Below are 45119 nucleotides of genomic sequence, written 5' to 3'. Positions count from 1 at the left end.
GTTTGTGTGTTTCATAGGGTTACGGCGGTTATGGCGAAGGGGAAACACCCGGTTACATTCCGAACCCGGAAGTTAAGCTCTTCAGCGCCGATGGTACTGCACCGGGGACGGTGTGGGAGAGTAGGTCACCGCCGGACAATCTTTTTATGAGGGCCCCCATCAGGTTTGGTGGGGGCCCTCATGCTTTTCCGGAGCCTTTTCTGTGGTGTCTGGATCTTTTCAGCAGGGGGCTTCCGCCGTGGGTGGGGGCCTTTTTCGCGTTACGGAGGAGCCTCTGGGCGCTCTTCGGCCCTGCCTGCGGTTTCATGGCAACGCGGCGGCCGGCGGGTCAGAGGGCTGCGTAGTTCTCTCAAGGACTGCCCTTGGAAGACGCGGTGCCATGGCCGTGATCATTTGCGGGAGCCGCTGGAAGGGCGTGTGGACTTTCGGGGGCTTGCTAGGCTGGAGGGGCCGGGCCACCCCACCTGCGGGTGGCCTTCGTCGCGCCAGACCACGATAGGGCGGGGCAGCGATAGCGAACGGGGCGCACCCCGCGGCCGGAGACCGCCCACATAGCGAATCGTCCCATCCGATCGAGGAGATGGGACGCGCTCGCAGAGTGAGCCAACGAATGGACCAGAAGTGAACAGTGACAACGGGCCTGAGGGCGCCGGCCGACGCGAAGAGGGCGAAAACCGCGGATCTGGTGGTCAGGGAGGCCACCGTAGCGATCGCGCAGGTGGTGACAGGGGACGTCCGGGTGACGGTCCCCGATACGGTGAGCGCCGAGAGGGGCGCCCGAGTGGTTCTTACGGCTCTCGTGATCGTGGCGACCGGCCGTCCTACAACCGTGACGACCGTGGCTCCGGTCGTCCCGCGTTCAACCGCGATGATCGTCCGAGTGGCGGGCAGAGGCCCTCGGGACCGCGCGGAGAGGGCCAGCGTTCTTACGGTGACCGTGACCAGGCCCGTGGTGGTTCCTACGGCTCTCGTGATCGTGGCGACCGGCCGTCCTACAACCGCGACGACCGTGGTTCCGGCCGTCCTCCGTTCAACCGTGACGACCGTGGTGAGCGCAGGCCGTTCAACCGTGACGACCGCCCGGGTGGGGGGCGTCCGCCGTTCAATCGTGATGACCGTCCCGGTGGCGGCTACCGGGGTGATCGTCCCGGTTCCAGCCGTGACAGTCGTGGTGGGGATCGTCCGCCGTTCAATCGCGATGACCGTGGTTCCGGCCGTCCTCCCTTCAACCGTGATGATCGCGGTGGGGACCGTCCGTCGTTCAACCGCGATGACCGTGGCGGCGAGCGTCGTTCGTACGGTGACCGTGATCAGTCGCGCGGTCAGTATGGCTCGCGTCCCGATGGTGGTGAGCGCAGGCCGTTCAATCGTGATGACCGTCCCGGTGGCGGCTACCGGGGTGATCGTCCCGGTTCCAGCCGTGACAGTCGTGGTGGGGATCGTCCGCCGTTCAACCGCGATGACCGTGGTTCCGGCCGTCCTCCCTTCAACCGTGACGATCGCGGTGGGGACCGTCCGTCGTTCAACCGCGATGACCGTGGCGGCGAGCGTCGTTCCTACGGTGACCGTGATCAGTCGCGCGGTCAGTATGGCTCGCGTCCCGATGGTGGCGAGCGCAGGCCGTTCAACCGTGACGACCGCCCGGGCGGGGGGCGTCCGCCGTTCAACCGCGATGACCGTGGTTCCGGCCGTCCTCCCTTCAACCGCGATGATCGCGGTGGGGACCGTCCGTCGTTCAACCGCGACGACCGTGGTGAGCGCAGGCCGTTCAACCGTGATGACCGCCCGGGCGGGGGGCGTCCGCCGTTCAACCGTGATGACCGTCCCGGTGGCGGCTACCGGGGTGATCGTCCGTCGTTCAACCGTGACAGTCGTGGTGGGGATCGTCCGCCGTTCAACCGCGATGACCGTGGTTCCGGCCGTCCTCCCTTCAACCGTGACGATCGCGGTGGGGACCGTCCGTCGTTCAACCGCGATGACCGTGGCGGCGAGCGTCGTTCCTACGGTGACCGCGACCAGACCCGTAGCCGCTATGGCTCGCGTCCGGACGGTGAGCGCAGGCCGTTCAATCGCGATGACCGTCCCGGTGGCGGCTACCGGGGTGATCGTCCCGGTTCCAGCCGTGATGATCGTGGTGGGGATCGTCCGTCGTTCAACCGCGACGACCGTGGTGAGCGCAGGCCGTTCAACCGGGACGACCGTCCCGGTGGGGGGCGTCCCTTCGGGAACCGTGACCGCGACGGTGAGGGGTCCCGCACCCGCTATGGCCGGGATGACCGCTCCGGTGGCCGTGACGAGGCTCCCAGCGGCCAGCGTGAGGAGTTGCCGGAGCTCGCTCCGGACATCACCGCGGAGGAGCTCGACAAGGAGATCCGCGAGGAACTGCGTTCCCTTCCGCTCGACCTCGCGGAGCTGATCTCCCGTCACCTGGTGGCGGCTGAGAGGGCTCTCGGAGAGGACGACGCGGAGCGGGCGTACGAGCACACGAAGGTCGCTCGTCGCTTCGCGGCCAGGATCGGGGTGATTCGCGAGGCCGTCGGCATCGCGGCCTACCGTGCCGGTCACTTCTCCGAGGCGCTCAGCGATCTGCGCGCGGCTCGCCGGATGACGGGTTCCGACTCGTTCCTGCCGATCATGGCGGACTGCGAGCGTGGCCTCGGCCGTCCCGAGCGGGCCCTTGACCTGGTCCGCTCCAAGGAGGCCGAGCGGCTCGACCGCGTCGGAAAGATCGAACTCGCCATCGTGGAGTCCGGTGCCCGGAGGGATCTCGGTCAGAACGACGCCGCGGTCATCACCCTCCAGCGCCTTCCCGAGCTGCGTGACACCCGTCCCCAGCCCTGGTCGGCCCGCCTCGCCTTCGCCTACGCCGACGCGCTGTCGGTGGCAGGGCACGAGGGGCCCGCCACCGAGTGGTTCGGCCGGGCGATGGCCTTCGACGAGGACGGCGAGACCGACGCGGCCGAGCGTTACGCGGAGCTGACGGGCGCTGTCATCGAAGATCTCGAAGAGGACGACGACGAGGACGGGGAGATCGAGGACGGCGAAGCCGCCGACGATGACGCCCGCCCTCAGGGCGGCGCCGACGCCGGGGTCGACACCGATGACATCCATCTCGACGATGACGCCGACATCGACGACGTCGCGGATCTGGACGCGGAGATCGAGGACGAAGACGATCTCTTTGACGAGGAGTTCGGCGCGAACCGGTTCGTCGCAGGTGATGCTCCGGACAACGGATCTTCCGATGAGGAGGGCTCTCCCAAGGACGTCTCATCCGAGAACGCCCCCTCCAAGGACGAGACGGTCGATGCCGAGCGGAAGGTGGAGCGCGCCGTCGGCCCGGCCTTCATCGAGCCTGACTTCGGCGACATCCTCAGTGACGCCCCCGATGCCGACTCCGACGGAGACGACGACCCGGACGACGATCGGGACAAGGCCGAGGACAAGCCGGACCGCGACCACCGGGGCAAGTCCGAGAAGTAGTCCTCGGAGACCTTTACCGCGTTCCGGGTGGCGGAACCCCGCACCCGGAACGCGCGAGGCACCTCTGAGATGCTCCTGGGCCCTCCAGGACAGTCCTCACGGTTGGACCCGGTCCAGCCAGTGCAGGATGCCGGCCACGTTGGACGGGGCGCCGCTCAGCATTTCGAACTGCTCGGCGGTCGCCTCGTCCGCTTTCAGGGCCGCGTAACGGTCGCGGGTTCGTTCCCTGACCATGGCGACGGCGTGATCCAGGTCCATGCCCTCCGTGCGGGCCTGACGGGTCAGATCGACCCAGACGCGAAGCTCCTCGGCGGAGCGTCCCAGGATCTCCTCCACGTCCGCGACCGGTCCGTAGTGGCTGAAGAGCAGCCTCTGCGGCCCCAGCGCCTTGAACAGGGCGATCGAGTCCAGCGCGGTCCGCAGGTCGAAGTCCGGCGGGGGCGTGGCGGGGCGCAGGTCGCCCGTCTCCGGAAGGTAGACCCCGGCCGCGTCGCCGACGTAGAGGTCTCCGGTGCCGGAGTCGATGAGCCCCACATGGTGTCTGGCGTGCCCCGGCGAGTAATGGCTGTTCAGGGTGCGTCCGTTGCCGAGGTCGATCGTGTCGGTATCACCGAGGGCGCGGATCCGCGAAGCCTCCGTGGGGGAGAGCTCGCCGAACAGGGTGTCCAGCTTGTCGCCCCAGACCATTCGCGCGCTGGCCATCAGCCTGGACGGATCGGCGAGGTGCCGGGCCCCCTTCTCGTGAACCACGATCTCCGCGTCCGGGTAGAAACCGGCGATGTCGCCGACCCCGCCCGCGTGATCGAGGTGGATGTGCGTGACGACGACCGTGGCGAGGTCCCTGGGGCCGACGCCCAGCGAGGTCAGGGCGTCGCGCACCACGGGAGCGGAGGTGGAGGTTCCGGTCTCCACCAGGCAGGGACGGTCTCCGAGGATCAGGTATCCGGCTGTGATGCTGGAGTATCCGGCCATTTTCGTGTCGATCTCATATACGTCCCCGCCGAGGGCGGTGATGTTCTCCACAGGCCACCTCATAACTGGAACCGGCATCCACAGAACGGTATTCGGCCATTCCGGCGCAGCTCACATCGTAGAGAGTTGTCCTCGACCAGCAAGATCGAGGGGGATCGCATGGATCGTAACGAGGTCGTTCTCGTGGGCCGCCTACCTGAGGAGGCCCACATCAGGTCGTTGCCGAGCGGGAGCAGGCTCGGCACCTGGCGCCTGATCGTCCGGCGGCAGCACCGCGGGCGTGGTGCCCGGGTGGACACCATTCCGTGCGCGTCGTTCGAGCTCGAGGTGATCGAGGCCGTGGCCGGTTGGCTGCCGGATGACGTCGTCGAGGTGACGGGTTCGCTACGCCGCCGCTGGTGGGGAAGCGAGGGGGCCAAATCATCCGGGTACGAGGTCGAGGTGCGTTCGGCGAGACGCCTCGAGCGCAGGGTCACCACGATTCTGACCGGCGAGGAGGGAGTTCCGGTGCCCGCCCCCCCTCGGCCGGTGCGCTCACTTCTACACGCGGGGCAGGAGGTTGGCGGGCAGGTACACGCGGGGCAGGAGGTTGGCGGGCAGGTACGCGCGGGGCAGGGGAGTAGCGGGCAGGAGACGGCCGGGCAGGAGATTCCTGGGCAGGATGCGGAGCCGCGGCTCGCCCCGGTCAGGCCTGATCCCACCCCTGACCTCACCTCGGCCGGGCCGGGCCTCGCTCCGGCCGGACCGGGTGCCACCTTGTCCGGATCGGATTCCGCCCCGGCCCGATCGGACCTCGGTCCGGAAGGCATGCCGGTGCCGGTTCCGCGAGCCGTGAAGGCGTCGGTTCCAGGCCGCTCGCGGGTGCCTCACCTCGCGACGCGTGCGGACGCGGTTTCCTGATCGAGCGAGTGGCCGGTGTCCTTTTTCACGAGTCTTTCTTGTACGTCCGATATCCCGGGCCTTTTCCGCGCATTCGAGATGACTGAATCCCGGAGTCTTTCGGAGACCCGGTTTCCTTTCGGGAATCAGGCTCCTTGGAACCTCAGGAGTCGGGCCTCTCAAAGGGCCGATCGTTCGTGGGAGGTGTCCGCGCAGGGGTGAGCAGGCGCAGAATCAGACCGGTCCTGGGCTTCGGGCCGAAGGAGGTGGATTTGCGAGGCACCCGTTCCCCCTGAGCCGCGACCGCGAGCACCTCGTCGACGGCAAGCGGGCGCAACAGCACCGCGGTGCCGCCGGAGGCCCGTGCGAGCCGTACGGCGGCCTCCGGGTCGTGGTGGACGATGCGCACCGACTGTTCGTCGTCCCGCATCCCCCAGACCTTCGGCAGGAGGAACTCGGCGAGGATGGAGGTGTTCAGCGCCCGCCACCTGGCCGAGTGCTCGGGCGGCATGGCGCGTTCGAGCTGAACGGGGTCGGGGTCGGTGAGAAGGTGGGTGAGCCCTCCGGAGGACAGCAGGTAGGCCGGGCCACTGGTCTCTTCCAGTGCGGCCAGGCCTTCGGGCAGGTCAGCGTGCTGCTGCACCCGCCACGAGCCCTTGGCCTTGGCCAGCGCCTCCTCAAGCGGCAGTTCGGGAATGACCCGGTGGATGGCCTTCAGATCCGGCGGGTAGGCGCTGGAGTCCACCAGGAGCGCAAGACCGAAGTCCCACGGCTCGGGCTCCGTGAGATTCGGTGGCGCCACCGAGCCCGCGGGGGTCATGGGTTTCACGGGTGCCGGTGGTGTCGGGGTGGCTTCCTGTGCCGACGGTGCCACAGGTCCCACGACGTTCACGAGCCCCGCCGGTGTCGCGGGCGCGGGCTCTGCCACTGTCACCCGCCCTTCGGTCTCCACCCGTCCCGCGGTCGTCCCCGCCACGTCGGCCGTCGCGGCCGTCGCGGCCGTGTCGGCCGTTTCGGACGTGGTCGTCGCACCGCTGGTGGTGGCGGCACGGTGTTGCCGCTGGAGCGCGAGGTAGGTGGCGTAACGATGGTGCCCGTCGGCGATGAGGGCCTGGCGGGGGCGGAGATCGGTGTCGATGGAGGCGAGTTCCCCGGTGTCGGTGACGGCCCACAACCGGTGCCTGACCCCGTCTTCGGTCGTCGCCTCCACCAGCGGGGGACGGGACGCGGCGATCTGGTCGACGAGGCGGGTGGTGGCGCCGCCCGCGCCGTCGTAGAGCAGGAAGATGGGTTCGAGGTTGGCTTCCGTGGTGCTCATCAGCGCCAGCCGGTCGGCGACCGGTCCGGGCATCACGTTCTCGTGGGGCAGGACGATGTGCAGTTCCGGGCCTGCCAGGCCCACATCGCCGATGATTCCGCGCTGCAGGACCCCGGGCCCCGACTGCTCGTAGACGTAGACCGCGGGCGTCTCGTCGGCGGCCAGCACCCCGGAGGAGAGCCATTGGTGAAGCGTCTCTCGCGCTTCGGCGTATCTCTGCTGGTCAGTGCCGGGAAGGATCAAACGCACCACATTGTTGGAGTGGGTGTCGAGCAGCTTTCGCACGCCGGCCGCGTCGATGAGGTCGTAAGGCGGTGAGGTGACCCCGGCCAGATCGTCGACCGTGAACCTTACGCCGCGGAACGGGCGTAGCACCAGCCCGTCGGGTATCGGCAGTTCAGGATTCGCCATAGAGGGCATGCTGCCATAAAGGCCTGAAACGGCCGGGGGCCGCTTCGAGTCTGTGGTGGTGCCCGGTCCGTCAGGGAATCGGCCAGATCTGTCGTCTGTCGATGAAGGAGGCCTCACATAATGGTCCAAGGACGTGGCGGTCCGTCTGATTCCCCCAGCCCCGAGACGGGCGCTCCGGTCGGGGACGTCTACGAGTGGTTCCAACGAGGGATGCGGCTGCTGGCCGAGGGAAGTCCGGCGGCCGCGGCCGCGCTGCTGGAACGGGCGGCCGACGCGGAGCCGGAGTCGCGGAGCATCCGGGAGGCCCTCGCCAGAGCACAGTTCAACTCCCGGCAGTACGCCGACGCCGTCGACAGCTTTCGCTTGATCATCGATGCCAATCCGGCTGAGGACTATGCGTATTTCGGGCTCGGGCTCGCCCTCTGGCGTACGGGGGACATGGAGGCGGCTCAGGAACCGCTGGCCATCGCCGTCGCGATGCGGCCCGACCTGCGGCACTACGTTTCCGCGTTGAAAAGCGTTCGCGCCACGTTGCGTGCCCGCAGGATGTGATTCACGGGATGTGACTCATGCGAGGACGCCGCTGTGATTCCGTGTCCGCGGGATGTGATCCGGGCGGGCTCGCCGGATGTGATCCAGGCCGCTCCCGCGCACGGACCCGTGCGGGTGACGGAACGCGGGTGATGAAATGGGCCGGTGGACACGAATACGCTGATCGACTCGTATGACACTCTTCTCCTTGACCTTGACGGGGTGGTGTATCTCGGGCGCGACGCCGTACCGGCGGCTCCCGAGGCCCTCAGCCGGGCGGCGGAGAGTGGTGTGCGCCTCGCCTACGTCACCAACAACGCCTCACGCACCCCCGCCGCCATCGCCCAGCACCTGCGTGCGCTGGGCGCTCCGGCGGCCCCCGAGGATGTCGTGACCTCCGCCCAGGCCGCCGCGCGGCTCGTGGCCGAGCGGGTCGAACCGGGCTCGGCGGTGCTGGTGGTCGGCGGGATGGGTCTGCGCTCCGCGCTGCGCGCCCACGGACTGCGTCCGGTCAGCACCGCCCTGGACGCCCCGGCCGCGGTCGTCCAGGGCATCGCTCCCGATCTCTCCTACGGCCTGCTGGCCGAGGGAACACTCGCGGTGAGGCAGGGGGCGCTCTTCGTCGCCGCCAACGCCGACTCGACCATGCCGACCGGCAGGGGCGAGCTTCCCGGCAACGGCGCGATGACCAGGGTCATCGCCACGGCGACCGGGGTGGAGCCGGTCGTCGCGGGAAAGCCCGAGACGCCTTTGCACCGGGAGTCGATGCTCCGTACCGGATCGCTACGGCCCCTGGTGGTCGGCGACCGGCTCGACACCGACATCGAGGGGGCGAACAACGCGGGGGTGGACAGCCTGCTGGTCCTGACCGGCGTGGCGAACCCGCTCGACGTGCTGACCGCCGTTCCGCGGCACCGGCCCACCTACATCGCCGCTGATCTGTCCGGCCTGCACCGGCCCTACCCCGAGGTGCGACGGCTCGGGAGCGGGTGGACCTGCGAGGGATGGACGGCCCGCTGGGAGGAGGGCGCGCTCACCCTCGAAGGCGGGGGCGAGCCGCTCGACGGGCTCCGCGCCGCGTCCGCCGCGACCTGGGAGGCGGCGGGTGAGGGCGGGGCGGACGAGGACGCCGTGAAGGCGGCACTCGATTCCGTGCTCCCGCCGCGCACCCCGCGCTCCGGCTGAGACGGCCGCTCCGGCTCGCCCGGCTCCCTCTCGCGTGAACCACCGGACTCTCGCGTGACCACCGGAATCACCGGGTTCCGTGAGAACTCGCGCGGGCCCGCGCGGATCTTCTAGATCTTGTACGGACCCGTGCGGGTCATCTCGATCTTCCGTGGACCGGCGCGAATTCACCCGAATTCAGCCGGATCCGAGGTGATGCCGCGTCGTCGGTCTCGGCGCCCCTCCTGCCGCGGGATCCCGCCCGGGGGCGGGATCCTCAGAGCAGTTTGCGCAGGCGGAGGAGGTCGCCGAAGCTGGCGTCGACCTTGACCCGCCCGCTGAAAACGGCCCGCCCCATGTCGAGCTCCCCGTTGACCAGGGAGATGAGATCGTCGCTGCCGATGGTCAGTTTCACCTCGGCCTGCCTGCCGTCGTTCGCGGGCAGATCCTCGAAGGGGCCGAGGCCGCCGTGGTGGATGCGGCCGTAGAAGGTGACGCCGAGGTCCCTGACGTGGCAGCTGATGCTGCGCTCGACCACGTGCTTGGCGCGGCTCTCCTGGTCAACCTCGTCGAACTGCTCGCCGAGTTTGCGCAGTGCCACCCGGCACTCGTCGACGGTCGCCATCGCGTGGCGCTCCCTTCTCTCCCTGGCCGATCCGGATCCCTTTCAGGTACGGACGGTAGCGTTCCACATGGGTACGGCATGCAATCCGGCGCGGGGGTGTGCCGGAGAAAGAGGCTCCTGCCCTGGCGCCGGAACATCGCGGGTACGCGTTGGCGGTCGCCGACCTTAACGGGATGACAACGAGCAGGGACCCCGTGATAGTTCACGGTTTACCCATTTTTGGAGAACCCCTTTCCTGCCGGCCGTCCCGGGCGGGCCGGCAGCGGATCGCCCCGTGCGGGAGGAGTCGGCGTTCGGGTCTCCGGAGGGTGCGAGTGCGGTGAGACCGGAAAAGGGGAGGAAGGCCGCCGAGGCGACGAGGGGCGTGGGTTCCGATACGGTCGGGGAATTCACGGGCGCGAGGCCGGTGAGCGTCGTGCTCGTACGGCGGCGACCGTGTTCGTGTGGTTTGTACGGTTCGCACGGTTCGTGCGGAGTAAAGGGCCGCGGAGACGGCCACGAGGGCCGAGGCGGCCAGGAGCGGTGCCGGAGGGGGCGCATGACGGACCTGCTGGAGAAGACGGACGGGACGGGTGACGAGCGGGTGGACGTCGCGCTGGGCGGGCTCGCCCGTCTCGGTGCCCTGCCCGTCTCGGCGCACGCGGACGTCTTCGAGGAGGTGTTCACCGGGCTGGAGCAGGCGCTCGCCGCGGTGAACGGCGCCTCAGGGCCGGAGGCCGCCGCGGCCGGTGCCCCACCGGGGCAGGTGGTCACCTCGGGGCACGGTGCCCCGGGGCGGGAGCCCGCCCCGGCGGACGGCACCCCGGACCGGCGCCCGTGAGCCGGCGGACACGCCTCGACAGCGAGCTCGTCCGCCGGAAACTGGCGCGGTCCCGGGAACAGGCGGCCCAGCTCATCGAGGCCGGCCGGGTCAGCGTCGGCGGCCAGGTCGCCGCCAAGCCCGCGACCCAGGTCGACACGGCCTCGGCGATCGTGGTCGCGGAGGCGGCGGAGGGGCCCGACTACGTCTCGCGGGGCGCCCACAAGCTTCTCGGCGCGCTGGAGGCCTTCGGCCCCCTCGGCCTCACCGTCGAAGGGCGCCGCTGCCTGGACGCGGGCGCCTCGACCGGGGGCTTCACCGACGTGCTGCTGCGCGCCGGAGCGGCCCACGTGCTGGCCGTCGACGTCGGGTACGGCCAGCTCGCGTGGTCGCTGCGGACCGACGACAGGGTCACGGTCATGGAACGGGTCAACGTCAGGGACCTGAAACCCGACATGGTCGGCGAGGCCCCCACGCTGATCGTCGGCGATCTCTCCTTCATCTCCCTGCGCCTGGTGCTGCCGGCCCTGGCCCTGTGCGCCGCCGGGCGGGCCGACTTCGCGATGCTGGTCAAACCCCAGTTCGAGGTCGGCAGGGAGCGGGTCGGCGCGGGCGGGGTCGTCCGCGACCCGGAACTTCGCGCCGGGGCCGTACGCGATGTGGCCGAAGCCGCGCGAACCCTCGGCCTGAGCGTGCGAGGGGTCACCGCGAGCCCGCTGCCGGGCCCTTCGGGCAACGTCGAGTACGTCATCTGGCTGGGCAAGGGAGAGGGCGCTCCGCCGGTCCCCGACCTTGACGCGGAGATCGAGCGGGCGGTGGCGGAGGGCCCCCGGTAGGCGCTCCCCGACGCCCGGGGTCCCCCGCTTTCGAATCCCGCTCCCGAATCCCGCCCACGGTTCCCCGGACCCCCGGGGCACAGGGAGTGGAGACTTGGCATCCTCCCCTCAGGCCCCAGAATCCCTGGAGTCCCCGGACGGGGGAGAATCCCGTGATCATCCGTGAGAGTTCCCGATCCACCGCCGGTCGCCCGCCAGGAGAGGTTCCTTGAGGTCCCGCACCAGCTCCACAGGTGTCTCGTCTCCCCGCCGGTCCGGCGGGGGCGCCGCCGGGCACACTCGTAGTGACCCGGTCGTCGCCATCGCCGGGCACGGTACCGAAACGCGCGGCGCCGCGCCGCGTCTCCCTCCCCGCCTCGGGGTGAGGGTCTCCACGCTCAAGGAGAATCGATGACTACCAAGCGCACCGTGCTGGTCACCGCGCACACCGGGCGGGAGGCGGCCGTCGACAGCGCCCGGATGGTGATCCAGCGGTTCTTGGACGCCGGGCTGATCGTGCGCGTTCTCAGCGCCGAGGCCGACGAGATCGCCTGCGCGGGGGCCGACGTGGTACCCGCCGGTTCGGCGGCGGTCGACGCCGCCGAGATGATGATCGTGCTCGGCGGGGACGGCAGTCTCCTGAGGGCGGCCGAGCTCGCCCGCCCGGCGGGGGTGCCGCTGCTGGGGGTCAACCTCGGCCACGTGGGCTTCCTGGCCGAGGCCGAGGTGGAGGACCTGGCCGACGCGGTCGACAGTGTGGTGGACGGCCGCTACGACGTCGAGGAGCGGATGACCATCGAGGTCACCGCCCGTCTCAACGGCAAGCTGCTTGCCGACAGCTGGGCGCTGAACGAGGCCACCGTCGAGAAGAGCGAGCGTATGCTCGAAGTGGTCGCCGAGATCGACGGGCGCCCGCTGTCGCGCTGGGGGTGCGACGGAGTGATCTGCGCCACACCGACCGGTTCGACCGCGTACGCCTTCTCCGCCGGAGGCCCGGTCGTGTGGCCCGAGGTGGAGGCCCTGCTGCTGGTCCCCATCAGCGCCCACGCCCTGTTCGCCCGCCCCCTGGTGGTCTCGCCCCGCTCCAAGCTGGCGCTGGAGGTCCAGACGGAGACGGCGGGCGCGGTGCTGTGGTGCGACGGCCGCCGCAGGTTCGACCTGCCCGCCGGTGCGAGGGTGGAGCTCAGGCAGGCCGCGCTGCCGGTACGGCTGGCGCGGCTGCACGGTCTGGAGGACACCGGGGCGCCGTTCACCGACAGGCTGGTCGCCAAGTTCGATCTCCCCGTACAGGGGTGGCGTGGCCGTGTGAGGCCCTAGTTCGTCCGGGCGGGCGACGCCTCAAGAGCGTAGGATCGTGCCCGCGCACCGCACTGATGTTCGGTGAATTCAATGTGACGGGAGGGACCAGTGCGACCTAGAGTCGAGGAGGTCCGCATCCAGGGGCTCGGCGTGATCGACGAGGCCGTCCTGGAGCTGGCGCCGGGATTCACCGTGGTCACGGGCGAGACGGGCGCGGGCAAGACCATGGTGGTGACCGGTCTGGGGCTGCTGTTCGGCGGCCGTGCCGACCCCGCCCGTGTCCGCCCAGGTTCCGGCAAGACCACCATCGAGGGCACGCTGGTCGTCGACCCCGCAGGCCGGGTCGCCCAGCAGGTGCAGGACCTGGGCGGCGTGGTCGAGGACGGCGAGCTGATCATCTCTCGGACGGTCTCCGTCGAGGGGCGCAGCCGCGCCTGGCTGGGCGGGCGCACCGTCCCCGTCGGCACCCTCACCTACCTGGCCGAGGACCTGGTGGCCGTGCACGGCCAGATGGACCAGCAGCGGCTGCTGCAGCCGGGCCGCCAGCGGGCCGCCCTCGACCGCTACGCAGGCGAGGAGCTGGTCAAGCCGCTGCGCGCCTACGAGCAGGCCTACAAGCGGCACAGGAAGATCGCGGAGCAGCTGGAGGAGCTGACCACCAGGGCCAGGGAGCGCGCCCAGGAGGCCGACCAGCTCAGGTTCGGGCTCGGCGAGGTCGAGAAGGCCGACCCCAAGCCCGGCGAGGAGGTCGAGCTGCGCGAGGAGGAGGAGCGCCTCTCCCACGCCGACTCCCTCAGGGGCGCCGCGGAGACGGCGCACCGGGCGCTGCTGGGCGACCCGCTGTCCGGCGAGCAGTCCATGCCGGACGCCATCGCGCTGATCGGCGAGGCCCGCGCGGCCGTCGAGGCGGTGCGCGACTTCGACCCCGCGCTCGCCGGGATCGCCGACCGGCTCGCGGAGGCGGGCTACCTGATCTCCGACGTCGCCACCGAGCTGGCCGCGTACTTCGAGTCGGTCGACGCCGACCCGGGCCGGCTCGCGGTCGTGCAGGAGCGGCGGGCCGTGCTCATCCACGTCATCCGCAGATACGGCCAGGACACCGCGGAGGTGCTCGCCTGGGCCGCGCGGGCCGCGGCCCGGGTGGCGGAGCTCGACGGCGACGACGACCGGATCGGCGAACTCACCCGCGAGCACGAGGAGCTCACCGAGCGCCTCACCGAGCTGGCCGCCGAGCTGACCCGGATCAGGACGGCGGCCGCGGAGCGGTTCGGGCAGGCCGTCACCGAGGAGCTCACCGCGCTGGCCATGCCGCACGCCAGGGTGGTCGTCACCATCGCCGCCACCCCCGAGTTCGGCCCGCAGGGCGTCGACGAGGTCGAGCTGCGCATGGCGCCGCACCCGGCCTCGCCGCTCCTGCCGCTGAACAAGGGCGCCTCCGGCGGTGAGCTGAGCCGGGTGATGCTCGCCATCGAGGTGGTCTTCGCCGGCGCCGACCCGGTCCCGACGTTCGTCTTCGACGAGGTCGACGCGGGCGTGGGCGGCAAGGCCGCGGTGGAGATCGGCCGCAGGCTGGCGCGGCTGGCCCGCACCTCCCAGGTGATCGTCGTCACCCACCTTCCCCAGGTCGCGGCCTTCGCCGACCAGCATCTCGTCGTGGAGAAGGCCGATGACGGGAGCGTGGTGCGCAGCGGGGTGATCGCCCTCGACAAGGACGGCCGGGCGCGCGAGCTCTCCCGCATGCTCGCAGGGCTAGAGGACTCCGAGCTGGGCCGCGCGCACGCGGAGGAACTGCTGTCGATCGCCGCCGCCGACAAGGCGTGAACGGACCGCTATAACGGGCTGAATAAGCCGGATAAAGGACTTATGGGTCACGTGATGGGTTGAAGGAGTAATTCATATGTTCCGGGGGAGTAGGTGCCCGGGGTTTCGGGTGACGGATCTGACACGCTGCCGGCTGTTTGGCTCTCCCGGTCGTTCCCTCTGGCAGGATGGTCGTGATGAAGGTGCCGATTGACGGGCTGAAAGACAGGCTCACCGGGTACCTCCGCCGCAGGAAGGTCACTGACCTTCCCGGGGTGACGGCAGTGGCGAGAATCGATCGGCGGACCAAGAGGCTGACCAAGCGCCTCAGGGCCGGGGAAATCGCGATTATCGATCACGTTGACGTTGACCGGGTGAGCGCGGAGGCGCTTGTCGCGTGCGGCGCGGCGGGCGTCGTCAACGTCGCCTCCGGCATCAGCGGCCGCTATCCCAACCTGGGCCCGCAGATCATCGTCGACGCCGGGGTGCCGTTCGTCGACAACGCCACCCCCGAGCTGTTCGAGCGGATCAAGGACGGCGACCTGGTCAGGCTGCACGAAGGTGTCATCCACCTCGACGAGGAGGTGGTCGGCAAGGGCGACGTGCAGACGGCCGAGTCCGTCGAGGCCGCGATGAGCGAGGCGCGGGCCGGGCTCACGGTGCAGATCGAGGCGTTCGCGGCCAACACCATGGAGTACGTCCGCCGCGAGCGCGACCTCCTCATCGACGGGATCGGCGTTCCCGACGTCCGGACCGTCATGGAGGGCAGGCACGTCCTCATCGTGGTGCGCGGCTACCACTACAAGGAGGACATCGCCGCCCTCCGCCCCTACATCCGCGAGTACCGCCCCGTCATGATCGGCGTGGACGGCGGCGCGGACGCGCTCCTGGAGGCCGGATACCTGCCCGACATCATCGTCGGGGACTTCGACTCCGTCTCCACCAAGGCGCTCACCACCGGCGCCGAGCTGGTCGTGCACGCCTACCGCGACGGCAGGGCGCCGGGCCTGGAGCGGGTCCAGCAGCTGGGCCGCACCGCGGTGCTCTTCCCGGCGATCGGCACCAGCGAGGACATCGCGATGCTGCTCGCCGACGACAAGGGCGCCGATCTCATCGTCGCCGTCGGCACCCACGCGACCCTGGTGGAGTTCCTCGACAAGGGCCGCTCGGGCATGGCCAGCACCTTCCTCACCCGCCTGCGGGTGGGCAGCAAGCTCGTCGACGCGAAAGGCGTCAGCCGGCTCTACCGCAGCCGGATCTCCACACCGTCCCTGCTCCTGCTCGTCGCCACCACGCTGATCACCATGGGGGTGGCGATCGTCGTCTCCCCGGTGGGCAAGATCTGGCTGGACAGCATGCGCGACGTCTGGAGCGGCTTCATCTTCTGGTTGGTCGGACTCTTCTCGTGATCGATTTCCGCTATCACCTCGTCTCCATCGTCGCGATCTTCCTCGCGCTGTCGGTGGGCATCGTGCTGGGCACCACCCTGCTCGAAGACCCCGTCATCAAGGCGAGCGAGCTGGCCGTCAACCAGTTCCGCGAGGGCAACAACGAGCTTCGCGACCAGGTCGAGGCCCTGCAGAAGCGCGAGGCCGCCAACGACGCCTTCGTGGCCGCCGACACCCCCCGGCTGGTCCGGGACGCCCTCGCCGGCGAGAAGATCGTGATCGTCGAGGCCGCGGGCAGCACGGCGAGCGTGCGCGAGGCGGCGCAGCAGGTGATCGAGGAGGCGGGCGCGACCGTGACCGGCCGGATCACCCTCACCGACCGCTACACCGATCCCGCCCAGGCGGGCTTCATCGACAAGCTGGCCGTCGGAGCCAAGGCCCCCGAGACCGTCTTCTCCGTCGAGGACACGGCGTACGACAAGGCGGCCGAGGTGCTGGCCGGCGCGATCCTGACCAGTGACGCCAGCCAGGTGGGCGAGGAGCACCCGGCGGGGGCCGGCATCCTCGACGCCTTCCAGCGCGGCGGCCTGCTCACCGTCACCGGCGAGCCCGCCAAGCGCGCGGAGGTGGCCCTGGTGATCGCCCCCGCGGAGGCGTACACCGGGGAGACCGCGGGCGAGCAGGCGGGCGCGCTCGTGACGCTGGCGGTCGGCCTGGACGACGCGGGCCAGGGCACCGTGCTGGCCGGCACGCAGACCTCCGCCGCGACCGGCGGGGCCATCGCCGCGCTCCGCGAGGACGCGGCCCTCACCGAGAAGGTCTCCAGCGTCGACACCGCCGATATGCCCGCGGGACGGGTCGTGGTGGTCTACGCTCTCCGAGAGCAACTCACCGGGCTGGCCGGCCAGTACGGCATCGGCCCCGGCGTCTCCGGCATCGAGCCCAGCGCGACGCCGACCCCCACGGCCGCCCCCACGGCCGCCACGGCCACCTCCGGAGGATGACCCGATGGCTCGTCGCGCTTTTCCCCGCGCCCTCGTGGGCGCCCTCGCCGGCGCGTTCCTCGGCGCGGTCGCCGCGCGTGCCGCGTACGCCGCCTTCACCCGCAGGCCACCGGTCGGCGACGCGGAGACCTGGGCCCGGACGAACCACCGGGGCGAGCCGATCACCCTGCTGGAGGGCCCGGCGTTCGTCGCCGGTGCCGGGGCGGCCGCGGCCGTGATGCCCGGGCTGCCCGGCGGGGTCCGGGTGGCGGCGCTGCTGGCGGTGGCGGGCGGCGGCGGCCTCGGCGCCTACGACGACCTGTACGGCGCGACCTCGTCCAAGGGGTTCAAGGGGCACCTGAGCGCCCTGGCCAAGGGCGAGGTCACCAGCGGGGCCGTGAAGATCCTCGGCATCGGCGCGACCGGCCTGGCCGCCGCCGCCGTCACCTCCCGCAACCCTTTTGATGTCGTCGTCAACGGCGGGGTGATCGCCGGGAGCGCCAACCTGGCCAACCTCTTCGACCTGCGGCCGGGGCGCGCGATCAAGGTGGGCCTGCTCGCCGGCGCGCCCCTGCTCGCCGCGGGGCTGCTCAAGAAGGACCCCGTCCCGGCCGCCCTGGTCGCGCTCCCCATGGGGGCCGCCGCCGCGCTGCTGCCCGAGGACCTCGGCGAGCGGGCGATGCTCGGCGACGCGGGGGCCAACGCGCTGGGCGCGCTCCTCGGCCTGGCCGCCACCGTCACCCTGGGCCGTCCCGGACGGCTCGCCGTGCTCGGCACCGTGGTCGCGCTGACCGCGGCCTCGGAGAAGGTCAGCTTCACCAAGGTGATCGCGGGCAACCCCCTCCTGCACCGCGTCGACATGCTCGGACGTCGCCCTGTGGAGCAGGCACCCGCCCCCCGATGAGCACGAGGATCGCGCGGGGGGTCGCGGGAGCGGCACTCCTCATCGGAGTCGTGACCGTCCTGGCCAGGCTCGTCGGGTTCGGCCGCTATCTCGTCCAGTCGCAGAGCGTCGGCAACAGCTGCCTGGGCACCGCATACAACACCGCCAACTACGTGCCCAACATCGTCTTCGAGCTGGTCGCGGGCGGGGTGCTGGCCGGGATGGTGGTGCCGGTGCTCGCCTCGGCGGCCTCCAGGTCCGGCGACGACCCCGAGGCCAGGGCTGAGGCGAGCAGGACGACCTCGGCGCTGCTCACCTGGGCGATGCTCGTCCTGGTGCCGCTGACGCTGCTCATCGTCGCCTTCGCCGGGCCGATCGTCGCGCTGCTCATGGGCGATCCGCACGGATGCGACCTGGCCGGCGTCGTCGAGGCCGGCAGCGGCATGCTCGTCGTCTTCGCCCCTCGGATGATCTTCTTCGGGCTCGCCGTGGTGCTGTACGGGGTGCTCCAGGCCCACCGGCGGTTCATGGGCCCGGCCCTGGCGCCGCTGGTCTCCAGCCTGCTCATCGTCGCCTCCAACCTGCTGTTCGAGGCCGTCAACGAGGAGGCCGCCGGGGATCTGTCGAAGCTCAGCGGCGCCGGGCAGCTGTCGCTCTCCCTCGGCGCGACCGTCGCCGCCGCCGCGATGGTGCTCACCGTCGTCGGCCCGGTGTCCCGGCTCGGGCTCCGGCTGCGGCCCACGCTGACGTTCCCGCCGGGCGTCGCGGTCACGGCGCGCAGGCTCGCCACCGCGGGTCTCGCCGTGCTGGTCGCGCAGCAGGTCGCGCTGATCGTCGTCATCCGCCTGGCCAACGGCCTGGGCGGCGAGGGCGCGATCGCCGCCTACACCTATGCCTGGGCGCTGTACCAGCTGCCGTACGCGGTGCTCGTGGTGCCGATCGCCACCAGCTCGTTCCCGGTGCTGTCCACCCGGGCGGCCGAGGGGGACAGGCCGGGGTTCGACGCCCTGACCGCCTCCACCACCCGGGCCGTGCTGCTGGTGACGGGACTGGCGGCCGGGGTGATGGCGGCGGTCGCCGTACCGGTCTCGCGGGTGTTCCTCGACGGGACCGAGGGCGGAAACCCCGCCGAGATGGCCAGGGGCGTCGCGCTGTTCGCGCCGGGCCTGGTCGGGTACGCGCTCATGCTCCACCTGGCCCGCGTCCTGTACGCCTGCGGGCGGGGCCGGTCGGCGGCCGTCGCCTCGGTGACCGGCTGGGCCGTCGCGCTGGTGGCCCAGATCGTGCTCGCCAACACCGCGGGGGATCCGGCCCACGTGGTCGGGCGGATCGCGCTGGGCAGCACCGTCGGCATGACCGTCGGCGGGCTGCTCCTGGCCGTCGCGGTGTTCCGCGCCAGGGGGGCGGCCACGCTGGCGGGGACGCCGCGCACCCTCCTGGCCACCCTGGCGGGCGGCGCCGCGGCCTGGGGGGCGGGGCTGGCCCTGGTCGGCGCCTTCGGCGCGGTGTCCACATGGGCGTCCGTGGCGGTCGGGCTGGCCGCGGGCGTGGCCGGGGTGGCCGTGTTCGCGGCCGTGGCGGTGATGATCGACAGGGAGGACGCCCAGGCGCTGCTGGCAAGGCTTCGCCGGGGTCCCGCGAGGGAGGAGAGCCGTTCCGATGGCTGATCAGGGGACGCGCGTGGCGCTCGTGCTGGGCACGAGCGCGGGAGGGGTCGGCCGGCACGTGGCCATGCTGGCCGGGGGGCTGGTGCGCGGCGGCCACCGGGTGGTCGTGGCGGGCCCGCCGAGCACGGAGCGCGCCTTCGGCTTCGCCGCCCTCGGCGCCCGCTTCGCGCCCGTGCCGATCTCCGACCGGCCCCGCCCGCTCGACGACCTGCGGGCGATCTCGACGCTTCGGACGTTGCGCGGGGCGCACGCCGTGCACGCCCACGGGCTGCGGGCCGGTGCCCTGGCGGCGATCGCGCTGGCCGGGACCGGGACCGGCCTGGTGGTGACCCTGCACAACGCCGCCACCGCGGGCGGCGCCGTCGGTGCCGTTTACGCCCTTCTGGAACGGATCGTGGCCCGCCGCGCCGACCGGATCCTGGTCGTCTCCCCGGACCTGGGGGAGCGGATGGCCCGCCTGGGGGCCGGGCGGGTCGAGGCCGCCGTCGTTCCCGCGCCTTCGCTGCCCGCTTCGGGGCGCGATCCTGAGGACGTACGGCGAGAGCTGGGCACGGGTGACCGGGTGATCTTCCTGACGGTCGCGAGACTCGCCCAGCAGAAGGGGCTGGAGAGCCTGCTCGACGTCGCGAAGGCCCTGCGGGAGGCTCCCGGGGACGCGGGACCCGCCCCGGGCCCGGCCGACGCCGGGCCCGTGCGCGACCTGGGCCGGGGGCGGGCGCCCGAGGCGGTGTTCCTGGTGGCGGGGGACGGGCCGCTGCGGGGGGAGCTGCAGGGGCGGATCGACCGGGAGAACCTGCCGGTGCGGCTGCTCGGCGACCGCGCCGACGTGGGGGACCTGCTCGGGGTGGCCAGGGCGCTGGTGGTGCCGAGCCGCTGGGAGGGGCAGCCGCTCACCGTGCAGGAGGCCCTGCGGGCGGGCACGGCGGTCGTCGCCACCGCCGTGGGGGGCATCCCGGCGATGGTGGGCGAGGCCGGGCTGCTGGTGCCGTACGGGGACATCGCCGCGATGCGCGACGCGGTCGCGAGGGTGCTCACCGACGAGGGGTTCGCCGAGGAGCTGGCCGGGGCCGCGGCCCGGAGGGGGCGTGGGCTGCCGGGCGAGCGGGAGGCGCTCGAGGCGGTGCTCGCGGTTTACGACGGGCTTCCCCGAGCGGGTCGTACCGGGTCTTCCCGAGCGGTTTAGAACGGGTCTGCCCGAGGGCTCACGGCGGGTCCTCCCGGGCGGGTCCGCGGCGGGTCCTCCCGGGCGGGTCCGCCGGGCGTCCCTGAGCGGGTCCGCGGCGGGTTTTTCCGGGCGGGTCCGCTCCGGGTTCTCCCGAGCAGGTCAATGCCGGGTCCTCCCGAGCGGGTTCATGCCAGGTCCTCCGTGGTTGGTTCACGGCAGGTTTTCCGGGCGGGTTCCGGGGTTTCGGGAACAAGCGAGGGCGCCGTGATGTTGGATTAGGCGCCGCCATGCCGGACATCTATACTGGCGTGGTTAGGGGGGGAGTATCCCTTCGCGGCAGTCTCGTCATCACGGTGTTGTCTCGCTCCACGAGGCCCCCGGGGCTGTCGGTCCGCGTTGTCGACCCGCTTCATGTCGACCTGGGTTCACGCGGGCGGGAGAGACCTCCGGCAGTCTGTCGTGCGCGCCGCCGGAGGTTTATCAGTTGTGAATGTTCCTGTCTGGGTATGGTTCGCCGTCATCGGCGGGCTCCTGGTCGTCCTCGCCTTCGACCTCTGGATCGTCGATCGAGGCGAGGCGAAAGAGTTCTCCCTCAAGCAGGCCGGGTTCTGGGTCGGTTTCTACGTCACCCTCGCCGTGCTCTTCGGCATCGGGTTGTTGGTCGTCGCGGGTCCCACCCCCGCGGGCCAGTTCATCGCCGGGTATCTCACCGAGTACAGCCTGAGTATCGACAACCTCTTCGTTTTCTACATCATCATGACCCGCTTCGCGGTGCCGAAGGTGCACCAGCACAAGGTGCTGCTGATCGGCATCCTGATGGCCCTGGTCATGCGCGGCATCTTCATCGCGATCGGCGCCGCGGCGCTGGCCAACTTCGGCTGGCTGTTCTACGTCTTCGGCCTGTTCCTGATCTACACGGCCGTCCAGCTCGTCCGCCAGTTCGGCAAGGAGGAGCACCTCGAGGAGAACGCGGTGCTGCGCTGGGCGCGGCGGGTGCTGCCGCACACCGACGACTACGTGGGCTCCAAGATCACTGTCAAGGTCGACGGCAAGCGCCTGGTCACCCCGCTGCTGATCGTCATGATCGCCATCGGCACCACCGACCTGCTGTTCGCGCTCGACTCGATTCCGGCGATCTTCGGCCTGACCACCGACGCCTTCATCGTCTTCACCGCGAACGCGTTCGCCCTGATGGGCCTGCGCCAGCTGTACTTCCTGCTGGGCGGCCTGCTCCAGAAGCTGGTCTACCTGAGCTTCGGTCTTGCGTTCATCCTCGGTTTCATCGGGGTTAAGCTGATCCTTGAGGCTCTGCACTCCAGCGGCGTCTCCTGGGCCCCCGCGGTGCCGATCTGGTTGTCGCTGTCGGTCATCGTCGTCACGATGATCGTCACCACCGTGGTCAGCTTGATCAAGGTCCGGCGTGACAACCGCGCGGGCAAGGAAAACACCACCCCGGCGAGTGTCGAGCAGGGCTAGCGAATCGGCGTGTGAGGCGCTTTGCTTGTCTCATTGCGCCTTATAAGGGCTAAGAGATGGGTAACATCCTGCCCCAGAGCGGGTAGACATACCGGTCTAATGCCGCAAGACATCACAAAGGTTCCCTGTGTCCCACGATTCAGCAAGCCACATGCCAGGTCCGCTGGGCCTGGCACGTGGCGTCTCCCCGTGGTTGCTCCCGACCGTGGCCGCCGCCGCCGTGACCTCCCTGCTCAGCCGTCGCGACCGGCGCTGGGCGCTGGCGGCGGTCCCGCTGACCGCGCTCACCGGCGGGATGCTCTGGTTCTTCCGTGACCCAGATCGCACTCCGGGCACCGGGCGGATCCTGTCGCCCGCGGACGGCGTGGTGCAGAGCATCGACCCGTGGCCGGACGGCCGCACCCGGGTCGCGATCTTCATGAGCCCGCTCGACGTGCACGTCAACCGGGCGCCGCTGGCCGGTACGGTCACCTCGATGGAGCACGTGTCCGGGGGTTATCTGCCCGCGTTCAACAAGGACAGCGACACCAACGAGCGGGTCGTCTGGCACCTGGACACCGCGCTCGGCGACATCGAGCTGGTCCAGATCGCCGGCGCGGTCGCGCGCCGCATCGTGCCCTACGTGGCCGAGGGGGCGAAGGTCGCCAGGGCCGAGCGGATCGGCCTGATCAGGCTCGGCTCGCGGGTCGACGTCTACCTTCCCGAGGGGATCGCCCCGGCCGTCACGGTGGGCCAGAAGACGGTCGCGGGGGTGACGGGTCTTGACCACGGCTGACGCGAGCTGGCCGATGGACGAGACGGACGACGAGCCACGAGGACCCGTGGGCAAGGCGTTCCGCCTGTCGGCCGCGGACTCCCTCTCCCTCGGCAACGCCCTCTGCGGCTTCCTCGCGGTCTGCGTGCTCGCCTGGTCGGCCATCAGCGCGCTGCAGCAGGACAAGCCCTTCGCGGCCGACCCCAGGTTCTTCGGCACCGCCGTGGTGCTCCTGCTGATCGGCGCCACCTGCGACCTGTTCGACGGCCTGGTGGCCCGCAAGTTCCGGGCCTCGGCCATGGGCGCCGAGCTGGACAACCTCGCCGACGTGATCAGCTTCGGCTTCGCGCCGGCCTTCATGGTGGTCATCTGGGCGGGGTTCAACCAGCAGATCCCCTTCCTGCTGGTGATGGCCGCGGCGTCGTCGGTGCTGCTGGCCGGCGTCATCAGGCTCGCGCGGTTCGCCTGCGTGAAGACCAAGAGCGGCGACTTCATGGGGCTGCCCATCCCGATGGGCGCGATGACCGTGGTCTCGATCGTGCTGCTGTTCCCCCCGTCGATCTGGGCGGTCCTGCCCGTCTTCGGGGTGGCGTACCTCATGGTGAGCCGGATCGAGTACCCCAAGCCCAAGGGCAACCTGGCGGCCGCCGTGCTCGCCTGGATGATGATCAACGTCGCCTGCCTGACCATCTGGGTCGCCGGCCTGGCCGGCGGTGACACGCTGATCAAGGTCGGGGCCGTCATGCAGATGACGATCGTGGCGGCCATCCCGCTGCGGGTCCTGATGTTCAAGCGGGAGAAGCGCAAGGAGCAGCGCAAGGCGTCCGCCGGGGTCGGCTGACCGCCCGCGGCGCGCTCACGCCGGTTTCGTGAGGGCATGGCGAATGGTCGGGGATACGCCATGCCCGGACCCGTATCCGTCCCGGAATGCCCCGACCCGCTTCCCATGCCCGGCGCGGCTGCGTTCAATTGCCTCATGGCAACCGAGCCGCACGAGCACACGCGCACCTACTTCCTCGGCATGCTCGCCCGCGAGCTGGAGCTGAGAGGCATGAGCGTGACGCTCAAGCGGAGCCCGCCGTCGCTGCGGGTCAGCGATCCCGAGGCGGCGATGTTCAACGAGACCCTCGACTGCGTCCCGCTGGCCGAGGGCTGGTTCTACCGCTGGTCCTGGGGTGACCTGGTCGAGCGGGTGGAGGATCCGGCCAAGGCCGCGGACCGGATCCTCCGGGTCTTCGGCGGCTGACGCCCGGCCTTCACTCAGGAGCGGCGCCGCCCGGCGGGTGGTGTCACCAGCCGCGTTCGCGCCACTCGGGCAGCGAGGGGCGCTCGGCGCCGAGGGTGGTGTCCTTGCCGTGGCCCGGGTAGACCCAGGTGTCGTCCGGCAGCCGGTCGAAGATCCGCTCGGACACGTCGGTGAAGAGCTGGGTGAACCGTCCGGCGTCCTTGTTGGTGTTGCCGACGCCGCCGGGGAAGAGCGAGTCGCCGGTGAACAGGTGGCCCGGGTGGTACAGGGCGATCGAGCCTGGGGTGTGCCCGCGCAGGTGGATCACCTTCAGGCTGACCACGCCGACCGTGATCCCGTCGCCGTCCTCCACCTCCAGGTCCACCGGCACCGGCAGCGCCCCCGCGTCGAGCGGGTGGGCGATCACCGAGGCGCCGGTCGCCCTGGCGACCTCCTCCAGGGCCTGCCAGTGGTCGCCGTGCTGGTGGGTGGTGACGATCTTGCTGATCGGCCGGTCGCCGATGAGTTCGAGCAGCCGGTCGGGCTCGGCGGCGGCGTCGATGAGCACGCCGTCGCCGGTCTTGGCGCACCGGACCAGGTAGGCGTTGTTGTCGAACGGGCCCACGGCCAGCTTGGCGATCGTCAGGGCGGGCAGCTCGCGCAGGTCGGCGGGGCCGCCGACCTGAACATCACCGGTGTACGTCACGGATTCTCCTCGGACAAGGTCACGGCAGGGCGGGACGGTGCGCGTCCTGCCCTCGTGACCATCATCATTCCGCCCGGCGGGCGGTGCGGGGCATAAGGGGGGTGTTCACATCGTTGAAACCGTGGGCCACCTGCCAGGTCTGGGGGAAGGCCGTAGTCTGGAGAGGGCGGGAAAAGGACTCCGGACGCCGGTCCGGAAAATTGTCGGCCCCTCTCGCTAGTCTTCCCGCGACTGCTTCCAACCCTCTACCAACGACGTCGGGACTGCTGTGGCTGACCGCCTCATCGTGCGTGGTGCACGTGAACACAACCTCAAGGACGTCTCGCTGGACCTGCCGCGAGACTCTCTGATCGTCTTCACCGGACTGTCCGGCTCGGGCAAGTCCAGCCTGGCCTTCGACACGATCTTCGCCGAAGGTCAGCGTCGCTATGTCGAATCGCTGTCGGCGTACGCGCGGCAGTTCCTCGGGCAGATGGACAAGCCCGACGTCGACTTCATCGAGGGGCTCTCGCCCGCGGTGTCGATCGACCAGAAGTCGACGAGCCGCAACCCCCGTTCCACCGTCGGCACGATCACCGAGGTGTACGACTACCTGCGCCTGCTCTGGGCCCGGATCGGCAAGCCGCACTGCCCGCAGTGCGGGCGGGCGATCGCCAGGCAGAGCCCGGAGCAGATCGTCGACCGGGTCATGGAGCTTCAGGAGGGCACCCGCTTCCAGGTGCTCGCCCCGGTGGTCCGCGGCCGCAAGGGCGAGTACGCCGAGCTTTTCACCCAGCTCCAGGCCAAGGGCTTCGCCCGCGCCCGCGTCGACGGCACCGTGGTCCGGCTGGACGAGCCGCCGACGCTGAAGAAGCAGGAGAAGCACGACATCGAGGTGATCGTCGACCGCCTGTCCGTGAAGGAGGGCGCGAGCAGCCGCCTGACCGGCTCGGTCGAGACCGCCCTGGGCCTGTCGGGCGGGACGATCACCCTGGAGTTCGTCGACCTGCCCGAGGACGACCCGGGCCGCGAGCGCTTCTACTCCGAGCACCTCTACTGCCCCTACGACGACCTGTCGTTCGAGGAGCTGGAGCCCCGCTCGTTCTCGTTCAACTCGCCCTTCGGCGCCTGCCCGGAGTGCACGGGCCTGGGCGTCCGGATGGAGGTCGACCCCGACCTGGTCGTGCCCGACCCGGAGAGGCCACTGGGCGAGGGCGCCCTGTCCCCGTGGGCCGGCGGCCACACCAGCGACTACTTCGTACGCCTGGTCGAGGCGCTCGGCCTGACCATGGGGTTCGGTCTCGACACCCCCTGGGAGCGGCTCCCCAAGAAGGCGCAGAAGGCCCTGCTGCACGGCCACGACGAGCAGGTCCACGTCCGCTACAGCAACCGCTACGGCCGCCAGCGCTCCTACTACACCACCTTCGAGGGGGTCATCCCCTGGGTGCAGCGCCGCCACGGCGAGTCCGACAGCGACGGCATGCGCGAGAAGTTCGAAGGCTACATGCGGGAGATCCCGTGCCCGGCCTGCAAGGGGGCCAGGCTCAAGCCGGTCTCGCTGGCCGTCACGGTCGACGACCGCTCGATCGCCGAGGTCTCGTCGATGTCGATCGGCGACTGCGCGACGTTCCTGGCGGGGCTGAAGCTGTCCGACCGCGACATGCACATCGCCGAGCGGGTGGTCAAGGAGATCAACGCCCGGATGGGCTTCCTGCTCGACGTGGGTCTCGACTACCTGACCATGGACCGGGCCTCCGGCACCCTCGCGGGCGGCGAGGCGCAGCGCATCCGGCTCGCCACCCAGATCGGCTCGGGCCTGGTCGGGGTGCTGTACGTGCTGGACGAGCCCTCCATCGGCCTGCACCAGCGCGACAACCAGCGGCTGCTGGAGACCCTGATCAGGCTGCGTGACATGGGCAACACGCTCATCGTGGTCGAGCACGACGAGGACACCATCGCCGCCGCCGACTGGGTGGTCGACATCGGCCCCGGGGCAGGCGAGCACGGCGGCCAGGTCGTCGTCTCGGGCACCGTGGCCGACCTGCTGGCCTCGGAAGACTCGATGACCGGCGCCTACCTGTCCGGCCGCAAGTCGATCGCGATCCCCGCCGCCCGCCGCAAGCGCGACAAGAAGCGGCAGATCACCGTGAAGGGCGCCCGCGAGCACAACCTCAAGGGCGTCGACGTGGAGTTCCCGCTGGGGGTGCTGACCGCGGTCACCGGCGTCTCGGGGTCGGGCAAGTCCACCCTGGTCAACGACATCCTCTACAACGCGCTGGCCAAGGAGCTGAACGGGGCGCGCACCGTCCCCGGCCGCCACGCGCGGGTCAACGGGATGGACCTGGTCGACAAGGTCGTGCACGTCGACCAGTCGGCGATCGGCCGCACGCCCCGGTCCAACCCGGCGACCTACACCGGGGTCTTCGACAAGGTCCGCGACCTGTTCGCGCAGACCACCGAGGCCAAGGTCCGCGGCTACCAGAAGGGCCGGTTCAGCTTCAACGTCAAGGGCGGCCGGTGCGAGGCCTGCTCGGGAGACGGCACCCTCAAGATCGAGATGAACTTCCTGCCGGACGTCTACGTGCCCTGCGAGGTCTGCCACGGGGCGCGCTACAACCGGGAGACCCTGGAGGTCCACTACAAGGGCAAGACGATCTCCGAGGTGCTCGACATGCCGATCGAGGAGGCTCTCGACTTCTTCGACTCCATCCCGGCCATCAAGCGCTACCTGAAGACGCTCAACGACGTCGGCCTGGGCTACGTCAGGCTCGGCCAGCCCGCCACGACCCTGTCCGGCGGCGAGGCCCAGCGCGTCAAGCTCGCCTCCGAGCTGCAGCGCCGCTCCACCGGCCGGACGATCTACGTGCTCGACGAGCCAACCACCGGCCTGCACTTCGAGGACATCCGCAGGCTGCTGGGCGTCCTGGGCAAGCTCGTCGACGGGGGTAACACGGTCATCGTCATCGAGCACAACCTCGATGTGATCAAGACCGCCGACTGGCTGATCGACATGGGTCCCGAGGGCGGCTCCCGCGGCGGCAGCGTGCTCGCCGTCGGCACCCCCGAGGAGGTCGCCCTGATCGACGAGAGCCACACCGGCCGCTTCCTGCGCAAGATCCTCGGCAGCTGAGGGCCGGATCCGGAGGCGGGCCGCCGCGTCACTACCCTTGACGCGGCAGCCCGCCTCCGGCGGGGACGACATTGCGAGAAGGGCCGCGATGAGCACGCGCAGGCAGGTGATCGCCGCCGCGGGGGCCGTGGCGTGCGGGGCGGCGCTGGCGGGGTGCGGGGGCGGGGAGCCCGCCCCCGCCATCGTGCCGCCGGGGATCAAGGGGAAGGTCATCGCGCGGACCGCGGACATCCCGGTCGGCGGCGGCAAGGTGATCACCAAGTGGAAGATCGTGATCACCCAGCCGTCCTCGGGGATGTTCAGGGCGTTCTCGGCGAGCTGCCCGCACCGGGGGTGCGCGGTCGGAAGGGTCGGGGACGGCGTCATCCACTGCCCCTGTCACGGCAGCGAGTTCGCCGCCGACTCCGGCAAATGCCTCAAGGGCCCGGCGGAGGCGCCGCTGGTCCAGTACGCGCTGAAGGTCGAGGGCGACGGCATCATCATGGTCTGACCCCCTCCGGGCGGGCGTGGACCCCCGGCCGGGGCGTCTGGGGCCGGAGCCCGCGGTGGGGGTTTCCAGAGGGATTCCGCGGATGGCCCGGAAAGTAGGGCTGAGGAGGTAATTCTTCACAGTCCCCTGACACGGTGTGCGGCATGCTGAACCGTCATCGGGGTCCGAGCCGTACCTGAAGATGATGATTCTGGAGGATATTCATGACTGAGACGACACGTCGTACGGTGATATTGAGCGCCGGAGGGGCCGGGATGGCCGCGGTGCTGACCGCGTGCGCGGGGTACGGAGAGCCCGCGGCGAGCGGCGGGGACACCTCCTCGACCGCCTCCTCGCAGGCGCCGGAGGCGGCCGAGACGAGCGCGGGCGCCGAGGGGGGCGGCTCCGGGGCGAACGCCCTGGCCAAGACTGCGGACATCCCCGAGGGCGGCGGCAAGGTCTTCAAGGACGAGAAGATCGTGATCGTCCAGCCGGCCGCGGGCGAGTTCAAGGCGTTCAGCTCGGTCTGCACCCACCAGGGGTGCGACGTCGACAAGATCGCGGACGGCACCATCGACTGCCCGTGCCACGGCAGCAAGTTCAAGATCACTGACGGTTCCGTGGCGAACGGTCCGGCCACCAAGCCGCTGGAGGAGAAGGCGATCAAGGTGGACGGCGACTCCATCGTCCTCGCCTGAACCCGGCCGAGGGCCCGCCGCCGGGAGGAACATCCCGGCGGTGGGCCGGGCGGTCCCCGTACGGCCCGGGCCACCTCATGGGCGACGGCCGTCGCGTGGGGCCGCCGTGCCGTGTCCCGGGCCGGGACGAGGGGTGCCACGAAGCCCGGTGGGAGGGCCGTAGGAGAGCCCGGTTGGGAAGGCCACGGGAAAAGCTGTAAGGAAACCTGTCGGTCCGGGCCGATAGGCTTTCCGTGTGGCGAGATCTGTGGGTGGTCCGGTGAGTTTCCGGCCGAAGCCGGGGTCCATCCCCGAGTCCCCGGGCGTCTACCGGTTCAAGGACGCCGAGGGCCGGGTCATCTACGTCGGCAAGGCCAAGAGCCTGCGCCAGCGGCTCAACTCCTACTTCGCCGACTTCGCGGGCCTGCACCCGCGCACCCAGACCATGCTCACCACGGCCGTGGGCGTCGACTGGACGGTCGTCGGCACCGAGGTCGAGGCGCTCCAGCTCGAATACTCCTGGATCAAGGAGTACGACCCCCGGTTCAACGTCAAGTACCGCGACGACAAGTCCTACCCCTACCTCGCGGTCACCATGGCGGAGGAGTTCCCCAGGGTCCAGGTGCTGCGCGGCGCCAAGCGCAAGGGCACCCGCTACTTCGGCCCCTACTCCCACGCCTGGGCGATCAGGGAGACCGTCGACCTGCTGCTGCGGGTCTTCCCGATCAGGAGCTGCTCGGGCGGGGTGTTCAAGCGGGCCGCGCAGATCGGCCGCCCCTGCCTGCTGGGCTACATCGACAAGTGCTCGGCCCCCTGCGTCGGCAGGGTCACCGCCGAGGAGCACCGGGAGCTGGCCGACGACTTCTGCGAGTTCATGGCGGGCAACACCGGCCGGTTCGTCAAGCGGCTGGAGCGCGAGATGCGCGAGGCCGCCGTCGCGCAGGAGTACGAGCGGGCCGCCAGGCTGCGCGACGACGTCCAGGCGCTGCAGCGGGCGATGGAGAAGCAGGCCGTGGTCCTGGGCGACAACACCGACTGTGACGTGGTCGCCCTGGCGGAGGATCCGCTGGAGGCCGCCGTCCAGGTGTTCTACGTCCGGGGCGGGCGGATCAGGGGCCAGCGCGGCTGGGTGGTCGACAAGGTCGACGAGGCCGCGCCGGGCGAGCTGGTCGAGCAGTTCCTCCTGCAGATGTACGGCGACGCGGCCGCCGAGGCGCTGCCCAGGGAGGTGCTGGTGCCCGTCCTGCCCCCCGACGCCGAGGCGGTCACCGAGCTGCTCGGCGAGCACCGCGGGGCGCGGGTGGAGATCAGGGTCCCCCAGCGCGGCGACAAGAGGTCGCTGATGGAGACCGTCGAGCGCAACGCCGTCGAGTCCCTGAAGCAGCACAAGCTGAGGCGGGCCAGCGACCTGACCGCGCGGAGCAGGGCGCTGCAGGAGGTCGCCGACGCCCTCGACCTCGACCAGGTGCCGCTGCGCATCGAGTGCTACGACGTCTCCCACATCCAGGGCACCGACGTGGTGGCCTCCATGGTGGTGTTCGAGGACGGCCTGGCCCGCAAGAGCGAGTACCGCAGGTTCTCCGTGCGCTCCACCGAGGGTGACGTCGCCTCCATATACGAGGTGATCTCCCGCCGGTTCAAGCGCTACCTGGAGGAGCGCTCCGCCGTCGGGGAGCTCGACGCGGCTCCCGAGGCCGATCCGGACGGAGGGGCCGCCGCGGGACCGCGGGACCTGCGGACGCCGGGCATCGACCCGGAGACCGGCAAGCCGCGCAAGTTCGCCTACCCGCCCAACCTGGTCGTCGTCGACGGCGGTCCCGCGCAGGCCGCGGCGGCCCGCAGGGCGCTCGACGAGCTGGGCGTGGACGACGTGGCGGTGTGCGGCCTGGCCAAGCGGCTGGAGGAGGTCTGGCTGCCCGGCGACGACCTGCCGGTGATCCTCGCCCGCTCCAGCGAGGCCCTTTACCTTCTCCAGCGGGTGCGCGACGAAGCCCACCGCTTCGCCATCACCTACCATCGATCCAAACGGTCGAAGAGCGTCAAGGAAAGCGCTCTGGACGAGGTTCCCGGTCTCGGCCCGGCCCGCCGGCAGGCGTTGATCAAGCATTTCGGATCGGTGAAACGGCTGCGAGAGGCGACCGCGGCGCAGATCTGCGAGGTTCCCGGGATCGGCCCCTCGACGGCCGAGACGATCGTGTCGGCTTTGAAGGGGCAGAACCCATGAGCGAAAGAGAGCCCGCGTTCGTCCTCGTCACCGGAATGTCGGGGGCGGGGCGGAGCACCGCCGCCAAGGCCCTGGAGGACCTGGGGTGGTTCGTCATCGACAACCTGCCACCCGGGTTGCTGTTCGCCATGGCCGAGGAGGCGGGGCGGGTCAAACTGGCCGCCGACAAGGTGGCCGCGGTGGTCGACGTGCGCAGCCTGGCCTTCACCAGCGACCTCAACAGCGCGATCGAGGAGCTGGAGGGGCGCGGCGTCGCCGTGCGCGTGGTGTTCCTGGAGGCCAGTGACGAGGAGCTGGTCCGCAGGTTCGAGAACGTCCGCCGCCCGCACCCGCTGCAGAGCGACGGCCGCCTGGTCGACGGGATCGCCCGCGAGCGCGGCATCCTGCGCGAGGTCCGGGCCAACGCCGACCTGGTGATCGACACCTCCAACCTCAACGTCCACGAGCTCCGCGGGAAGATCGTCGCCTTCTTCGGCGGCGAGGACCGTCCCGGCCTGCGGGTCAACGTCGTCTCCTTCGGCTACAAGTACGGCCTGCCCGTCGACGCGGACCTGGTCGTCGACTGCCGGTTCCTGCCCAACCCCCACTGGGTCCCCGAGCTTCGCCCCATGAACGGACTGGACGCCCCCGTACGGGAGTACGTTCTCAACCAAGCGGGTGCGAAGGAACTCCTCGACGCCTACGAGGAGGTGTTCTCCATCATCGCCTCCGGCTACACCCGCGAGGGCAAGAGCTACGCCACGCTCGCCGTCGGCTGCACCGGCGGCAAGCATCGCAGCGTCGCCATGGCCGAGCAGATCGGCGGGCGGCTGCGCGATAGGGGTGGCATGGAGGTGCAGGTGAGCCATCGGGATGTGGGCCGGGAGTGAACGAGGGTCTAAAGGTCGTCGCGCTGGGTGGAGGACACGGGCTGTACGCCTCGCTGTCGGCGTTGCGGAGGGTCACCCCGCGGCTGACGGCGGTGGTCACCGTCGCCGACGACGGGGGGTCGAGCGGCCGTCTCCGCCGTGAGCTCGGCGTGCTCCCACCGGGAGACCTGCGAATGGCCCTGGCCGCCCTGTGCGGCGACGACGAGTGGGGGCGCACCTGGAGCGAGGTCGTCCAGCACCGCTTCCGCAGCGAGGGCGACCTGCACGGCCACGCGATCGGCAACCTGCTGATCGTGGCGCTGTGGGAGCGGCTCGGCGACACGGTCTCCGGGCTCGACTGGCTGGGGCGGCTGCTCGGCGCGCACGGGCGGGTGCTGCCGATGTCCTCGGTGCCGCTCGACATCGCCGCCGAGGTCGAGCTGGACGGCGAGGTGAGCACGGTACGCGGCCAGGTGGCCTGCGCGCTCACCCCCGGCAGGGTCCGGGCCATCTCGCTGCTTCCCGAGGACCCGCCGGCGTGCCCCGAGGCCGTCCAGGCGGTCCTCGACGCCGACTGGGTGGTGTTCGGCCCCGGATCCTGGTTCACCAGCGTGCTGCCCCACCTGAAGGTGCCCGAGCTGGCCGAGGCGCTGCACACCACCCGGGCGCGCCGCCTGGTCGCGCTGAACCTCGCCCCGCAGCCGGGGGAGACCGACGGCTTCTCCCCGCAGAAGCACCTGGAGGTGCTGCGCCAGCACGCGCCCTCCCTGGAGATCGACGTCGTCGTGGCCGACACCGGGGTGATCGAGGATCGTGAGGAGCTGGAGAAGGCCGCGGCCGACCTCGGCGGGCGGCTGGTCCTGGCCTCCGTGGCGGACGAGGACGGCTCCCCGCGACACGATGCACAACGTCTTGCCTCCGTCCTGGACGAGATTTTCCGTGAGAAGCGTTGATCCTGGTCAGCGGTGCTCAGGAGTGCGAGAAACTTCTGTGAGCCCGATTCATCTCGGGTCGCATGGGGTCTGTATGGGGGAGGACGAACGCGCATGGCGATGACAGGTGTGGTCAAGGACGAGCTGAGCAGGCTGCCGGTCCTGAAGCCTTGCTGCCGTAAGGCCGAGGTGTCGACGCTGCTGCGGTTCGCGAGCGGGTTGCACCTGGTGAGCGGCCGGATCGTGATCGAGGCCGAGCTTGACACCAACGTCACCGCCCGGCGGCTGATCAAGGACATCGGTGAGGTTTTCGGGCACAAGGCGGAGGTGCTCGTCCTGGCCCCGGCCGGATTGCGCAAGGGCTCGCGTTACCTCGTGCGGGTCTACCGCGACGGGGAGGCGCTCGCCCGCCAGACCGGTCTGATCGACAACCACGGGCGCCCGGTCCGCGGCCTGCCCCGCCAGGTCGTCGCGGGGGCGACCTGTGACGCCGAGGCGGCCTGGCGGGGGGCGTTCCTGGCGCACGGCTCGCTCACCGAGCCGGGGCGCTCGATGTCGCTGGAGGTCACCTGTCCCGGGCCGGAGGCGGCGCTCGCGCTGGTCGGGTCCGCGCGGCGGTTGAAGATCCACGCCAAGGCGCGTGAGGTGCGCGGCGTCGACCGGGTGGTGGTCCGCGACGGCGACGCCATCGGCGCGCTGCTGACCAGGCTGGGCGCCCACGACAGCGTGCTGGCCTGGGAGGAGCGGCGGATGCGCCGTGAGGTCCGCGCGACGGCCAACCGGCTGGCCAACTTCGACGACGCCAACCTGCGCCGTTCGGCCCGCGCCGCGGTCGCCGCCGGGGCCAGGGTCCAGCGGGCCCTGGAGATCCTCGGGGAGGAGGCCCCCGAGCATCTGGTGATCGCCGGCCGCCTGCGGGTGGAGCACAAGCAGGCGTCCCTGGAGGAGCTCGGCCAGCTCGCGGACCCGCCCCTGACCAAGGACGCCATCGCCGGTCGCATCCGCCGCCTGCTGGCCATGGCCGACAAACGCGCCCAGGACATCGGCATCCCCAACACCGAGGCCAATCTCACCGTCGACATGCTGGCCCCGTAGGTCCTTCCCCGGGTCGCGCGGCCAAGGAGCGCATCGCCAAGGAGCGTGCGGCCGAAGGGGCCCGTCGCCCAGGGCTGCTCTCAGGGCTGCTTTCTCTCAGGGCTGCTTTCTGGGCTCGAAGTAGTTGACCCGGTCGGCCTCGTCCGGCTGCGGGGCGGACGAGGCGTCGTGGGCCGCACGGGCGGCCTTGACGCGCCTGTTCACGAAGCTGAAGCCCGCGTACGCGGCGACCACCCAGAACAGCAGCGAGACGGGGTCGTTGCCGAGGGCATCGGGAAAGGCGTTGAGAACCCGCATGACGGCGGGGCCGTAACCCTCGCCGGACAGTCCCACCCAGACGATGACGGCTCCGGCGATCTGGCCGAGCGCGGCGCCGGCGAGGGAGAGGAAGGCGGCCAGCGGCGGCAGCACCGGGCTGGTCGGCCTGACCGCGACCATGGCGAGGCCGACGAGGACGCCGACGCCGACGGCGGCGAATCCGATCTCGTACCCGCTGAAGGCGATGAGCGCGCCATAGGCCGCGGCTCCCACGACGGTGGCCACAAGGCCGATGAGAATGCCTGGTAGGAGCCCGTTCGTCAGGTGCGGATCGTTGTCTGTCATAGGGGTTCCTCATGGGGTTGGAGGTATTTGCGGTGACGAGTCGGGCACTTTACTTGAATGGTGCGATACCTGTTCGTGGGTTAACGAATAACGGAGCACCCCCTCAAGTGGTCTAGGCCAATTTGGGTCCGATAAGGTTCGTGGTTGAGGTTTCAGCCCGCCCCAAGTCGCCGATCCCGAGAGACCGGCGCATCGACGTACGAGGAGATCGGCACCGTGACCATCCGCGTAGGCGTCAACGGATTCGGCCGCATCGGCCGCAACTTCTGGCGCGCGGTCGCTGCCAGCGGCAAGGACATCGAGATCGTCGCGGTCAACGACCTGACCGACAACGCCACTCTCGCCCACCTGCTGAAGTACGACAGCATCCTCGGCCGTCTGCCGTACGAGGTGAAGAGCACCGCCGACGAGATCATCGTCGACGGCAAGACCATCAAGGCCTTCGCCGAGCGCGACCCCGCCAAGCTGCCCTGGGGCGACCTGGGCGTCGACGTCGTCGTCGAGTCGACCGGTTTCTTCACCGACGCCAACAAGGCCCGCGTGCACGCCGAGAACGGTGCCAAGAAGGTCATCATCTCGGCCCCGGCCAAGAACGAGGACGTCACCGTCGTGATGGGCGTCAACCACGACAAGTACGACCCGGCCAATCACACGGTCATCTCCAACGCCTCCTGCACCACCAACTGCCTGGCGCCGATGGCCAAGGTCCTCAACGACACCTTCGGTATCGAGAAGGGTCTGATGACCACGATCCACGCCTACACGCAGGACCAGAACCTGCAGGACGCCCCGCACAGCGACCTGCGCCGCGCCCGCGCCGCCGCGATCAACATCGTGCCGACCTCGACCGGCGCCGCCAAGGCCATCGGCCTGGTGCTGCCCGAGCTCAAGGGCAAGCTCGACGGCTTCGCGCTGCGCGTGCCGATCCCCACGGGCTCGGCCACCGACCTCACCGTCGAGGTCGGCCGCGAGACCACCGTCGAGGAGGTCAACGCCGCGCTCAAGGCCGCGGCCGAGGGCGAGCTCAAGGGCTACCTCACCTACAGCGAGGACCCGATCGTCTCCTCCGACATCGTCACCGACCCCTCCTCCTGCATCTTCGACGCGCCCCTCACCAAGGTGATCGGCAACCAGGTCAAGGTCGTCGGCTGGTACGACAACGAGTGGGGCTACTCCAACCGTCTCGTCGACCTCATCGAGCTGGTCGGCGCCGACCTCTGATGAAGGACATCTCCGAGTTCGACGTCGAGGGTCGGCGCGTCCTGGTACGCGCCGACCTCAACGTCCCCCTGGAGGGGGACGTCATCACCGACGACGGCCGCATCCGTGCCTCGGTGCCGACGATCAAGGAGCTCGCGGGCAGGGGTGCCCGCGTGGTCGTCGTCGCGCACCTGGGCCGCCCCAAGGGCAAGCCGAACCCGGAATACTCCCTGGCCCCCGTCGCGAAGCGGCTGGGTGAGCTCCTGGGCGCCGACGTCGCCTTCGCCACGGACGTGGTCGGCAAGTCCGCCCAGGACGTCGTGGAGGGCCTCCAGGACGGCCAGGTGGCCCTTCTGGAGAACCTGCGCTTCGAACCGGGCGAGGAGTCCAAGGACGACGAGGACCGGGCCGCCTTCGCCGCCAAGCTGGCGGCCTTCGCCGACGTCTACGTGGGCGACGGCTTCGGCGCGGTGCACCGCAAGCACGCCAGCGTCTACGACGTGCCCGGCCTGCTGCCGCACGCCGCCGGCCGGCTGGTCGTGGCCGAGGTCGAGGTGCTCAGGAAGCTGACCGACGAGACCGAGCGGCCCTACGTCGTGGTGCTCGGCGGCGCCAAGGTCTCCGACAAGCTCGGCGTCATCGGCAACCTGCTGACCAAGGTCAACCGGCTCCTCATCGGCGGCGGCATGGCCTACACCTTCCTGAAGGCCCAGGGCTACGAGGTCGGAAAGTCACTCCTCCAGGAGGACCAGCTCGACAAGGTGCGGGGCTTCCTCGACGAGGCGGCCAAGCGCGGCGTGGAGATCGTCCTGCCGGTCGACGTGCTGGCGGCCGTCGAGTTCGCCGAGGACGCCGAGTACGAGGTGGTCGACGCCACCGCGATCCCGGCCGACCGCGAGGGGCTCGACATCGGCCCGCGCACCCGCGAGCTGTTCGCGGGCAAGCTGGCCGACGCCAGGACGGTGTTCTGGAACGGCCCGATGGGCGTCTTCGAGTTCGAGGCCTTCTCCGGCGGAACCCGCGCGGTCGCCGAGGCGTTGATCGGCTCGGAGGCCTTCACGGTCGTCGGCGGGGGAGACTCCGCCGCCGCCGTGCGCAGGCTCGGCCTGGACGAGGACGGGTTCTCGCACATCTCCACCGGTGGCGGGGCCAGTCTCGAATACCTGGAGGGCAAGACCCTCCCCGGACTCGTGGCGCTGGAGCGGTAGAAGTGGACCCACGCGGTGAGCGGAGTGGCCGGTCGACGACCGACGCCGTCCGCGCAGTGATCAAGGAGTGGTGAGCGAACGATGAGCACACCTCGTAAGCCGCTCATGGCAGGCAACTGGAAGATGAACCTCAACCATCTCGAGGCCATCGCCCACACCCAGAAGCTCGCCTTCGCGCTGAACGACAAGGACTTCGACCGGGTCGAGGTGGCCGTGCTGCCGCCGTTCACCGACCTGCGCGGGGTCCAGACCCTGGTCGACGGCGACAAGCTGCGGATCGTCTACGGCGCGCAGGACCTGTCGCAGTACGACGGCGGCGCCTACACCGGCGAGATCTCCGGTGCCATGCTCGCCAAGATCGGCTGCACTTTCGTGCTCGCCGGGCACTCCGAGCGCCGCCAGTACCACCGCGAGGACGACGACGTCGTCAACGCCAAGGTGCAGGCGGCCTACCGGCACTCGCTCACCCCCATCCTGTGCGTGGGGGAGGGCCTGGAGGTGCGCCGGGCCGGTGGCCAGGTGGCCCACAGCGTCGCCCAGCTCGACGGCGCGCTGCGCAAGGTCACCGCCGAGCAGGTAGCCTCCATCGTGCTCGCCTACGAGCCGGTGTGGGCGATCGGCACCGGCGAGGTGGCCACCCCGGACGACGCGCAGGAGGTCTGCGGGGCACTCCGGGCGCGACTCGCCGAGCTGTACGACGCCGAAGTGGCCGCCGGTGTCCGTATCCTTTACGGTGGGTCGGTCAAGTCAGACAACATCGCGGGCATCATGGCGCAGCCTGATGTCGACGGTGCCCTGATCGGTGGCGCGAGCCTCGACCCCGGGGAGTTCGTCAAGATTTGCCGTTTTGGCGAATTGTCGAGCTGACTGAGCCATTCGGTGGGTACGACTTGACAGCACGTCATACCCTCTTAGAGCAAGTTTGAATCGTCACGCCTTCGGCGTACACAAGGGTCGTGCCCGGACGCGGGACACGCGCACATAGGGAACAGGTCAACGGTGACAATCGGAATCTCCATCGCCCTCATCCTGTCGAGCTTGCTGATGATGCTGCTCGTCCTGCTCCACAAGGGCAAGGGCGGTGGTCTCTCGGATCTGTTCGGTGGCGGTTTCTCGTCGTCGTTCGGAGGCTCCTCCGTGGTGGAGCGCAACCTTGACAGGCTCACCGTCATCACCGGTGTCGTCTGGTTCGTCTGCATCATCGCGCTGGGCCTGCTTCTGCGGCCCTGACCCGGCTTCGACAGGCGTGACAGTGGTTCAGTCCCCGCATCCCCAAGCGGCGGGGCCATCGAGCAAGGAGTTCATCCGTGGGTAGTGGCAACGCGATCCGTGGCAGCCGTGTCGGTGCCGGCCCGATGGGGGAGGCGGAGCGCGGTGAGGCGGCCCCCCGTGTGCGGGTGCCTTTCTGGTGCGCGAACATGCACGAGACGCGCCCCAGTTTCGCCAGCGACGCGGCCGTTCCCGAGTTCTGGGACTGCCCCCGGTGTGGCCTCCCCGCCGGTCAGGACGAGGCCAACCCGCCCGCGCCGCCGCGCAACGAGCCTTACAAGACGCACCTCGCGTACGTCAAGGAGCGCCGCAGCGACAAGGACGGCGCGCAGATCCTGGCCGAGGCCCTGGAGCGGCTGCGCTCCTCCTCGCGCCCGATCTACTAGCCGGTTCCCCGGCCGTACGGGTCCGGGGGCACTGACATCGCACACCTGAAAGACCCTCGTGGGAGATCCTCACGGGGGTCTTTCGCGCGCCATGGCCGCGACCAGGTCGTCAGGGGCGAGGTCGTACGCCTTCCCGGGCAGGTCCTCTTCGCCGCCGTGCGTCACACCCGGGCTAGGGCCTGTTGGGCATGTCAGGCCTGTGTGGCATGTCTGATCTGCCGGACGCGTCGCCCATGTGAGAAACGTCTCTCCTTTGCGCCATGCCGGACATTTTCTTGGAGCCGATCGCCACCGCCCCCAGGCCGAGCAGGAGGATGACGATGCCGGTGATGACGTTGTTCCAGATGCTTCCCCTCGTCGCCGAGCCGGTGATCCAGGGGGACACGATGGTCCAGATCCCGATGACCGGCGCGACCCAGCTGATCCCGTACGTCCGGCCGTAGGCGGACGCGAAGGCGAGGGCCAGGGCGGCGACCGCGATGCCGGTGACGAGGTTGCTCACGGCGAGCCTGGACAGGCCGTTGAAACCGACCACCCAGGGTGAGATCGCCAGATACAGACCTGCCAGGAGGCCCAGCCCCTCGATGGTCTGGGCTACCGAGCTGGAGCCCGCTCGTTCGTATCTTTCCCGCATCTCGATGAGATCGGGGTGGTGTTCCAGACTGGTGGGTCTCGTCATGCCCCATTCCCCCTTACCGCTCTTCGGTAAATCCCGATTTCCCGCCAAAGCGGATTTGTGCTGATATACCCGACATAAGCTCTAAACAGCCCAAAAGAGGGCAAGTTTCGCTAATGACATCGCCGGGACGCGGGCTCCGACGGCCTCCCCCGGCGGGCCCGCACCCTCGTGACCTCCCGCGCCGCCGGGGGAGGGCCCGCGCCGAACCGGCCTGATCATCGTGATGGCGCCGGGGTGGCGCCGCACGTCCTGGGTACGGGATGGGGCACACCCCTCGCGCGAACATGGAGCCGGGGGAGAACGAGGTTGCCCGGAGGTGACCTTATGGACGAGAAGACAGGAACGCACGATCACCCGAAGAGCGCGCTGAATCTGCGGCTCTTCCTCGCGACCTTCGGCCTGGTGGTGTGCGCGGCCCTGGCCGCCCTCTCGGCGTGGGCCGGGATCACCGCGCTCGCCGTGGCCCTGGCCGTGCTGGCCGCCGTCGCCGTGGTGGACATCGTGGTGGTCGGGATCAGGATCGCCCGCAGGCGCCGGCGCGGCGAACGGCACACCCTCTTCGAGTAGGAGACCGCCTTCGGGCGGGAGAACGCGCGGACGGCCGTGTGCCCGGTGGCCGGCGGCTCGTCCCGCCGGTCCGCGCGGCGGATCCGCACCGGGCCGCCGACCGTGAATTGTCCTGATCATCCGTACGAAGTACCAGGAAGATCCGTAATATGTGGATCTTTCTTACACGTACGTGATGTGGGGGACACAAGTGACGGCAGTCAACAACGGGGTCACGCGACGGCGGCTTCTCCAGGCGGGCGTCGGAGTCGTGCCCGCGCTCGCCCTGGGGGCGGGGCCCGCGCGGGCGGCGGCGGGGGAGCCGCTCGTCAGCGGGGTCGTCCCCGCGGCGCTGAAGAGCTTCGACGACGTGATGAGGAAGTACGTCGCCGAGCGCGAGATCGGCTGCGCGCAGCTCGCGGTCGCGCGGAAGGGCAAGATCCTGCTGGCGCGCGGGTACGGGACGTACTCGGTGCGCAACGCCCAGAACGTGCCGATCCTCGCGCGCGTGCAGCCGACCTCGCTGTTCCGCGTCGCCAGCCTGAGCAAGCACATCACCTCCGCCGCGATCATGCGGCTGGTCCAGGACGGCAGGCTCAGCCTCTCGGCCCCGGTCACCACGCTGCTCGGGCTCTCGGCGGCGGCCGACCCCCGGCTGGCCCAGGTGACGGTGCTGAGGCTCATGCAGCACCTGGGCGGCTGGGACGCCGCGGTCTCCAAGGACCGGCTCTGGATGGACCACACGATCTCCGCCGCCCTCGGCGTGCCGCTGCCGATCGGCCACGACGACATCATCCGCTACTCCACGGCCCGCCCCCTCGACTTCGACCCCGGTTCCAAGATGGTCTATTCCAACTACGGCTACGCGCTGCTCGGGCGGATCGTCGAGAAGGTCTCCGGCGCGAGCTACGAGTCGTACGTCAAGCAGAGGCTCCTCGCGCCCGCCGGGGTCACCAGGATGCGGCTCGGCCGCAGCCTGCGGGCGGAGTCGCCCGCGGGCGAGGTGAACTACGTCTCGAAGTTCACCAACAAGTCCGTCGTGGACGGCTCCGGCACCGTCGTGCCGTACCCCTACGGCGGTTTCAACATGCCCAACCATGACGCCAACGGCGGCTGGACCGCCTCGGCGGTCGACATGGTGAGGTTCGCGATGGTCTACGACGCCGCCGGCCCGGTCCTGAACGCCACCTCGATCGCGAAGCTGTTCGCGAAGCCGGAGACCGGCGTCACCTCCGGCGGATCCTGGTACGGCGGCGGCTGGTTGATCCGGGCCTCGGGCGCCGGCATCAACACCTGGCACGTGGGTTCGATGCCCGGCACGTTCACCTACCTGGCCCGGCTGAGCGGCGGGATCTCCTACTGCGCCACGTTCAACCGCCGCGAGGAGGAGGGATCGCCCGACTTCGACGTGATCGACCCGCTTCTCTACCAGACGGCGCGCGCGGTCACCTCCTGGCCGACGACCGACCTCACCTCGAAGTACTTCTGAGCCCGGGCTTCGAGGTTCTCCCGGAGCTCCGCGGGCGAGAGAGCGGGATCGCTTTCCCGCTCTCTCGCCACTTCCCGGTCTCCCGGAACGGGACCTCCGGTCTCGCGGCCTCGCCCGGAGGTTCCGTTCCGGTGTCCCGCCGGAGAGAGGCCCCCTCTCACCTCGACCGGTCGTCCAGGGCGAAGGACAGGTAGCGGTCGGCGGAGCGGCGGACGGCCTCGGCGCCGTCGGTGCGCACGACCCGCTTCCACCAGCCGCCGTAGACGCGTTCGAAGGAGTAGGGCTCCAGCAGCGACAGGGCGCGGCGGACCGTGCCGGGCCGCTCGGGGATGAGGTTGGGGTAGCTGTACATGAAGCTCACCCAGCGGCGGTCCTGGACCACCTGGAGGATGTCGCCGGAGAACAGGGCGCCCCGGCCCTCCTCGCCGTCGCGCCAGTGCATGACCTGGCCGCCGTCGAAGTGGACGCCCGCGTTGATCAGCGTCAGCCCTTCGAGGATCTCGTGGGTGTCGCCCTCCCAGAACACGACGGAGTCGTCGGGGCGGCCCACCCAGGCGCGGTCGGCCGCGTGGATGTGGATCGGCGCGTCGAAGGCGTGCGCCCACTCCACCATCGAGCCGTAGAAGTGCGGGTGGCTGATCGCGATGGCGTCGATCCCGCCGAGTTCGGTGACCTGCCCGACCAGTTCGTCGTCGAGGTGGGTGACCATGTCCCACAGCACGTTGCCGCCGGGCGTGCGGACCAGCAGCGCCCGCTGCCCGATGGCCGTGGCGGGGTCGGTGCCGACCCCGACCACTCCGCCGCCCTCCTCGGCGACCAGCGGCCTGTGCCCGGTGGCGCGCAGCTCGTTCAGGGAGGTCCAGCGCTGCCCCTCCCAGCCGACGTACTGCCGCTCGTCCTCGCAGATCGGGCAGTTCTCCTGGGGGGCGGCGTACTGGACCCCGCAGGTGACGCAGATGGGCAGATCGTTCACGGAGGCTCCTCGGGTCGTGTTCGCTCCCCACCATAAGATCGCCGCGCCCGCCGGGGGCGGGCGAGGGCGGTGGGACCGGGTGCGGGAACCGCCGATCGGCGCGCCCGGGAATTGTGATGGACGTTCATTTAGTTTCCTGTTATTTGTAGTGATATATCGGGCGATACGCGGTCTTTATGGCTCGCAAAAGAAAGTATCAGCCGTCTTGACGGCGCCCGTTTGACGCAATAATAATCAACCGTAGGTGCCGCTGATCAGGGAAAACTCGGTGCTCGCAGAAATGGCATCACCCGCGAGCGGCTCCCTGTGCTCATTATTCATCGCTGGCAATACCGGCGGCGACAAGCCGTCGTCGAATTCAATCGGCCGTCATTGTTCGCGGCCATCGGCGAGAAAGTGGTGTCACGGTGGTGGAACTCCTGCAACGCGACCTCATCGAGCGCAAGTACGACGTGTGCTTCGGGCACGGCGACCAGAACGACGACGGCATCCTGGAGATGGCCGACTGCATCGCGCTCGGCGCGCGCGTCATCGCCTACCTTGAGGAGCCCTTCGACTCGCCCAAGGCCCTTGAGCTGCTCCGCAGCTTCGGCCAGTTCTGGCAGCACCTCACCGGCAAGCTCGACGCCGACCACGACGGCAAGATCACCCCGGAGGAGTTCAGGGAGGGGATGCGGCAGGCCTGGATCGACGACCCCGGCGGCTTCGAGACGGCCTTCCGGCCGGCCGCGCAGGCCCTGTGGAACCTCTGCGACAAGAACGACAACGGCACCGTCGCGGCGGAGGAGTTCGCCAGGTTCCACAAGGCGTTCGGCACGTCCGAGGAGAACAGCCGCATCGCCTTCGAAAAGCTCGACGTGAACGGAAACGGAAATCTCTCGGTCGACGAGCTCGTCACCGCGTGGAAGGAGTTCTACACGAGCCTCGACCCCGACGCCCGGGGAAACTGGCTTTTCGGGGATATCTGGGAGAGGGATATCTGGGACGGCACCAGGGTGAAACTCTGACCTGCTGACGGCCCTTTGCCGGTTCACTCAGGTTTGACAACCCGTTGACGTCGAAAAGGCTCCCGGCGTGATTTTCCTGCCACGCCGGGAGCCTTTCGTTTCCTTCGGGTCCCCTGCACCCCCGGACCCCCGGACCCCGGACCCCCGAAAGGGAGGCTTGTGTGCCCATCGCCCGCGAACCGATAGCGGTGATCGGCCTTGGATGCCGGTTCGCCGCGGGGATCGACTCCCCGGCGGCTTTCTGGAGATTCCTGCTCGACGAGGGCGACGCGGTCGGCGAGGTTCCGGCCGGCCGGTGGGCGCGCTACGCGGACCGTGGCGCCGAGGACGCGGCGATCCTGCGCCGGACCACGGCCCGCGGATGCTTCCTGACCGACATCTCGGGATTCGACAGCGAGTTCTTCAGCATCTCCCCGCGCGAGGCGCGGCTGATGGACCCCCAGCAGCGCATCCTTCTCGAAGTCGCCTGGGAGGCGCTGGAGCACGCGGGCATCCCGCCCGCGGACCTCGCCGGATCCGACACGGGCGTCTTCGCCGGCGTCGCCGCCGACGACTACGGCCGCCGGCTGCTGGAGGACCTGCCGCGGATCGAGGCGTGGACGGGGGTCGGCGCCTCGCACTGCGGTGTCGCGAACCGCGTGTCCCACGCGCTCGATCTCCGCGGCCCCAGCGTGGCGCTGGACACGGCCTGCTCGTCCTCCCTGGTGGCGATCCACCAGGCGTGCCAGAGCCTGCGGCTCGGCGAGATCCCGCTCGCGCTCGCCGGCGGGGTCACGGTGCTCGCCGGCCCCGCGTACAGCGTGGTCCTGGACGCCGCGGGGGCGATCTCCCCCGACGGGCGCTCGAAGGCGTTCGACGCGCGGGCCGACGGATACGGGCGGGGCGAGGGAGCCGGGGTCGTGGTCCTCAAGCGGCTCGGCGACGCCCGGCGCGACGGGGACCGGGTCCTCGCCGTGATCGTCGGCGGCGCCGTCCACCAGGACGGCCGGACCGAGGGCATCATGGCCCCCAGCCGCGAGGCCCAGGAGCATCTCCTGCGCCGCGCCTACCGGAGCGCGGGCGTCGGCCCCGGCACGGTGGACTACGTCGAGGCCCACGGAACGGGCACGCCGGTCGGCGATCCCGTCGAGGCGGGCGCGCTGGCCTCGGTGCTCGGAGCCGGCCGCGAAGACGGGAGTCACTGCCTGGTCGGCTCGGTGAAGTCCGGCATCGGGCACCTCGAGGCCGCCGCCGGGGTCGCGGGCCTCATCAAGGCCGTGCTCGCGATCGGGCACGGCGTCATCCCGGCCACCCCGATGCTGTCCGGGCCGAACCCGTCCATCCCCTGGGGCGTCAACGGCCTTCGGCTGGTCACCACGACGACGCCGTGGCCCTCCACCGGCCGTCCCCGGCGCGCGGGAGTCGCCGGGTACGGATACGGCGGCACGATCGCGCACCTCGTTCTCCAGGAGGACCTCCGAGAGGACCGCCGAGAAGGCCTCCGAGAGGACCGCCGAGAAGGCCTCCGGGACGCCGTCTCCGCCGCCCCCGGCATCCCCGCCGCCGTTCCCGCCGTCCGCGTCGTGGTCCCGGAGGCCGCGCACACCGCGTCCACCGAGGCCGCCCACGCCGTGCGCCCGGAGGTCACGCCGGTTCCCGAGGTGGCCCGCGACCGCGTCTCCGAGGTGGCCCCGTGGCGCGGGCCGGTGCGGGTGTACCCGCTGTCGAGTGCCGACCCGGCCGCCGTGCGCCTGGCCGCCGGACGGCTCGCCGACTGGCTCGCCGCCCACGACCGCGCCGATCTGGCGTCCGTGGGCAGGACCCTGGCCCGCCACCGCTCCCACCTGACGGCCCGCGCGGCCGTGGTGGCCGCGGACCGGGCGGAGCTGGTCGGCCGGTTGCGTTCCCTGGCCGATGACACCCCCGGCACGCCCCGGGGCGTCGTCTCAGTCCGGACGCCCCCAAGAGGGGGACGCGACCCGGTGTGGGTGTTCTCCGGCCACGGCGCCCAGTGGGCGGGCATGGGCCGGGACCTGCTGGCCGGCGCGCCCGCCTTCGCGGAGGTGATCGAACGACTCGACCC

General features: G+C 70.4%; 41 protein-coding genes and 1 rRNA gene (1 of these 42 only partly in view). 34 read left to right on the top strand and 8 right to left on the bottom strand.

Annotated elements, in window-relative coordinates:
- The first annotated feature begins 20 nt into the window (after positions 1–20).
- Positions 21–137, top strand: a 5S ribosomal RNA gene (gene rrf / locus AC5L38_RS35690).
- Between the two features lie 166 nt (positions 138–303).
- Here rrf and AC5L38_RS35685 read toward each other — a convergent pair.
- On the bottom strand, positions 304–2427 hold the full coding sequence (locus tag AC5L38_RS35685) for a hypothetical protein (RefSeq protein ID WP_495247213.1): 2124 nt from the start codon (positions 2425–2427) through the stop codon (positions 304–306).
- 3 nt (positions 2428–2430) lie between these two features.
- On the opposite strand from AC5L38_RS35685, the gene AC5L38_RS35680 reads away from it, so the two are divergent.
- Positions 2431–3483 carry a hypothetical protein gene (locus AC5L38_RS35680; RefSeq protein ID WP_495247212.1) on the top strand — a complete coding sequence of 351 codons (1053 nt, stop codon included), beginning with the start codon at positions 2431–2433 and terminating at the stop codon, positions 3481–3483.
- Between the two features lie 96 nt (positions 3484–3579).
- On the opposite strand, the gene AC5L38_RS35675 is transcribed toward AC5L38_RS35680, so the two are convergent.
- Positions 3580–4518 (bottom strand): MBL fold metallo-hydrolase, encoded by a 939-nt coding sequence (locus AC5L38_RS35675; protein WP_495247218.1) that lies wholly within the window; start codon positions 4516–4518, stop codon positions 3580–3582.
- Between the two features lie 63 nt (positions 4519–4581).
- Between AC5L38_RS35675 and AC5L38_RS35670 the strand changes: the two genes are divergently transcribed.
- Positions 4582–5355 (top strand): single-stranded DNA-binding protein, encoded by a 774-nt coding sequence (locus AC5L38_RS35670; RefSeq protein WP_495247211.1) that lies wholly within the window; start codon positions 4582–4584, stop codon positions 5353–5355.
- A 142-nt stretch (positions 5356–5497) separates the two neighbouring features.
- On the opposite strand, the gene AC5L38_RS35665 is transcribed toward AC5L38_RS35670, so the two are convergent.
- The gene (locus AC5L38_RS35665) at positions 5498–7072 is read right to left on the bottom strand and encodes a DUF1015 family protein (protein WP_495247210.1); all 1575 of its coding nucleotides are present in this window, start codon (positions 7070–7072) and stop codon (positions 5498–5500) included.
- Positions 7073–7183: 111 nt separating this feature from the next.
- On the opposite strand from AC5L38_RS35665, the gene AC5L38_RS35660 reads away from it, so the two are divergent.
- Positions 7184–7615 carry a tetratricopeptide repeat protein gene (locus AC5L38_RS35660; protein WP_495247209.1) on the top strand — a complete coding sequence of 144 codons (432 nt, stop codon included), beginning with the start codon at positions 7184–7186 and terminating at the stop codon, positions 7613–7615.
- 144 nt (positions 7616–7759) lie between these two features.
- The gene (locus AC5L38_RS35655; protein ID WP_495247208.1) at positions 7760–8779 is read left to right on the top strand and encodes an HAD-IIA family hydrolase; all 1020 of its coding nucleotides are present in this window, start codon (positions 7760–7762) and stop codon (positions 8777–8779) included.
- A gap of 256 nt (positions 8780–9035) precedes the next feature.
- Here AC5L38_RS35655 and AC5L38_RS35650 read toward each other — a convergent pair whose 3' ends face one another.
- The gene (locus tag AC5L38_RS35650) at positions 9036–9383 is read right to left on the bottom strand and encodes an SCP2 sterol-binding domain-containing protein (RefSeq protein WP_495247207.1); all 348 of its coding nucleotides are present in this window, start codon (positions 9381–9383) and stop codon (positions 9036–9038) included.
- Between the two features lie 538 nt (positions 9384–9921).
- On the opposite strand from AC5L38_RS35650, the gene AC5L38_RS35645 reads away from it, so the two are divergent.
- The 13 genes from AC5L38_RS35645 (at position 9922) to AC5L38_RS35585 (ending at position 23658) form a co-directional block, all read left to right on the top strand.
- Entirely contained in the window at positions 9922–10203 is a 282-nt protein-coding gene (locus AC5L38_RS35645; protein WP_495247206.1) for a hypothetical protein, read from the top strand.
- The gene (locus tag AC5L38_RS35640) at positions 10200–11018 is read left to right on the top strand and encodes a TlyA family RNA methyltransferase (protein WP_362698629.1); all 819 of its coding nucleotides are present in this window, start codon (positions 10200–10202) and stop codon (positions 11016–11018) included. Before AC5L38_RS35645 ends, AC5L38_RS35640 begins: the two co-directional genes overlap by 4 nt.
- 390 nt (positions 11019–11408) lie before the next feature.
- The gene (locus AC5L38_RS35635) at positions 11409–12314 is read left to right on the top strand and encodes an NAD kinase (RefSeq protein ID WP_495247205.1); all 906 of its coding nucleotides are present in this window, start codon (positions 11409–11411) and stop codon (positions 12312–12314) included.
- Between the two features lie 90 nt (positions 12315–12404).
- Positions 12405–14117 (top strand): DNA repair protein RecN, encoded by a 1713-nt coding sequence (gene recN, locus AC5L38_RS35630; protein WP_495247204.1) that lies wholly within the window; start codon positions 12405–12407, stop codon positions 14115–14117.
- Between the two features lie 176 nt (positions 14118–14293).
- On the top strand, positions 14294–15505 hold the full coding sequence (steA, locus tag AC5L38_RS35625; protein WP_495247203.1) for a putative cytokinetic ring protein SteA: 1212 nt from the start codon (positions 14294–14296) through the stop codon (positions 15503–15505).
- Complete coding sequence (locus AC5L38_RS35620; protein ID WP_495247202.1) at positions 15502–16488, top strand: copper transporter; 987 nt, start codon at positions 15502–15504, stop codon at positions 16486–16488. The genes steA and AC5L38_RS35620 overlap by 4 nt, the downstream gene beginning before the upstream one ends.
- A 4-nt stretch (positions 16489–16492) precedes the next feature.
- Complete coding sequence (locus tag AC5L38_RS35615; protein ID WP_495247201.1) at positions 16493–17371, top strand: hypothetical protein; 879 nt, start codon at positions 16493–16495, stop codon at positions 17369–17371.
- Complete coding sequence (gene murJ, locus AC5L38_RS35610) at positions 17368–19017, top strand: murein biosynthesis integral membrane protein MurJ (protein ID WP_495247200.1); 1650 nt, start codon at positions 17368–17370, stop codon at positions 19015–19017. Before AC5L38_RS35615 ends, murJ begins: the two co-directional genes overlap by 4 nt.
- Complete coding sequence (locus AC5L38_RS35605; protein WP_495247199.1) at positions 19010–20200, top strand: glycosyltransferase family 4 protein; 1191 nt, start codon at positions 19010–19012, stop codon at positions 20198–20200. Before murJ ends, AC5L38_RS35605 begins: the two co-directional genes overlap by 8 nt.
- A 468-nt stretch (positions 20201–20668) precedes the next feature.
- The gene (locus tag AC5L38_RS35600; protein ID WP_495247198.1) at positions 20669–21658 is read left to right on the top strand and encodes a TerC family protein; all 990 of its coding nucleotides are present in this window, start codon (positions 20669–20671) and stop codon (positions 21656–21658) included.
- A gap of 127 nt (positions 21659–21785) precedes the next feature.
- Positions 21786–22433, top strand: a complete 648-nt coding sequence (locus tag AC5L38_RS35595) for a phosphatidylserine decarboxylase (RefSeq protein WP_495247197.1) — start codon at positions 21786–21788, stop codon at positions 22431–22433.
- On the top strand, positions 22420–23253 hold the full coding sequence (pssA, locus tag AC5L38_RS35590) for a CDP-diacylglycerol--serine O-phosphatidyltransferase (RefSeq protein WP_495247196.1): 834 nt from the start codon (positions 22420–22422) through the stop codon (positions 23251–23253). The genes AC5L38_RS35595 and pssA overlap by 14 nt, the downstream gene beginning before the upstream one ends.
- A 135-nt stretch (positions 23254–23388) precedes the next feature.
- On the top strand, positions 23389–23658 hold the full coding sequence (locus AC5L38_RS35585; protein WP_495247195.1) for a hypothetical protein: 270 nt from the start codon (positions 23389–23391) through the stop codon (positions 23656–23658).
- A 43-nt stretch (positions 23659–23701) separates the two neighbouring features.
- On the opposite strand, the gene AC5L38_RS35580 is transcribed toward AC5L38_RS35585, so the two are convergent.
- Positions 23702–24343, bottom strand: coding sequence for an MBL fold metallo-hydrolase (locus tag AC5L38_RS35580; protein WP_495247194.1), 642 nt, complete (start codon positions 24341–24343; stop codon positions 23702–23704).
- 268 nt (positions 24344–24611) lie between these two features.
- Between AC5L38_RS35580 and uvrA the strand changes: the two genes are divergently transcribed.
- The 7 genes from uvrA to whiA all read left to right on the top strand — a co-directional run bounded on the left by uvrA (position 24612) and on the right by whiA (position 33697).
- Positions 24612–27452, top strand: coding sequence for an excinuclease ABC subunit UvrA (gene uvrA, locus AC5L38_RS35575; RefSeq protein WP_495247193.1), 2841 nt, complete (start codon positions 24612–24614; stop codon positions 27450–27452).
- Between the two features lie 88 nt (positions 27453–27540).
- On the top strand, positions 27541–27942 hold the full coding sequence (locus tag AC5L38_RS35570; protein ID WP_495247192.1) for a Rieske (2Fe-2S) protein: 402 nt from the start codon (positions 27541–27543) through the stop codon (positions 27940–27942).
- A gap of 203 nt (positions 27943–28145) precedes the next feature.
- Positions 28146–28619, top strand: coding sequence for a Rieske (2Fe-2S) protein (locus tag AC5L38_RS35565; RefSeq protein ID WP_495247191.1), 474 nt, complete (start codon positions 28146–28148; stop codon positions 28617–28619).
- A gap of 247 nt (positions 28620–28866) precedes the next feature.
- On the top strand, positions 28867–30822 hold the full coding sequence (uvrC, locus tag AC5L38_RS35560) for an excinuclease ABC subunit UvrC (RefSeq protein WP_495247217.1): 1956 nt from the start codon (positions 28867–28869) through the stop codon (positions 30820–30822).
- Positions 30819–31691, top strand: a complete 873-nt coding sequence (rapZ, locus tag AC5L38_RS35555; RefSeq protein WP_389913526.1) for an RNase adapter RapZ — start codon at positions 30819–30821, stop codon at positions 31689–31691. Before uvrC ends, rapZ begins: the two co-directional genes overlap by 4 nt.
- Positions 31688–32623 carry a gluconeogenesis factor YvcK family protein gene (locus tag AC5L38_RS35550; protein ID WP_495247190.1) on the top strand — a complete coding sequence of 312 codons (936 nt, stop codon included), beginning with the start codon at positions 31688–31690 and terminating at the stop codon, positions 32621–32623. The genes rapZ and AC5L38_RS35550 overlap by 4 nt, the downstream gene beginning before the upstream one ends.
- Positions 32624–32716: 93 nt before the next feature.
- The gene (gene whiA, locus AC5L38_RS35545; protein WP_329079024.1) at positions 32717–33697 is read left to right on the top strand and encodes a DNA-binding protein WhiA; all 981 of its coding nucleotides are present in this window, start codon (positions 32717–32719) and stop codon (positions 33695–33697) included.
- Between the two features lie 96 nt (positions 33698–33793).
- Here whiA and AC5L38_RS35540 read toward each other — a convergent pair whose 3' ends face one another.
- Entirely contained in the window at positions 33794–34300 is a 507-nt protein-coding gene (locus AC5L38_RS35540; protein WP_495247189.1) for a hypothetical protein, read from the bottom strand.
- Between the two features lie 216 nt (positions 34301–34516).
- On the opposite strand from AC5L38_RS35540, the gene gap reads away from it, so the two are divergent.
- The 5 genes from gap to AC5L38_RS35515 all read left to right on the top strand — a co-directional run bounded on the left by gap (position 34517) and on the right by AC5L38_RS35515 (position 38363).
- Positions 34517–35521 carry a type I glyceraldehyde-3-phosphate dehydrogenase gene (gene gap / locus AC5L38_RS35535; RefSeq protein ID WP_495247188.1) on the top strand — a complete coding sequence of 335 codons (1005 nt, stop codon included), beginning with the start codon at positions 34517–34519 and terminating at the stop codon, positions 35519–35521.
- The gene (locus tag AC5L38_RS35530) at positions 35521–36708 is read left to right on the top strand and encodes a phosphoglycerate kinase (protein WP_495247187.1); all 1188 of its coding nucleotides are present in this window, start codon (positions 35521–35523) and stop codon (positions 36706–36708) included. Before gap ends, AC5L38_RS35530 begins: the two co-directional genes overlap by 1 nt.
- Positions 36709–36789: 81 nt before the next feature.
- Complete coding sequence (gene tpiA / locus AC5L38_RS35525; protein WP_495247186.1) at positions 36790–37575, top strand: triose-phosphate isomerase; 786 nt, start codon at positions 36790–36792, stop codon at positions 37573–37575.
- 132 nt (positions 37576–37707) lie between these two features.
- A complete protein-coding gene (gene secG, locus AC5L38_RS35520) occupies positions 37708–37938 on the top strand; it encodes a preprotein translocase subunit SecG (protein WP_030905020.1) in 231 nt (76 codons plus the stop codon).
- A 77-nt stretch (positions 37939–38015) separates the two neighbouring features.
- The gene (locus AC5L38_RS35515) at positions 38016–38363 is read left to right on the top strand and encodes an RNA polymerase-binding protein RbpA (protein ID WP_012892502.1); all 348 of its coding nucleotides are present in this window, start codon (positions 38016–38018) and stop codon (positions 38361–38363) included.
- Positions 38364–38535: 172 nt separating this feature from the next.
- Here AC5L38_RS35515 and AC5L38_RS35510 read toward each other — a convergent pair whose 3' ends face one another.
- Positions 38536–39042, bottom strand: a complete 507-nt coding sequence (locus tag AC5L38_RS35510) for an SPW repeat protein (RefSeq protein WP_495247185.1) — start codon at positions 39040–39042, stop codon at positions 38536–38538.
- 324 nt (positions 39043–39366) lie between these two features.
- On the opposite strand from AC5L38_RS35510, the gene AC5L38_RS35505 reads away from it, so the two are divergent.
- The gene (locus tag AC5L38_RS35505; RefSeq protein WP_495247184.1) at positions 39367–39609 is read left to right on the top strand and encodes a DUF6343 family protein; all 243 of its coding nucleotides are present in this window, start codon (positions 39367–39369) and stop codon (positions 39607–39609) included.
- A gap of 190 nt (positions 39610–39799) precedes the next feature.
- A complete protein-coding gene (locus tag AC5L38_RS35500) occupies positions 39800–41077 on the top strand; it encodes a serine hydrolase domain-containing protein (RefSeq protein ID WP_495247183.1) in 1278 nt (425 codons plus the stop codon).
- A 157-nt stretch (positions 41078–41234) separates the two neighbouring features.
- On the opposite strand, the gene AC5L38_RS35495 is transcribed toward AC5L38_RS35500, so the two are convergent.
- Complete coding sequence (locus AC5L38_RS35495) at positions 41235–42050, bottom strand: MBL fold metallo-hydrolase (protein WP_495247182.1); 816 nt, start codon at positions 42048–42050, stop codon at positions 41235–41237.
- 410 nt (positions 42051–42460) lie between these two features.
- On the opposite strand from AC5L38_RS35495, the gene AC5L38_RS35490 reads away from it, so the two are divergent.
- Both AC5L38_RS35490 and AC5L38_RS35485 read left to right on the top strand, forming a co-directional pair.
- Positions 42461–43057 (top strand): EF-hand domain-containing protein, encoded by a 597-nt coding sequence (locus AC5L38_RS35490; protein ID WP_495247181.1) that lies wholly within the window; start codon positions 42461–42463, stop codon positions 43055–43057.
- 161 nt (positions 43058–43218) lie between these two features.
- Positions 43219–45119, top strand: partial view of a type I polyketide synthase gene (locus tag AC5L38_RS35485; RefSeq protein ID WP_495247180.1) — the beginning only. It continues 3799 nt past the right edge of the window; only the first 1901 of its 5700 coding nucleotides appear in the window; its start codon is at positions 43219–43221; its stop codon lies off the right edge, out of view.

The organism is Streptosporangium nanhuense (assembly GCF_059358815.1).
This window is presented reverse-complemented; position numbering and strand designations above follow the sequence as displayed.

Bases quoted from the DNA above. Each gene is read 5' to 3' on its own strand.
- AC5L38_RS35510 (WP_495247185.1), bottom strand. From the start codon at position 39,042: ATGACGAGACCCACCAGTCTGGAACACCACCCCGATCTCATCGAGATG.
- AC5L38_RS35645 (WP_495247206.1), top strand. From the start codon at position 9,922: ATGACGGACCTGCTGGAGAAGACGGACGGGACGGGTGACGAGCGGGTG.
- AC5L38_RS35665 (WP_495247210.1), bottom strand. From the start codon at position 7,072: ATGCCCTCTATGGCGAATCCTGAACTGCCGATACCCGACGGGCTGGTG.
- tpiA (WP_495247186.1), top strand. From the start codon at position 36,790: ATGAGCACACCTCGTAAGCCGCTCATGGCAGGCAACTGGAAGATGAAC.
- AC5L38_RS35505 (WP_495247184.1), top strand. From the start codon at position 39,367: ATGGACGAGAAGACAGGAACGCACGATCACCCGAAGAGCGCGCTGAAT.
- whiA (WP_329079024.1), top strand. From the start codon at position 32,717: ATGGCGATGACAGGTGTGGTCAAGGACGAGCTGAGCAGGCTGCCGGTC.
- AC5L38_RS35570 (WP_495247192.1), top strand. From the start codon at position 27,541: ATGAGCACGCGCAGGCAGGTGATCGCCGCCGCGGGGGCCGTGGCGTGC.
- AC5L38_RS35675 (WP_495247218.1), bottom strand. From the start codon at position 4,518: ATGAGGTGGCCTGTGGAGAACATCACCGCCCTCGGCGGGGACGTATAT.
- AC5L38_RS35605 (WP_495247199.1), top strand. From the start codon at position 19,010: ATGGCTGATCAGGGGACGCGCGTGGCGCTCGTGCTGGGCACGAGCGCG.
- AC5L38_RS35530 (WP_495247187.1), top strand. From the start codon at position 35,521: ATGAAGGACATCTCCGAGTTCGACGTCGAGGGTCGGCGCGTCCTGGTA.
- rapZ (WP_389913526.1), top strand. From the start codon at position 30,819: ATGAGCGAAAGAGAGCCCGCGTTCGTCCTCGTCACCGGAATGTCGGGG.
- steA (WP_495247203.1), top strand. From the start codon at position 14,294: ATGAAGGTGCCGATTGACGGGCTGAAAGACAGGCTCACCGGGTACCTC.
- AC5L38_RS35615 (WP_495247201.1), top strand. From the start codon at position 16,493: ATGGCTCGTCGCGCTTTTCCCCGCGCCCTCGTGGGCGCCCTCGCCGGC.
- AC5L38_RS35540 (WP_495247189.1), bottom strand. From the start codon at position 34,300: ATGACAGACAACGATCCGCACCTGACGAACGGGCTCCTACCAGGCATT.
- murJ (WP_495247200.1), top strand. From the start codon at position 17,368: ATGAGCACGAGGATCGCGCGGGGGGTCGCGGGAGCGGCACTCCTCATC.
- AC5L38_RS35650 (WP_495247207.1), bottom strand. From the start codon at position 9,383: ATGGCGACCGTCGACGAGTGCCGGGTGGCACTGCGCAAACTCGGCGAG.
- AC5L38_RS35585 (WP_495247195.1), top strand. From the start codon at position 23,389: ATGGCAACCGAGCCGCACGAGCACACGCGCACCTACTTCCTCGGCATG.
- AC5L38_RS35565 (WP_495247191.1), top strand. From the start codon at position 28,146: ATGACTGAGACGACACGTCGTACGGTGATATTGAGCGCCGGAGGGGCC.
- AC5L38_RS35635 (WP_495247205.1), top strand. From the start codon at position 11,409: ATGACTACCAAGCGCACCGTGCTGGTCACCGCGCACACCGGGCGGGAG.
- AC5L38_RS35660 (WP_495247209.1), top strand. From the start codon at position 7,184: ATGGTCCAAGGACGTGGCGGTCCGTCTGATTCCCCCAGCCCCGAGACG.